Raw genomic sequence first — 50,345 nt, forward strand, 5'->3', positions numbered from 1 at the left:
AGCGTGACCAGCCCGACCTCGTCGAGCCCGAGCGCCACGTCCTGCCCCTCGAGCGTGCGGCAGTCGAGCAGCAGCGCGGCCCCGTCGCGGCACAGCAGCGACGCCGCCTGGTCCATGATCCCGACGGGCGCGCCGACGACGTCGTTCTCGGCGCGGCGCCCGGCGCGGGCCAGCGTGTGGCGGTCGAGCCCGGCACCGGAGAGCTCGCTGACGGCGAGCGCCACCGCGCACTCCAACGCCGCCGACGACGACAGCCCCGAACCCAGCGGCACGTCGCCGACCACGACCAGGTCCCAGCCGTCCTCCCCGGTCAGCCCGGCCTCGCGCAGCGCCCAGAGCGTGCCGAGCGCATAGGCCGACCAGCCGGTGGCCCGGTGCAGCGCCGCGAGCGTCGTCGTGATCGCGTCGCCGGGCTCCTGCGCCGACCGCACCGTCACCACGTCGTCCGCGCGGCGCCCGGCGGCGACGCGGCAGTGGCGGTCGATCGCGAAGGGCAGCACGTGCCCCTCGTTGTGGTCGGTGTGCTCGCCGATGAGGTTCACCCTCCCCGGCGCCGCGAACACGCCCTCGGGGTCGTGGCCGACCGCGTCGCGGAAAGCCTGCGCGGTCGCACTCACGCCGGCACCTCGACGTCCGCGCAGGCCACCCGCAAGCGCTCGGCAGCCACCTCGGGAGCGACGTCGGTGAGGAACGCGCCGCCGAACGTCTCCGAGCCCGCGAGATACTTGAGCTTGCCCCCGCCCCGGTGCGGCGGACAGATCTCCAGGTGCAGGTGGGCGACGTCGCGGTCGCTGCCGTCGGTGGGCGCGGCGTGGACACCGAGCAGGTACGACGTGCGGAACGTCTCGATGGTCCGGCTCCGCCCCGCGCCGCGTCCGAAGAAGCGGTCGTAGCCGGCGAGCACCCGGGCGAGGACGCGGGCGAGGTCGGCGCGGGCCGCACCGGTGAGCTCCGGCAGTGAGGGCACGTGCTCACGGGACCAGATGTCGATCTCGTAGGGGAAGCGGGCCCACGGCGGCACCCCGGCCAAGAAGTGCTCGCCGACGACCACCTCGCGGGGCCCGCCGGCCTCGGCCGTGACGACGTCGCAGAACACGCAGCGGCCCGTCGCGTCGTGGTGACGGCGGCCGGCGGCCAGCTCGCGCGCCGGGCGCGGGGGCACGTCGGGGTAGGCGTAGATCTGACCGTGGGGGTGGTGCAGCGTGACGCCGACCGCCTCGCCCTTGTTCTCGAAGGGCAGCACGTAGCGCACGCGGGGGTCGGCGCCGAGGTCGGCGACCCGGCGCGCCCAGGCCTCGACGAGCAGGTGCACGCGGGCGACGCCCACGTCGGCGAGGGTCGCGTCGTGGTCGTCGGTGAACACGACCACCTCGCAACGGCCGTAGGCCGGTTCGACCGGGACGAGGTCGGTGCCGGCGATCCCGGGCGGCGGGGGGTCGGAGGACAGCGAGGGGAAGCGGTTGTCGAACACCGCGACGTCGAAGTGCTCGCGCGGGACCTCCGTCTCGGGACCTCCGGGGCGCGTCGGGCACAGCGGGCACGCCGCGGCCGCGGGCTTGTACGTCCGGTCCTGGCGGTGCGTCGCGAACGTGACCCACTCGCCGTGGGTGGGGTCGTAGCGGCGCTCGCTCACTGGTCCACCTCCCCCTCGGACCAGGAGAAGAACCGGATGGTGCGCCCGTCCGCCAGCTCGCCGACCTCCTCGTGCACCTCCTGCTCGTCGACCGGGGTCGACGGTCCGTGCTCGTCCAACTACGCCTCCCCCTTGACGTCGACCTCACGCCGGTATCAGTCTCGTGAACCATCACGTTAACGTTCACGGCCGGGATACGACAGGGAGACGCGATGCTGCGGCTCGACTTGGGATGGCTGGACTACACGCTGCTGGCGGTCTACTTCGTGGTCGTCCTGGGCATCGGCGTCGTCGCCCGACGCGCCGTCGGCACCAGCGCCGACTTCCTGCTCGCCGGGCGCTCGCTACCCGCGTGGGTGACGGGCCTGGCGTTCGTCGCGGCGAACCTCGGCGCCACCGAGATCATCGGCATGGCGGCCAACGGCGCCCAGTACGGCGTCGCGACCGTGCACTACTACTGGATCGGCGCCATCCCGGCGATGGTCTTCCTGGGCATCGTGATGATGCCCTTCTACTACCGCTCCAAGGTCCGCTCGGTCCCCGAGTTCCTCAAGCTGCGCTACAACAACCAGACCCACGTGCTCAACGCCGTCGTGTTCGCGGTGGCCAGCGTGCTCATCGCCGGGGTGAACCTCTACGCGCTGGCGATCGTGCTCCAGGCCCTGCTCGGCTGGCCGCTCTGGGCCGGCATCCTCGCCTCGGCCGCGGTCGTGCTGATCTACATCGGTGCCGGCGGCCTCGGCAGCGCGATCTACGGCGAGGTCCTGCAGTTCTTCATCATCCTCGCCGGGCTGGTCCCGCTGGCGATCGTCGCGGTCCGCTCGGTCGGCGGGTTCGCCGAGCTCGGGCGCCGGGTCGAGGCATCGACCCTCGGCCCGAACGGGCTGCACGCGTGGCAGGGCACCGGCGTCGGGGACATCAGCAATCCCATCGGTGCCAACTGGATCGGGATCGTGCTGGGCCTCGGCTTCGTGCTGTCCTTCGGCTACTGGACGACGAACTTCGCCGAGATCCAGCGCGCGCTCTCGGCGAAGGACCGGTCGGCGTCGCAGCGCACCCCGCTCATCGCCGCGTTCCCGAAGATCTTCATCCCGGCCGTGACGATCATTCCCGGGCTCGTCGCGCTCGTCGCCATCCCGAACTTCGGCAACGACGAGACCGGCGGGCTCGAGTACAACGACGCGATTCCCGCGCTGATGGGCCAGCTGCTGCCCCAGGGCGTGCTCGGTGTGGCCGTCACCGGCCTGTTCGCCTCGTTCATGGCCGGCGTCGCGGCCAACGTCAGCTCCCTGAACACCGTCGTCACCTACGACCTCGTCCAGCCCTACCTGGCTCGCGGACGGTCCGACGCGTACTACCTGACGATGGGCCGGGCGGTCACCGCGGGCGGCGTGATCATCGCGGTGGGCACCGCGTTCCTCGCGGCCGGCTTCAACAACATCATGACCTACCTGCAGTCGCTGTTCGGGATCTTCAACGCGCCGATCTTCGCGACGTTCATCCTCGGCATGTTCTGGAAGCGCACCACCGGCTGGGGCGGCTTCTGGGGCCTGCTGTCCGGCGTCGTCGCCGGGACCGCGGTGTTCGTCCTGTCCCAGGCCGGCGTGCTCACCTTCGGCTCGGACATCGAGGTGACCTTCTACCAGGCCGGCGCGGCGTTCGTCGTCGACGCGGTCGTCACCGTGCTGGTCTCCCTGTTCGGCCGGGCCCCGGCCCGCTCGCAGCTCGCGGGGATCGTCTACGGCGTCGCGGGCGCCGACGGCGTCGTGCCGACCGTGCGCCAGCCGCGGGAGGCCGTGTGGTGGCGGCGCCCGATCCTGCTGGGCGGGATCGCGCTCGCCCTGACCGTCGTCCTCAACATCCTGTTCGCCTGAGGGAGCCGTCATGACCAACGACAACACCCCTGCCGTCACGAGCCGGATGGCCCGGCTGTTCGACGTCCGGTATGTGATCGGCGGCCTGCTCGGGTTCTACGGCGTGGTGCTCGTGATCCGCGGGGTGCTCGACGGCGCCGAGCAGCTCGCCCGGGCCGCGGGCTTCGCGGTCAACCTGTGGACCGGGATCGTCCTCGTCGTCGTCGCGACCGCCTTCCTGGCCTGGGCGTCGCTGCGCCCGCTGGGCATCGAGGTCGACGAGGACGCCGACGAGCTGGGCGCTCCCCCGGCCTGAGGTCGTCATCCGGCTCGACCCTCGCCCGCGGCGGCACCGTCGGCACCGTCGGCACCGTCGGCGAGGCGGTGCACCGACGACGCGAAGGCGTCGGCGGCGCGGCGGCGGGCGGTGAGGGAGCGCGCGCCGGTCTCGGTGAGCCGGTAACGGCGGGGGTCGTTGCTCGAGCGCACGATCAGACGGTTGCGCACGAGCCGGTGCAGGGTGGGCACGATCCGCGAGTACGGGATGTCGAGGACGTCGCCGACCTCGGAGCGCAGGACCTCCGCGATCTCCTCCTGCCGCCGCGGCGCCTCGGCCAGCGCGGCGAGGACGAGCGCGTCGATCTGCCCGCGGTCGCGGATGCGGGCGCGCGGCGGGGTGGAGGGTCGGCGGGGAGCCGTCGTGGTCATGGCCAGCAGGATTGCAGGAACGCCGCCCCCACGACACTCCTCCGTCGAGCTGAGCGCGTTAGGTCGTCTGCGGGTACTCCCCACGCGATGCCCGTGATCGGAAACCCGGTCGCCCGCCGCCGCGGGCCGGACCTAGCCTGCCCGCTCGTGACCACGGGCAGGGAAGCGGTGCGCCGGGCGCTCGAGGACGCCGGCTCGCCCCGCGAGATCCACATCTTCGAGACGCCGGTCCCCTCGGCCGCCGCAGCCGCGGAGCAGCTGGGCTGCGAGGTCGGCGCCGTCGCCAACAGCCTCGTCTTCACCGCCGACGACGGGGTGGTGCTCGTCCTGGCGTCGGGGGCGCACCGCGTCGACCTCGGCCGCGTCGCCGCGCATCTGGACCTCGCCAAGCGACGGGTGAAGCGCGCCGACCCCGACACCGTCGAGCGCGCGACCGGCCAGCGCGTCGGCGGGGTGGCGCCGGTCGGGCACCCGGCGCCGCTGCCGTGCCTCGTCGACGTCGCGCTCACCGCCTACCCGACGGTCTGGGCGGGCGCAGGCGACGAGCACTCGATGTTCCCGACGACCGCCGACGAGCTCGTCGCGCTCACGGGCGGGACGCTGCTCGAGGTGGCTGCCGCCTGAGCTGCTGGCTCTTCCGTCGGTCGCGTCGGCGTGGCCGCCATCGCCGACGCTCCTTCCGCCCGCCGCGCGACGAGGGCGCCGTGGATCTCCCGCTCACGCCCGTCGCGGTCCGCGCGTGTCATCGGACGAGCAAGCTCCCCCACGGGGCCGGCCCCCCGCTGGACCCCGACCCGATGGACGGCGGCTCCGACCATGTCCTGTACCGCCTCGGCGACGACCTCCTCGTTCGCGTGTCCCGACGCGCGCACCACGGTGGCGCGCGCGAGGACCCCTGGTGGCGCGTCCTCGCCTCGATCCTCCCGGTCCCGATCCCCACCCCCCTCGCGGCGGGCATGTGGGGCCTCCTCGTCCTTGACGATCACCCCCTGGACGCGGCGCTCGCCGCCCTGCGCGCCGAGCCCGAGCCCGGCATCGACCTCGCGGCCGCCGTGGGGGTCTGGCGGGACGCCCTCGACCCGCGGGTGGGCTGTGTCGTCCGGCCTCATCGCCCTGCCCTGTCGCCGGACCCGCACGCCGGCCCTCGCCCGCGTCGCGCACCGCGCGAGGGTCGAGGCGATCGGCGACCGGTAACCGCCGTCACAGTCGTTTATATGGACACATCGTTCTCTTCGTGGTCCTCTCGATATGGGCACAACGTCCACATCTAGGCCCTGGAGGGAACGATGAGCAGCACCGAGACCGCGCGCACGGCCCTCGTCACCGGAGGCTCCGGCGGCATCGGCCGGGCGGTGGCGGCGCGTCTGGCCGCCGACGGACTGGCCGTCGGCGTGCACTACGCGGGCAACAAGGCCCGCGCCGAGGAGGTCGTCGCGGCGATCGAGTCCGCCGGCGGGCGCGCGATCGCCGTCGGCGGCGACGTCGCCGAGCCCGACGAGATGGCCGCCGCGTTCGACGCCGTCGAGCAGGCTCTCGGCGGGATCGACGTCGTCGTGAACACCGCCGGGATCATGACCCTGGCCCCGATCGCCGAGCTCGACCTCGACGACCTCGACCGCATGCACCGCATGCACCGCACCAACATCCGCGGCACCGTCGTCGTCGCCCAGCAGGCCGCCCGCCGGGTGCGGGGCGGCGGAGCGATCATCACGTTCTCCACGTCGGTGACGCGGCTGTCCTTCCCGACCTACGGCGGCTACGTCGCCAGCAAGGGTGCGGTCGAGGCGCTCGTGCCGGTGCTCGCCCGCGAGATGCGCGGCCGCGACGTCACCGTCAACGCCGTCGCCCCCGGGCCGACGGCCACGCCGCTCTTCCTCGAGGGCAAGACCGACGAGCAGGTCGCGGGCCTCGCCGCGGCGCCGCCGCTCGAGCGCCTGGGACAGCCCGGTGACATCGCCGAGGCCGTCGCGTTCCTCGCCGGACCCGCACGCTGGATCAACGGCCAGACGCTGTTCGCCAACGGCGGACTGGCCTGAGAGGAGAAGTCATGATCATCGTCGTCAGCGGCGCTTCCTCCGGCTTCGGCGCCATGAGCGCCCGCGCGCTGGCGCAGGCCGGGCACACCGTCTACGCGGGCGTCCGCGACACCGCCGGCCGCAACGCCGGAGCGGTCGCCGACGCCGCGGCCTTCGCCGCCGAGCACGGCGTGGACCTGCGCACCGTCGAGCTCGACGTCGCCGACCACAACGCCGGGCACATGGTGCTCGGCCTGACCGAGGCGTTCACGCCCGAGCAGCTCGCCGGCGTCTACGACACGAACGTCGTGTCCACCCAGCGACTCAACCGCGCCGCACTGCCCCACCTGCGCGCCCAGGGACACGGCCTCGTGCTGTGGGTCGGGTCGACGAGCACCCGGGGCGGCACGCCGCCCTACCTCGCGCCGTACTTCGCGGCCAAGGCCGGGATGGACGCGCTCGCGGTCAGCTACGCGGCCGAGCTCGCCCGGTTCGGGATCGACACCTCGATCGTCGTACCCGGCTCGTTCACCAGCGGCACCAACCACTTCGCCCACGCCGGACACGCCGCGGACGAGGCCGTCGCCACCGCCTACGAGGAGCGCTACGGCGGGCTGATGGACCAGGTCGGCGCCCGTCTCGCCGAGCTCGCCCCCGACGACGCCGATCCCGCCGAGGTCGCACGAGCGATCGTGCGGGTGGTCGACACCCCGGCCGGCCAGCGCCCGTTCCGGGTGCACGTCGACCCGGCCGACGACGGCGCGGAGGTCGTCAACGCCGTCGGCGACCGGGTCCGCACCGAGTTCTACCGGCGCATCGGGCTCGACGACCTCCTGCACCCGCGGCGGATAGCGTGACGACGGTGACCGACGAGCAGACCCGGCGGCGGGGGCGAGGCCGCCGACCCGCGGACGAGGTCCGCGGCGAGGTGCTCGCCGCCGCCGGGGACCTGCTGCTCGCCGAGGGCATGGGCGGGTTCACGTTCGAACGGGTGTCCGCGATCTCGGGGGCGAGCCGGACGACGCTGCACAAGTGGTGGCCGTCCCGGGGTGCGCTCGCGCTCGAGGCGTACTTCCGCACCGTCGAGAGCACGCTCGCGTTCCCCGACACCGGGGACATCGCCGCAGACCTCACCGAGCAGGTCCGGGCGTTCGTACGGCTGATGACGCAGACGCCCGCCGGGCGGGTGATCGCCGAGCTCATCGGCTCCGCCCAGACCGATCCGGAGCTGGCCGCGGCCTACCGGGAGAACTACTCGGCGCCGCGGCGCGCGCTGGCGGTGGAGGCGGTCGGGCGGGCCCGCGAGCGCGGGCAGGTGCGCGAGGACGTGGACGCCGAGGCCGTGGTCGACCAGCTCTGGGGCGCCTGCTACCACCGGCTGCTGATCCCCGACCAGCCACTCACCGAGGCCTTCGCGAGCACGCTGGTCGACCAGCTCGTCCACGGGATCGCCGGCCGCTGACCACCGGATGGTGCGCGAGCCAGATGCGACTCCGGACGGGCTAGGGCGTAGCATCGGAGGGGCGCCACTGGATCGATCCCGAACACCTCGGACGGGTCGGACCAGCGGCGCTTTCCCCGAACCACCCGCGACCCGAAGAAGGTTCGCCGTGACCGCCAGGACGACCCCGGAGTCCGAGGCCGACAACGCCCTCGACAACGAGATCGCCGAACTGCGTCAGCTCCTCGATCGCCTCGACGGACTGACCCACCAGGCCCGCACCCGGCTGCGTCGCATCGAGCAGCACCGCAACGGTGTCGACGCCCGGTGGATCGACCGCTCCCTGCGATGACCCGGCGCTGACCCGGCGCTGCATCCCGGCCCGCCCCGATCTGCTCGGGGCGGGCCGTCGTGTGTCCGGGGAATCGAGCGCGTGGCGTTGCGGACATCAGGTGTCAGCGACGTGGCGTCGCTGACGTTGAACGTCCGCAACGCCACGCGCTCGATGTGGAGCGGTCAGGCGGCGAGCGCCGCGTAGCGACCCTCGCGGTCGATCAGCTCGGCGTGGCTCCCGCTCTCGACGACGCGGCCGTGGTCGAGCACCGCGATGCGGTCGGCGCGCCGGACGGTCGAGAGCCGGTGCGCGATCGTGAGCGTCGTGCGGTGCCGCGCGAGGTCGTCGAGCGCGAGCTGCACGGCGCGCTCGGTCTCGGTGTCCAGCGCGCTCGTGGCCTCGTCGAGGACGAGGACGCGCGGGTCGCGCAGGAGCGTGCGGGCGATCGCGATGCGCTGCTTCTCGCCCCCGGAGAACCGATGGCCGCGGGCGCCGACGACGGTGTCGTAACCGTCGGGCAGCGAGACGACCGTGTCGTGGATCCGCGCGGCGCGGGCGGCCGCCTCGATGTCCGCGTCGGTCGCCTCGGGCTTCGCGACGCGCAGGTTCTCGCGCACGGTGGTGTGCAGCAGGTAGGTCTCCTGACTGACGACGCCGACGACGCCTGCGAGGTCGGCGAGCCGGATGTCGCGCAGGTCGACGCCGTCGATGGTGATCCGCCCGGTGTCGGGGTCGTGGAGCCGGGCGACCAGCGCGCCGAGCGTGGTCTTGCCCGACCCGGTCTCGCCGACCAGCGCGAGGGTCGTCCCGGCGGGGATCGCGAGGTCGACGCCGTCGACGGCCGGGCGGTCGCCGCCGGGGTGGGTGAAGGTGACCCCCTCGATCCGGACGTCACCGCGCACGTCCCGCAGCTCCACCGGGTGCTCGGGGTCGGCGATGTCGACGGTCAGGTCCTGGTACTCGAAGATCCGCGAGAACAGCGCCAGCGAGCTCGCGACCTGGACGCCGACGTCGAGCAGGCCCGACAGCGGCCGGAAGACGCCCGCCTGCAGCGAGGTGAAGGCGACGAGCGTGCCGATGGAGAGCTCGCCGACGGTCCACGGCAGGCCGGCACCGAGGTAGATGAGCGCCGGGATCGCCGCGAAGACCACGCTCATCGTGGCCATCCGCCAGCGCCCGGCGAGCTGGGAGCGGATCTCGAGGTCGGTGAGGCGTGCCGAGGAGGCGGTGAACCGGTCGACGAGGGCGGGTCCGGTGCCGAGCGTGCGGTGCAGCGCGGCGGCGTCGACCGAGAGGCCCTCCTCGATGGTGACGTTGAGGTCGGCGAGCTCGCTCTGCCGGCGGGCGGTCAGCTCGCGGCGCATGCGCGCGACGCGGCGGCTGATGAGCACGGCGGGCGGGAGCACGACCAGCGTGACGAGCGAGAGCTGCCAGGACAGGGCGATCATCGCGACGGCGGTCGCGACGACGGTGGTGAGGTTGGCGGCGATCGAGGTGGCGGTGGAGGTGACTACGGTCTGCATCCCGCCGATGTCGTTGGTGATGCGCGACTGGACCTCGCCGGTGCGGGTGCGCGTGAAGAAGGCCAGCGACTGGCGCTGCAGGTGGGCGAAGACGTCGGTGCGCAGCCGGTGCATGACGCGCTGCCCGACACCGGTGGAGATCCAGGTCTGGACGACGCCGAGCACCGAGGTGACGGCGGCGACGCCGATCATGCCCCCGGCCAGCCAGGCGAGCAGGGCCAGATCGCGGTGCGGGAGGGCGTCGTCGATGACGGCGCGCAGCAGGAACGGCGAGGCCATCCCGACCGTCGACGACGCGACGATGACGGCGACGACGACCGCGAGCGGGCCGCGGTGCGGGCGGAACAGGCGCGCGATGCGCCGCAGCGAGACGTGGCGGGCCCGCTCGGCCTCGAGCGCCCGCGTCTCGGTGTCGAGGGGTCGAGCTCCGGAGCGCTTCGTCTCCGGGACGGAGTCGGTCGGGCGGGGCAAGGGGCCTCCGGCAAGGTGATGTCCGATTTGCTGAGGTATCCTCAACATGAGGTTGCAACAGCACGCGCCCTACGGTATTCCCCGTGGAGGAGGACGGCTCGCTGGCCGACGCGTTCTGGCAGGTCGCCCGCCGGCTGCGACACCAGTCACGCGAGGCCCTCGCCCCCTGGGGCGTGTCGCTGTCCCAGCTGCGCGCGCTCGAGGTGCTGCTGCGTCACGGGCCGACCCGCTCGGGCGAGCTGGCCGAGCACCTGCGCATCGCGCCGCGCTCGGCCACCGAGGTCGTCGACGCCCTCGCCGAGCGCGGCCTCGTGGAGCGCCTCCCCGATCCGGACGACCGCCGGGCCACCCAGGTCGTCGTGACCGCGGCGGGCACCGAGCTCGGCGACGCCGTCCGCGCGGCACGGGCGGCGGAGGCCGACCGTGTGTTCGCCGCGCTCGACGACGCCGAACGCGCCGAGCTCGGCCGCCTGCTGCGCCGCCTCGCCGAGGGGTGACTCAGCCGAGCACCTCGCGCAGCGTCGCCGCGAACTCGTCGGGCTTGCCCGGCCAGCCGAACTCGCCGTCGAGGAACCCGCCGTGGTGGCTCGGGAAGATCGTGGCTTCCTGCCCGAGCGCCTTCGCCGTACCGAACCCGGTGCGCGCGGTGTAGGTGTTGCCGGTCTCCTCGCCCACCGCGACGACGACCCGCGTCGGCGCGGCGGTCAGGGCGTCGACGTCGAGCTCGTAGTCGGTGACGGCCAGAGAGCTGTTCGAGAGCAGCGGGTCGTCGCGGGAGCCGTCGTCCTCGGTCGGCATCCCGAACATCGCCGGGTCCGGCGCGGGCTGGGCGAAGTACTCGTCGGTGAACTCGCCCTGCCACGACCCCAGGGCCATGAACCCCGCCATGCCGTGCCCCCAGCCCTTGGCCTGGTACGCCTCACGGAACTGCCTGCTCGCACGGTCGGCGGCCGGCGCGTCGGGCAGGACGTTGGTGATCGGCGGCTCGTGCGCCACGAGGGTGACGACGTCCTCGGGGTGGGCGGTCACGAGCTGCAGGCCGGTCACCGCTCCCCCGCTGCTGCCGAAGGCGTCGACCGGGCCGGTGCCGAGGGCCGTGATCAGCGCGTGCAGGTCCTCGGCCTGGGTCTGCGGTGTGTTGTCGGTGCGGCCGTCGCTGCGCGTGCTGCGCCCGAGCCCGCGCGGGTCGTAGGCGACGACCGTGCGGTCCGGGAAGCGCGCCGCCAGGGCCCGGAAGCCGGAGGCGTCCATCGGCTGACCGAACATCAGCAGCACCGGACGCCCGTCGACCGGCGGCAGCGGGCCGTAGACGTCGTAGGCGATCTCGGCGCCGTCCACGGGGAGAACCTTCGTCTCGGCCACGACCCACTCCTTGGTACGATAAGACAACCAGTGAGTTGTACATTCGACTTCAACCGAGAGGTTGTCAAGCATCGGCCTGCGCGCGGCGGGCCGCCGCGATCACCTCGGTGAGCGAGACGTGCAGGTCCTTCAGCTCGGCGAGGTCCATGTCGAGGCGCTCGACGATCGCCGGCGGGATCCGCTCGGCCTGCTCGCGCAGCGCGACACCGGCCGGGGTCAGGCGTACCGCCAGCGAGCGCTCGTCGGCCCGGTCGCGCTCGCGGCTCAGGTAGCCGGCGGCCTCGAGGCGCTTGAGCAGCGGCGACAGGGTGCCCGGGTCGAGCTCGAGACGGCGACTGAGCTCGGTGACCGACAGTGGCGCCTCGCCCCAGAGCGCGAGCATGACGAGGTACTGCGGGTGAGTGAGGTTCATCGGCTCGAGCAGCGGCCGGTACACCGAGATCACCGTGCGCGCGGCCACCGCGAGGGCGAAGCAGACCTGGTTCTCCAGGGCCAACGGGTCGATGTCGTCCATCCCACTCCTCCTCCACACAGGTTGGTGCTCATACTATTGGTGTGCAAACCGTTGGGGCACCAAGCAAGGAGGCTCGCGTGCACCGACCGAACCCCCTGCAGTGGCTCTGGTACGCCTACGGCGGCGGCCTTCCCGAGCGCTGCGCGTCGTGGGTCCTGTACGACACCACCTGCCGGACCTGGTGGTTGCGCCACGTGCTGCGCGCCGTCGTGCAGATCGCCCCGTTCGTCATCGCGATCATCGTGTTCGTGCCCGGGCCGCTGTGGCTGCGGACGATGTGCGCGCTCGGCGGCGCGATCATGGGCCTGATCTTCTCGGTCAGCTACCTGCACGAGACCGCCGAGCACCGTCTGGTCAAGGCGGGCTATCCGGCGGGCACCGGCCCCGCGACGCGCGCCGAGCGCACGGCGGACCGTGACGCCGCGGCCGCGGAGCGCTACGCCGCGCGCTACCGGACGCCGCCGGACTCCTGAGGCGGCGGCGCGGAGGGCACACTGAGCGCCGTGACCACGCCCGACACCCCCGACTCCCTCGGCGGCGACGACCCCGACACCGTCGACGACACCTCGCTCGAACAGCTCGACGAGGCCGAGTCCCTCGACAACCCGGACCTCGACGACCCGCTCGACGAGGGCGTCTCCCCCAACGAGCAGCCGTGGGGCACCACCGCGTGGGGCACCACCCAGGAGGAAGAGGAGGAGGGCGAGCCGCTCGCGGACCGCCTGCGCCGCGAGATCCCCGACGACGACGAGGACGACGACGGTGACGGGCTCGGCGACGCGAGCGACACCGACGGCGAGCTGTGGGACGACGAGGTCGGCGAGGAGCGCTCGGGACGTCTGGTGCTGCGCGAGGACGGCGAGGACTTCTTCGCCGACGACGTGGGTGTCGACGGCGCCGGGGCGAGCGCCGAGGAGGCCGCGATCCACCTCGTGGACGAGGACCGCTGAGTTCCCGAGGGCTCAGACCCGCACCGGCTCCGCGTCGTGCGCCGGGAGCGAGACCGTCGCCGTCGCCGCCGCGGCGGCGAGCTGGGCCGGGGTCGGTATCCTCCTGCGCCCGGCGCGGCGGGCGAGCGGGATGCCGAGGGCGCTGACGACGACCAGGGCGATGCAGGGCCCGGACGTCCCCGACGTCCTCGACGTGCCCGCACCCGCGACGTAGCCCGGTCGGGTCGACCGTCAGCCGCGGCGACCCGGCCGGGGTCGGGCTCGGCCCCGATGCTCGAGCAGGTTGCCCCCGGCCGCGGTCAGGCGAGCTCCGAGAGCGTGACGGCGGTGAGGCCCCGCGCGGAGGTCCGGGCGAGCAGGGCGTCGACGGTGTCGGGGACGGCGGCGCGACCGGGGCCCTCGTGCAGCACCAGCACGCTCCCCCGGCGCACCACCGGGTCGAGCCACGCCGCCGAGCCCGCGGTCCCGGCGCCCGCCCCGCTGATCGCCACCGCGGTCCCGAGGGCGCAGCGCAGACCGGCGCTCTCGGTGATCGTGAGGTGCCGCGCGGTCGGCCAGCCGGAGCCGGGCCGGAACCACCGCACGGGGCCGTGCTCCTCCAGCGAACGCCCGGTGTCCGCGAGCTTCGCCGCGAACTCGTCGAGGGGCAGTCGCCACGTCGGCTCGTCGCGCCAGGTGTGGTTCCCGAGCTCGTGGCCCGCCGCCGCGACCCGGGCGACGAGGTCGGGGTGCCGCGCCGCCCGCTCGCCGAGCAGGAAGAAGGTGGCGCGGGCGTCGTGGCGGGCCAGGACGTCGAGCAGCGCCGGGGTCGTCGCCGGGTCGGGGCCGTCGTCGACGGTCAGCGCGAACCGTGGGGTGCGGGTGGGCACGGCGAACAGCACACGGCCGCGGAGCACGGGTCCGAGGGCGGCCACGAGCGGCTGTATCAAGGGTCGAGCTCCCGCTTCGCTTCGTCTTCCGACGATCGCATCTCCGGTGTCGGGGCGCGCTGCTAGCTTCGCGGGCGTGGCCGACGTGCACGACGTCCGCCGGCTCGCGCTCGGTCTCGACGACGTCGAGGAGATCGACTGCGACGGCTTCGACTTCCGCGTGCGCGGGCGCGGGTTCGTCTGGTCGTACCCCGACCGCAGCGGCGGGCGCCGCGTCCTGCGCACCGACATCGCCGTGCTGTTCGTCGGCGACGAGGCCGAGCGGCAGGCGCTGCTGCTCGGCGAGCCCGACCTGTTCTTCTCCACGCCGAGCTACGAGGGGCTCCCGTTCGTGCTCCTGCGCCTGGAGGCGGTCGACGTCCCGCGCCTGACCGAACTGGTCACCGACGCCTGGCAGATGCGCCTGGAGCAGGGGTGACCGCCGGGACCCGGCCTCGCTGAGCAGCACGCTGGATTTCGCGAAGCATTCTCGTCGGGTCGGCGAGCCCCGGATCCGGCGAAGGGCGCCCCTCGCCCGTCTATGCGAGCGAAGGGGCCCTTCGGTCGGACAGCCGGGGCCCGAGTCCCTCACTCCCCCCGGAACGTCGCCTTCCCGTGCCCGTCCTCGACGAACGACGTCATGGCGCCCGCCAGGTCCGCGGTGCCGAACAGTGCCCCGGCGGTCGGCGGGGTCACGGCGTTCGCGGTCTCCAGCCCGCCCTCGGCGAGGTGGCGCAGGATCTCCTTGGTCGCCGCGTGCGCCCGGGTCGGACCGGCCGCGAGCCGGGCGGCGAACGCGCGCGCGGCGTCGTCGAAGCCGTCCTCGGGGATCAGCCGGTCGACGACACCCCAGCGCTCCATCTCCTCGGCACCGAAGCGACCCGCGGTCATCACGAGGTACCGCGCCCGCCCGACCCCGGCGCGCTCGGCAAGGCGCTGCGTGCCGCCCATCGCCGGGGTCAGCCCGACCGTGGCCTCCACCAGCCCGAACGACGCCCGCGGCGAGGCGACGATCAGGTCGCAGGCCAGGGCCACCTCGAACGCCCAGGTCAGCGTGAGGCCGTGCGCGGCGAACACCGTCGGGCACGGGAGGTGGTGGAGGCGCCGGCCGGTCTCGACGAGCTCGGCGAAGTAGGCGGTCCCGCGGTCGACGTCCCCGGCCTGCGCGATCGGGTTGAAGATCTGCTTGACGTCGACCCCGCCGCTGACGACCTTGCCCACGGCGCGCACCAGCACCGCCCGCGGGCGAACCTTCTCCACCTCGCCGACGGCGTCGCGCAGCGCGTCGTGCAGAGCCTGGTCGTAGAGGTTCAGCGGCGGGTGGTCGATGGTCACCACGGCGAGGCCGTCGTGATCGACATCCACGGAGAGGGGAGGCGTCGTCATGACTCCGAACCTGCCCGACGCGGCGCCGGGGCGCCCGTCGGGCCGGACCGCGGGCCGGGCGGGGCCGGCGGAGGTTCGAGCGGCACCATCTGGACCTGCCGCCCGAGCAACGCGAGCAGCACGTCGCGGGGCTCGTCGCTGCTCGGCGCGACGGGCGGGCGCCACAGCCCTTGCCCGGTGAGCATGACCGGGTCGCGGCGGACATAGGTGAGCGCACGGTCGACGCCGACCGGGTCGAGCTCCTCGTCGAGCCCGGCGCCGCGGGCGAGGTCCCACTCGTGGACGGTGAGGTCGAGCAGCATCTGCTCGGCGTACTCCTGGACCGGGATCCACCCGAACGACGTGTGCACCCGCGCCGCGTGGCCCTCGGTCGCGGCCCAGGCCGGCCGCGACCGGGCGACCGCGCGGTCCCAGGCCCCGGGCGGGTCGGCGTGGAGCAGGTCGCCGTCGTAGCGGTCCCCCACCGCGCCCATCGTCGTCCCCGCCAGCACGTGCGGCGCCCACAGGTGCTCGAAGCAGAGATGGGCGACGAGGTCGCGCACCGACCACTCGGTGCACGGGGTGGGGGCGCGCCAGATGCCGGCACCCACGGCGTGGACCCGGGCGGTGACACGGTCCATCGCGCCGGGGATCAGCGCGCGGGCGTCGTCGGTGTCGTTCACGGGCGCAGACCCTGCTCCCCCGACGGGCCCGCCGTCGAGTACCCGGGAGCGCCGATCACGTGGGCGCGGCGACCAGCACGCCGACCGGTGTCGCCGTGGGGAACGAAGCGCTCGATGCGCAGGTCGGCGCGCTCGTGCAGCGCGGCGTACTCGCGCTCGGTGCGCTCCCGCCCGCCGACGAGGGCGAGCATGGGGATGTCGAGGAGCATGCCCAGGTGCGGCTCGTCGCCCTCGGGCAGCACGGTCTCGAGGACGAGCAGCCGGCCCGCCGGGTCCATCGCCTCGCGGATCCTCCGCAGGATCGTCACGGCATCGTCACGGCGTCGTCGTCGTTCCGGTCGTGGATCACGCTGGAGAGCACGTAGCAGTCGGCACCGGCCGGCACGGCGGTGTAGACGTCGCCGCCGGCCGCCTCGGCCCGCTCGCCGAGGACGCCCGGTACAGCGGGCCCGGGTCGGCGTCGGTGGCGGCCGCGAGATCGTCACGATTCCGCGGACGGTCGCGGGGAGGACGTCCGGCCTGGTCCGGGTGCCCGGCGACCCTCCGCCACCCGCCCCACCCGAGCACACTGCCGCGATGGAACGTGCTGTCTGGTCCGTCAGCGTGATCCCTCAGCGGCGGCCCTTGCTCTGCCAGTAGCCCGGCCCCGGGGTGTCGATCGTGTGGCGGCGGCTCTTCGCGTTCCACGACCAGCGCCCCGCGCCGAGCCCCCAGCTCACGCCGTCCGGTCCGGCGTGCAGCAGCAGCGGGCCGAGCCGGAACGTGCGACGCAGGTGGTGTCGCGGATGGACGCGGGGCATCAGACGGAATCCCATGGGGGAGCCTCCTTCGTCGTCGTGACAACGGATGCCCCGGGGCCAGGAGTTCCCGAACGGCGCCGATCGGACGAATCGGACAGTGCTCACGGGCGCGGCGTCACCGCTCGAGGTGCTCCCGCTCGACGCCGTGAGCGGGATCGTCACCGACGCCGACGACGGACCGGCCCTCGCCGCCCTCGGGGAGGTCGTCCCCCTGCCGCGCGCCTGACCCGTCCCGCAGCAGCGAGGCCGCCCGCGCCCGCAGGTGCACGAACGCGTCCGACCCCCGGGTCGTGATCTGGTCGCGGTCGGGCGGCAGGTCGACCACGAGGTCGGCGACGACGGCCGCCGGGCGCGGCGAGAGCACGACGACGCGGTCGGCGAGGTAGATGCTCTCGTCGATGTCGTGGGTCACGAGCACCACGGTCATCCCGTACTCCCGCCGCACGCGCAGGAGCAGGTCCTCGAGGTCGGCACGCGTCAGGGCGTCGACCGACGCGAACGGCTCGTCCATCAGCAGGAGGTCGGGGCGCCGGGCCAGCGCCCGCGCGATCGCGACCCGCTGCTGCATGCCGCCGGAGAGCTGGCCGGGCCGGCGCGCGGCGGCGTCGGCCAGGCCGACCGCCTCCAGGGCCTGTGCGGTGCGGGCACGCCGCGTCGCGCGGTCCAGGTCGGCGGGGAGGCCGAAGTCGACGTTGCGCGCGACCGTCGACCACGGCAGCAGCGACCGGCCGTAGTCCTGGAACACCACGCCGAGCCCGTCCGGGACCCCCGCCACGAGCTCGCCGCGCAGCCGCACCTCGCCGCGGTCGGGCGGCCGGAGCCCGGCGAGGCAGCGCAGCAGCGTCGACTTGCCGCATCCCGACGGCCCCAGCAGGCACACGACCTCGTCCCGCGCGACGCGCAGGGACAGCCCGTCGAGCACGGTCGTCGCGTGCCCGGCCTCGCGGAAGGCCACGGCGAGATCGGTGACCTCGACCATCGGGGACACGGTGTCTCCTCTCATCCCTGGGTCGTGCTCCAGCTCAGCGCCCGGCGCTCGACGCCGAGCAGCGCGGCGTTCAGCGCGTAACCGACGACCCCGAGCAGGACGATCGCCGCCCACATCGCCGTGAAGTCGAAGCTCCGCTGCGCGACGACGAGCCGGTGGCCCAGGCCGTCGGTGGATGCGACCAGCTCCGAGACCACCATGAGGATCAGCGCCAGCGACAGGCTCACCCGCAGGCCCGCCACGATCCGCGGGGCCGCCGCCGGCAGGATCACGCGCCGCAGGCGGCGGAGGCCCACGACCCCGTAGACCTCCGCGGTGTCCATCGTGACCGGGTCGACGTCGCGGGCTCCGTCGGCGGTGTTGAGCAGGACCGGCCACACCGTGCCGAACACGATCGTCGCCAGCTGCATCGGCGTGCCCGCCGCGAACAGCACGAGGAAGACCGGGATCAGCACCGGCGGCGGGAGCGCGCGGGCGAACGCGAGCAGCGGGGCGAGGTACTCGGTCGCCCGCCGGGAGCGGCCCAGCAGCAGGCCCACGGCGATGCCGATGACGCCCGAGACCGCCCACCCCACGAGGACCCGCGCCACGCTGGGCGCGACGTCCGCCCAGGCGCCCGCGGTGAGGACCGCCGGGCCCGAGAACCACATCGCCCACCCGGCCGCCGCGATCGCCGACGGCGGCGGGAAGAACGCGCTCCCGGCGGCGCGGGCGGCGAGCTCCCACACCACCAGGGCGAGCGCGAACACGCCCCAGCGCACCCACGGCGCTCCCTGGCCGGTCACCCGACCGCACTCCACGGCAGCCACCGGCGTCCCGCGGCGGTGAGCGCGGCGTTGGCCGCGAGCCCGACGAGCCCCGCGACGATCGCCGCCGCGAGCACCAGGTCCATCCGCCCGCCGCCGGTGCCGGACTGCGCGATGTACTCGCCGATCCCCCGCCCGCCGCCCACCAGCAGCTCGGTGGACACGATGAGGATCAGGGCGACCGCCGCCGCGAGGCGCACGCCCGTCAGGACGAAGGGCGCCATCGACGGCAGCACGACGCGCAGCAGGGTCCGGCGCCGTCCGACCCGGAAGACCGTCGCGGTCTCCCGCAGCAGCGGGTCGACCTCGGTGACGGCGTGCACGGTGTTGAACAGGATCGGCCAGACCGCCGCGTAGACGGCCAGGGCGATCTTGCTGGCGGGGCCCTGCCCGATGAGGACGACCGCCAGGGGGATCAGGGCGACCGACGGGATCGGGCGCAGGAACTCCACCAGAGCCCGCGTTCCCGCCCGGATGCCCGGGACGCTGCCCAGCAGGACGCCCGCCGGCACCGCGATCCCCAGCGCGACGCCCAGACCGATCAGCCAGGCGAGCACGGTCGCGACGACGTCGGCCCGGAACGCGGGGTCGCCGACGATCTCGACGAGGCCGGCGAGGACCGCCGAGGTCGGCGGCAGCAGCTCCGGCGGGACCAGGCCGATCCGGCCGACGACCTCCCCGATCGCGAGGAACGTCGCGAGGCCGATGAGGCCCCGGACGAGGGCACGGCTCACTGCGGAACCAGCAGCGGCTGGACGTCGAAGCGGCCCGGGACCAGCGCGAACTGCTGCATGAGGTCGGCGACCCGCTGCAGGCGGGTGGCGTCGAGCGACTGCGGGTAGGTCCCGAGGTTGATCAGAGTGGCGGTGGCCCGGTCGATCCGGATGTAGGTCGGGAGCACCTGCTCGACGTTGGCGCGGTCGGCCGCGGCCTGCTGGCCCCGCAGCATCGCGCGCTGGAAGGCTGCGACCGTCCGCGGGTTCTGCTGCGCGAAGGCCTCGGTGGTGCCGTAGCCGCCCAGCGGGATGTCCGCAGTCGGGCCGGAGGCGGTGTCGAGGACGGGCACGGCGCCCGAGCTCCGCTCCGTGGCGGTGATGAACGGCTCGACCATCGCGGCGGCGTCGACCCGACCGGCGGCGAGGGCCGCGGCCATGTCCGGGAACGGCACCTCGACGAACTGCACCGTGCTCGGATCGACCCCGTTCGTCTGGAGTGCCGAGCGCGCATTCAGCTCGACGATGTTGCGGAACGTGTTGACCGCGACCCGGCGTCCCGCGAGATCGCGCGGGGCGCGCACCGTGCCGTCGGGACGCGCGACGAGAACGAAGGTGTTGGGCCCCGCCTGATACCCGTCCGAGATGAGACGGAATCGCCCGACACCCTGATTCTGCGCGAGGAAGAACGACACGTAGTTGCCGAACGTGACGTCGAGGCTGCCCCCCACCACGGCGGGTATCGACGCCGCGCCGCCCTGCGCGACGACCGGCTCGACGGTGAGCCCCTCGTCGCGGAAGAAGCCCCGCTCTTGGGCGAGGTAGAACGACGCCGTGTCGACGATGTTGAGCATGCCGACCCGGAGCGTGGGCTTCTCCGGGCCGCCATCGGCGCCACCCTGATCCCCGGAGCTCGACCCGCCGAGCGCGCTGCACCCGGAAAGGACGAGGACGGACAGAATCGTCAGTAACCGGACGGTGATCGGGCGACCGCGACGTGCGGTGCGATTGTTACTCCACTTGCGCACAACATCCCCCTCTTGGAGCACGAATTGTTCGATCAAATCGACGCGGGGTGCGGCGTCCGCGTGAAGAACTGTCTCGATCGGGTGTCGTGTCCGCCACGGGGAAGCTACCGTGGCTTCCGTCATCGTCACAGATCGTTGTTGGACGAGTTTCCCGGACATCGAACGAACAGTTCCGCGACAACTCGAGAACACCGTCCGTGCCGTGCCTGGCGACTGTGGGGGATCGTCCGTGGCCGAGAGCACCGGGAGCAGTGTGAGCACCGTGCCCGTCTGGAACCCGGGCCACTGGCGTGTCCGCACCAAGGTCGTCGCCGTGGTGGCGGTCCCGATCCTGCTGGTGCTGGTGCTGGCCGGGGTCACGATCCGCACCCAGCTCGACGACCGTGCCGCGCTGGCGCAGGTGGCCACGGGCACGCGGCTCGCCGGGACGGTCGCCGACCTCGTCGACCAGGTGCAGGTGGAGCGCGGCGCGACCGCCGCGTGGGTCGCCGCGGGCCGGCCTGCGGACCGGTCGGGCCTGGACGTCGCCGCGGACCGCACCGACGTCGCCGTCGAGGCCCTCCGCGCCACCGGCGACGCCGCGGCCGATCTCGACCCCGGTGTCCGTGACCGCTACGCCACCGCCCTCACGCGCCTCGACGCGCTGCCGGCGCTGCGCGCCACGGCTGTGGCCACCCGCTACCCCGCCACCAGTGTCGTCACCGGCTACACCGGCCTGGTCGATCCGCTGCTCGCCCTGTCCCGCGACATCGCCGGCGCGGTCGGCGAACCCTCGGTCGTCCGGCCGGCCACGAGCCTCGCGGCGCTGGGGCGGGCCAAGGAGCAGGCCGAGGTCCAGCACGCGCTGCTGCTGGTCGGCGCGATCACCCGCACGCTGCCGGTGGGCGCGAGCGACGCGCTGCGGGGGTCGGTCGCCGAGCAGGAGGCCGCCACCGCCGAGTTCGAGGCGGGCTCGAGCCCGGCGCAGGTCCAGCGGTTCGACGACACCGTCGCGGGCCCCGAGGTCGACCAGCGGACGCGCATCCTGCAGACCGCGCTCCTGCAGGACGGGACGGCGCTGGCGGTCGATCCGCTGGCCTGGGACACCGCCGCGAGCGCCACCCGCGAGCGGATGCGCACGCTGGAGATCGACCTCCAGGGCGGGCTGCGCGGCACCGCGGACGGGCTCGTGGCGTCGGCGACCACCACGGCGGTGGTCGTGATCGCCCTGGTCCTGCTCGGCGTGCTCGCCGCCGCGGCGCTCGCCGTCGTCATCGCGCGCTCACTGATCACGCCGCTGCGACGCCTGCGCTGGTCCGCGCTCGACGTCGCGGAACGGCGCCTGCCCGATGCGGTCCGGGAGCTCGAGGACGAGGGGGTGCGCGAGGGCCCGGACGCGCCGCCGCCGGAAGCCGCCGTCGAGCCGGTGCCGATCCACACCGAGGAGGAGGTCGGCGAGGTCGCCCGGGCGTTCGACAGCGTGCACCGGGAGGCCGTGCGTCTCGCCGGCGAGCAGGCCCGTCTGCGAACCAACCTCAACGCGCTGTTCGTCAACCTGTCCCGCCGCTCGCAGGGACTCGTCGAGCGGCAGATCCTGCTCATCGACACCCTCGAGAGCCGCGAGGAGGACCCGGACGTCCTGGCCGACCTGTTCCGGCTCGACCACCTCGCCACCCGCATGCGCCGCAACGGCGAGAACCTGCTCGTGCTGGGCGGCGCGGCGCCCGGCCGCGGGTCCGCCGAGCCGCTGCTGCTCGCCGACGTCGTCCGGGCCGCCGTCGGCGAGGTCGAGCACTACCAGCGCATCGAGGTCGGGCAGGTGCCGGGGCTGCGCGTGCAGGGCGCGCCCGCCGACGACCTCACCCACCTGCTCGCCGAGCTGCTCGACAACGCCACCAGCTACTCGCCGCCCGACAGCCCGGTCTCGGTCAGCGCCTCGCGCGCCCCCGACGGCGGCGCGATCGTCGAGGTCGCCGACGCCGGACTCGGCCTGGACGCCGAGGATCTCCGCGACGCCAACGCGCGCCTCGAGCAGCCCGTGCTCCTCGACTCGTCGGTGCCCCGACAGATGGGCCTGTTCGTGGTGGGCGCGCTGGCCCGCCGGCACGGGATCACCGCGCGGCTGCTGCCCGGCAGCGAGGACGGCACGACCGCGAGCGTCCACGTCCCCGCCGACGTGCTGGTGACGCACACACGGAGCCGGGCCCCGGTCCCGGCGTCCGCCGAGGTCGCCGCCGACGACCCGCTGACCGACGAGGTCCCCGTCGCGCCGGGTCCCGACGAGCCGATCTTCCAGGCGATGGTGTCGGCGTGGTTCTCGGACGAGAGCGCGCCGGCGACCCCCGCTCCGGCGACCGGGAACGGATCCCTCTGGGACTCCGGTGCCGACGAGGGCTGGCACGCCGTCGCCGCCCGCGCCGCCGAGGCCCCGCCCACCGAGCACACCGCCGGCGGGCTGCCCCGGCGTCGTCGCGGTGCCGGGCTCGTGCCCGGAGGCGCCCCGGAACCGGGTTCCGACGACATCCCCGCGCCCCGGCAGACCGTCGACGCCGACGCCCTGCGCGCCCGGATGAGCCAGTTCCAGCAGGGTGCGAACCGGGGGCGCGAGGAGATCGACACCGACGGGTTCGCGGTGCCCGACATGAGCACCGGGACGGCGGCGAGCGGCGAGCCGGCCACGACCTCGGGAGGCCCACGATGAGCACCGAGACCCCCGCCCGCATGGCCTGGCTGGTCGACGACTTCGTGACGCGCGTGCCCGGCGTCGCCCACGCCGTCGTCATCTCCGCCGACGGGTTGCTGCTCACGCACTCGAGCCGCCTGCCCGACGAGCGCGCCGATCAGCTCGCCGCCGTGGCGGCTGGGCTCGTCAGCCTGGCCGGCGGCGCCGCCCGGTGCTTCGACGCCGGCGAGGTCGTCCAGACCGTCGTCGAGATGGCGCAGGGCCTGGTGCTGACGATGGCGATCCGCGACGGCTCCTGTCTCGTCGTCCTGGCGACGGCCGACTGCGACCGCGGACTCGTCGGCTACGAGATGACGCTCATGACCGCGCGGGTGGGGAAGGCCCTCACCCCCGAGGTGCGCCGGGAGCTGCGCACCACCCGGACGTCATGACCGGGAACGGGATGGCGCCCGAGGAGGCGCCGGACGTCATCGCACCCGGACACCGCGCGCCCCGGGTGCGGCCGTACACGATCACCGGCGGCCGTACGCGGACCCAGGTGACGCTCGCGATCGAGACCCTGGTGCAGACCGCGTCCACGGTCGACCTCCCGACCACGACGATGCCGGAGGAGCAGCGCGCCATCTGCCGGCTGTGCGTCATGCCGATCTCGGTGGCCGAGGTGTCGGCCCGGGTCGACCTGCCGCTCGGCGTCACGCGGGTGGTGCTCGACGACATGGCCCGGGGCGGCCTCGTCGTGATCCACATGCCCTCGGACGACCGCCCGAGCCGCGAGCTTTTGGAGAGGGTCCTCGATGGACTCCAGCGTCTCTGAGGCCCCGCGGGGCGCGCCGTCCTCGGTGCCGTCCGCGAAGATCGTCGTCGCCGCCGGGTTCGGCGCGGGCAGGACGACCGCCACCGTCGTGATCAGCTGGATCGCCTGGTCGGTGTCGCCGCCACGGCCTCCACCGCTCGAGCGGCCGCCGCCCCCGACGATCGACCAGCCCGCTCCCGCATCCCTGGACCGTGGGCCCCCGCCCGCGGACGGAGGTGGCCGCCGTGCACGTTGAACGCGCCGAGCTCGAGCTCGAGTCGCTCGTGGCCCGTCTGGAACGCCACGAGCTCCATCCCCGCGGGGACACGACCCGCCCGGGCGGGTGGGACCAGGCCCGCCAGCAACGCTTCATCGACACGATCCTGCGGGACTGGTGGGTCCCGGAGATCCACCTCGCGGCCGACACCGGTCACGAGGTGGTCCTCGACGGCGGCCAGCGGCTGCTCACGCTGCAGCGCTTCTTCCACGACGAACTCCCGTGCTCCGGGGTGCAGGCGCCCGACCAGCCCGACCAGGACGAGCAGGACGAGGTGCGCCGGCTCGACGGGTTGCGCTACAGCGATCTGCCCGGCGAGGTCCGCCGCCGCGTGCGCCGCTTCCGGATCACCGTGGTCGTGCTGTCCGACTACCGCCCCGCCGAGCTCCGCGAGCTGCTCGACCGCCTGCACCCGGCGGACGAGCCGGAGGTCAGCGTGCCGCGGCCACGAGCCCCCGCCCACCGGGCGTCGCCGTTCTCGCTCGAGCCGATCTACGACCAGGTGTCGGCGTGGTTCGCCGACCTCTCCGAGTTCCGGACGCTCTCGGACTCGCCCGTCCCACCCGGCATCTTCTCCTCGCCGGCCGACGAGGGCCAGGCCGCCGCCGAGGCCGCGGTCGCCCCCGACCACGCCGACCTCGCGGGCGTGACCGCGGCGGGCCTGCCCCAGCGCGAGCCCCGCGCCCTGCTCGTGCCCGGCGCCGTCCCGCCGCCCGCGGGCCCCCTGAGCTTCGGGGCCTCGGGAGTCTCGCCGCACGACGTCGCCGAGAGCCTGGCCAGCTACCGGGAGGGCGTGGCCGAGGGCGCGGACGACCCCCGCACCGAGGCACTCCCGCACCCGATGTTCGACGACGGGGCCGGCGTGACGATGGGCTGGTGACCGGACGTGCGAGCGATGCGGCATTGCTGGCGTCCGACACCAGGATCGCCACATCCTCGCTGCGCGACACGCCGGTCAGGCTGACGCCGGGACGCCCTCGCGTGCCCGCCCCTGCGCCGCCGCCCGGTGCCGCACGAGCATCCGCCGCCCGACGAGCACCCCTGCCCCGGCGACGAGCATCGCGCCCGCGGCGACGATCCACGCCGTCGCGAACGACAGCCCGGTCGCGATCAGGCCGAAGCCGACCGGCCCCAGGCACCCGCCGGCGTAGACCCCGACCTGCACGATCGCCGTCGCCGCGGCGGGCGCGGTCGGGTTGAGACGCACCACCGCGAACTGCAGCAGCCCCGGCCACGACCAGCCGAGCCCGAAGCCGAGGATCGTGCCGACGACGAGTGCGACCGAGCCGGGCACCGCGAGCAGCACGACGCCGGCGGCGCCGAGGATCAGGCAGCCCGCGACGACCACGACGTGGCCGCCGCGGCGCCGGTCGGCGAGCCAGCCGTGGAGCATGCGCATGAGCACGGCGACGACGCTGCCCAGCGTCAGGACCAGGCCGGCGAGCCCCGGCGCGACGCCGGAGTCGACCGCCGAGGCGACGAGGAAGATGCTCAGGCCCGTCGAGCTCGCCGCCCCCAGCCCGGCCGCGACCCCGATCACGGCGAGCGCGCCGGTCGCGCGCTCGGCGGTGCTGTCGGCGGAGCGCTCGCCCCGTCCCGACCCGCGCGGCGCCACGACCAGTGCCGCGAGCGCGAGCCCGGCGCCGATCACGTACGCCCAGCGCCAGCCGATCGTCAGCCCGACCGCCGGGACGGCGAGCCCCGCCAGCAGCGTCGCCAGGGGCACGCACGCCTGCTTGACGCCGAACGACAACCCCAGGCGCCCGGGCGGCATGGCGCGGGCGAGGGTGAGGTTGGTGGCGAGCTGGCCCATGACGTTCGTCCACGCACCCACGAGCACCAGCACCACGACCCACGTGAAGCTCTGCCCGAGGACGGCGGTCAGCAGCATCGCGATCGACGCGCCGACGAGCCCGATGCGGCTGGTCAGGCGCGACCCGAGCTTCTCGACCAGCTTCCCGACGGGCAGCGACACCAGCGCCGACACCCCGAAGTACGCCGACACGACGAGTCCCAGCGCGGCGGGGTCGAAGCCGAGGTCGGCGCCGATCTGCACCGACAACGCGCCCAGCAGGAACACCGGGAGGACGGTGGCGGTGGTGATCGCGACGGCCCCCGCCCCGGTCCGCAACGCCGATTGCTCGCTCATCGTGAGCAACGCTAACCGAACTCGCCAGACGGCGTTCCTGGAGCTGTGGTCCCGCGGGTATGAGGCGCGGGACCACAGCCAGCAGGCCGAGCACGCACCCTGACGGCGTTGCTCGACCAGGTCACCCCTGGTCGGGGAGAGTTCTACAGAGCGCGGACCGAGTCGGCCTGCGGGCCCTTCTGGCCCTGGCTCCACTCGAAGGTGACCCGCTGGTTCTCCTCGAGGGAGCGGAAGCCACCGCCCTCGATGGCGGAGTAGTGGACGAAGATGTCCTTGCCACCGTCGTCAGGGGCGATGAAGCCGAACCCCTTCTCCGAGTTGAACCACTTGACCGTGCCGTCGGACATGAATCCTCTTCTCGTGTCGTGCCGGGTGATGTCGAAATCGACTGATCCACGAGGCTCGAGCACAGCGAGGAAAAGAAGACAGCAACGGTACGGACGCTAACACAGGCGCCGCGGCGCCCGTTTTCGCGCGGCGTCACCCGCCCGTCCGGGCTACCGTGCCGTCCACGCGCGGGCCGTCCGGCGCGCGACGCGGGAGACGGGAGCGATCGATGATCGACCCTCGGCGGCAGCCCCGGAGCCTCCGCGAGCAGCGGGACGCCTTGACGCGCGTCGCCGCCGAGGCCGCCGAGCACCCGGTCCCCGCGGGCGAGGCGGCGTTCGCGTTCTCCGCCTACGGCGACGGTTTCCTCGCGATGGCGATCGTGGGCGTCGTCGAGGACGCGTCCGCCGCGCGGCTCGCCGGCGCGCTCCGGGACATGCGCGGCCTCGGCCGTCACGAACTCGCCATCGAGCTGTCCGGGCTGGTGTGGTCGACCCCGCCGCTGGTCCGGATCCTCGGGCAGCTGCGGCTCCGGCAACTCGCCTTCGCCGGCCGTCTCGAGCTCCACCGGCCGCCCGCGACCCTGGTGTCGACGCTGGGCGACTGCTTCCCCGACCAGCTGTCGCTGCACGACCCGCGGCCAGCCCTGCGGGCGGTCTGAGCGGACCGTCAGACTGCGGCGGTGCCGATGAGGCCCTTGCGGGTGACCCTCGCGGCGAGCTCCTGCTCGGTCGCGTCGCCGGTGTCGTCGGGACGTCGCGGCAGCACCATGTAGCGCGTCTCGGCGCTCGCGTCCCACACCGTGATCCGCGTCGACGCGGGCAGCTCGAGGCCGAACTCCTGCAGCACCGCCCGAGGCTCGCGGACGACGCGCGACCGGTAGGCCTCGCTCTTGTACCAGCCCGGCGACGGGCCGAGCAGCGCGATCGGGTAGCACGAGCAGAGCGTGCAGACGATCATGTGGTGCTCGTCGGCGTCGTTCGCGACCACGTGGAGCCTCTGCTCCTGCAGCGCCCCGCCCATCGAGAACCCGAGCTCGGCGATGGCGGCGTTGCCGTCGACGAGCAGGCGCTCCCGGAACGCCGGGTCGACCCACGCCCGTGCGACCAGCGCCGCGCCGTTCGCCGGCGAGCCGCCCGCGGCGAGGGCGTCGATGCGCTCGTCGATCTCGTCCGGCTCGAGCAGCCCGCGCCGCTCGAGGAGCGCCTCGACGTGCCGCACCTGCGCGGCGACGGGGCTGCTGGCGTGGTCGCCGCTCATGGCGTGCTCCCGTCGGGTTCGAGGTAGTCCTCCCAGAGCTCGACGACCACCGCGTGGTCACCGGTGCCGAAGAGGTCGCTCGCGGCGAACCGCACGTGGTACACGGCGCGCGGGTCGGAGGCGAGGCCGCGGGCACGCTCGTCGGCGAGCGGGTGGTGCCCGGCCGTCGAGACGATCTCGCCGCGCGCGCCCCGGGCGTAGCGCGGCAGGCGGGTGTGCCCGGGCGGGTCGGCGATGTGGGTGCGGACGCGATCGCCGGGGCCGAAGCGGTCAGTCACCGGCGAGCTCCCCGGGTGTCGCGACGCCCTTCTCCGCGAGCAGTGTCGTGATCGCCCGGAACCACTTCTCGTAGTACGAGGAGGCGAGGTACTCCTGCGGCGGGATGCGCTCGATCGCGTCGCGGAACTCGTCGAGGTTGTAGACACCCCGGCGCAGCAGCGCGCCGTTGAGCGCGACGACGTGGGCCTCCCAGTCGGCGTGGAACCGCGGCTCGTCGGGTTCCTCGACGATCGGCGGGAACCCGACCATGCCGCCCACGTCGTTGATCCGGCTCACGGCGTCGTTCCTACCGCCGCGCGCCGGCCGAGGCCAGGGTCGGCGGGTGCTCACCAGGGTTGTCCGGCGAGATTCCGACCGAGGGGCACCTTCGGTCGCGTAGACGGGCGAGGGGAACCCTCGGCCGGAGCGCGCGCCCGCCCACGAGGGGTGGTTCGGCGCACGACCCGCCCCTTGACGCCGTCGCCCGTCGGGTCCTACGTCTGGGCGGACACCAGGGCCGACACGAGGGCCGACACCGGGGCGAGGAGCGCGCATGACGGGGACGTCGATCACCGGCCGGGGCATGACCCTCAGCGACATCCAGGCCCGCTGGGCGCGGGTGACGCCGGAGGCGGAGTTCCTCGTCGACGCCGGCACCGGGCAGCGGCGGACCTACGCCCGCTCCGACGACCGCATCACGCGCCTGGCCAACGCGCTGACCGCCGAGGGCGTCGAGCCCGGCGACCGCGTCGCGGTGCTCGGCCTCAACTCCGTCGACCTGCTCGAGGCCTACATCGCCGTCCTGCGCGCGGGCGGCATCTGCGTGCCGGTCAACTTCCGGCTGGTCGCGAAGGAGGTCGCGTACGCGCTCGCCGACTGCGGCGCGGTCGTCGCGATCGCCGACACCGCGACCTGTCCCCTGCTGCGCGACGCCCTCCCGGACGCGCCCTGCGTCCGGCGCACGATCACGATCGGCGGCGACCTCGAGGGGGTCCTCGCCGCCGCCGACCCCGCCTACCGCGAGCTCGCCGTCCCCGACGACGCCACCGCCTTCATCATGTACACCTCCGGCACCACGGGAGCGCCGAAGGGCGCGATGCTCACCCATCGCAACCTGTTCCTGCACGCGTTCTCGTCGACGATGCACCTCGGCGGCCCCGGCGGACCGAGCGTCTGGCTCTCCGGCACGCCCCTGTTCCACATCGCGGGCGTGGCCGGCTTCCTCCCGTCGCTGTTCGCGGGCGGCGTCACCGTCATCCCGCCCTCGACGGGCTTCGACCCCGACGCGACGCTCGCGATTCTCGAGGGGGAGCAGGTCACCGGGTGTTTCTTCGTCCCCGCGCAGTGGGCGGCGATCTGTGCCCGCGCGAACGCGCAGGAGCGCGACCTCTCCGCGCTGCGGAAGTGCTCCTGGGGCGCCGCGCCCGCGTCGGACACCCTGCTGCGAACGATGATCGCGACGTTCCCGGACGCCGAGATCGTCACCTCGTTCGGCCAGACCGAGTGCAGCCCGGTGACGACGACCCTGCGCGGTGAGGACGCCGTCCGGAAGATCGGTTCGGTCGGCACGCCGATGATCAACGTCGAGGTCCGGGTGGTCGACGACGACATGAAGGACGTCGCCCCGGGCGAGGTCGGCGAGATCGTGTACCGCGGTCCGCTGGTGATGTCGGGCTACTGGAACAAGCCCGCCGAGACCGCCGAGGCCTTCCGCGGCGGCTGGTTCCACTCGGGCGATCTCGTCCGCCAGGACCCCGACGGCTACTACTACGTGGTCGACCGCAAGAAGGACATGATCATCTCGGGCGGCGAGAACATCTACTGCGCCGAGGTCGAGAACGTCCTCGCGGGCCACCGGCAGGTCGCCGACGTCGCCCTCATCGGCGTCGCCGACCCGACGTGGGGCGAGAGCCCGCTCGCCGTGATCGTGCCGGCGGACCCCGACGACCCGCCCACCGCGAGCTCGATCGACGGCCACTGCCGCGAGCACCTCGCCCGCTACAAGCGTCCCCGCCGCATCGCGCTCGTCGACGCGCTCCCCCGCAACGCCACCGGCAAGGTGCAGAAGACCGTGCTGCGCGAGCAGAGTCTCGCCGGGACCCTGGCCACCGAGGCCGTGTGACCGGCTACCGGTCCAGGTTCATCGTCATGCGAACCGTCGTGCCGGCGGTCGGGTCGCTGTGCACCTGCACGAGGTCGCACAGCTGGTGCACCAGGCGCAGGCCGTAACCGCGCCCGTCGGCCGGGCCGCCCGGGTGGCGCCCGACGAGGGGGTCGGCGATCCACCCGCTGTCCTGCACCTCGCAGACCACGGCGGCCGGTTCCGCACACCCCTCGGCCCGCGTCCACAGCGTCAGCAGCCCGGGCCGGCCCGTGTGCACGACGGTGTTGACCGCGACCTCGTAGGCGGCGCGGCACAGGTCGGCGACCCGGTCGGCGGCCAGGCCGGAGCGCAGGGCGTGCTCGGCCACCGCGAGGCGTACGGCACGCGGACCCGTGGGGGCGGAGAACACGAGCGTCTCACCGAGCTCGCACTCCTCCACCAGCGGCCCGCTCATCCGCTGCGCGAGCTCGGACGGGTCCGCGTAGCGCGCGCTGCACGACGTCAGGCCGCCCTCGACGAGCACGGGGTGCGTCCGCTCGGCGTCCTCGATGACCGCAGCGGCGAGCGCGCTCGTGTCGTACGGGCACAGGACGGTGACCGGGCGGTCGCCGAGCGCGGCGTTGATCAGCGCCTCGTGCTGGACCGCTGCGGCGTACTCGGCCGGGCTGCGCCCCGCCCAGATCGGCTCGCCGATGATGCGCACGCGACCGGCCCCGGCGTGCTCGTCGACGAAAGCGCGGAGCACCCCGGCGATGATCCGCCCCGGGTTGCGGCCCGCGACCGTCATGTCGTGGAGGACCACGTCCGAGGCGGCCGGCCCCAGCGCGTCGGCCACCAGGGCGAGCCGCGACGGGGGCGCCGCCATCATCGCGGGCTCGCCGGCGTCGAGACCCTCGCGCAGGAACGGCACGGTTCCGGCGACGTAGGACGCGTCGTCGGCGTAGAAGAGGGCAGGGTGCACCAGCCCCCCGGGGTCCTGCGTGGCCGTCAGCGCTGTCACCCCCGCGCGGTCGGTGTCCGTTCGGCGAGGCCATGATGCCGACCGAGGCGGCCACATGTCGCATCGGCACGGCACGGAACCGGTGAGCGGTACCGCCGTCCGGGGCTGCTGGTACTCCCGATGTCCTACGCGGGCGCGATCCATGCCTCCGCTCGGGCGATGAGGTCGTCCAGGCGCCGGTACGCGTTCTGACGGCAGCAGCCGAGCTCGCGCCGGGTCTCGAGCAGGCGGGACACCGCGACACCCACCTCGGTGTCGACGACGCGCACCGCCGAGGGCAGCGCGCGGCCCGGGTCGTGGAGCACCACCGCGGCAAGCGGTGTGTCCGGGTGCAGGGACACCCGGGTCGTCAGCATGACCCGGCCGACGGTCGGCACGGCGCTCGGCAGAACAGCGCGAAGGCCGCCGCCGCGGAGACCGCGGCGGCGGCACGACTCCTCACCCGTGCTCAGCGTTCGTAGACCGCGGTGATGGTCGCCCGGGCCAGGGTGTGGCTGAACAGGTTGAACCCGAGGAACGCCGGCGAGGCACCGCGCGGGATCCCCAGCGTGGGCACGTCCACGGCGTGCACCACGAAGTAGTAGTGGTGCACCCCGTGGCCCTCGGGAGGCGCGGCCCCGAGGTACTGGTGGATGCCGGCGTCGTTCGGGAGCGTGATCGCCCCCTGCGGCAGCCGGGAGCCGTCGGGGTCGCCCGCCCCGGCCACGAGCTCGGTGACGTCGCCCGGGATGTCGGCGACGGCCCAGTGCCAGAACCCGCTGCCGGTCGGCGCGTCGGGGTCGTAGCAGGTGACCGCGAAGCTGCGGGTCGCCGTCGGGAACCCCTGCCAGCTCAGGTGCGGGCTCCGGTCCTCCCCGCCGGGCACGCCCATGATCGCGCTGGTGTGCGGCGGCGCCAGCGGCGTGCCGTCGGCGATGTCGGGGCTGGTGAGGGTGAAGGTCGGCACCTGCGGGAGGAAGGTGTACGGATCGGGCGGAGCGAGAGTTGTGGTCATCCAGGCCTCCGTGAATCTCAGGGGCTAGCTGAGGGTCTTGTTGAGCTCGGTCGCGATGAACTCCGCCTGCCGCGTCGCGAGTGCGACGATCGTCAGCGTCGGGTTCGCCGCGGCACCGGTGGTGAAGACGCTGCCGTCCGCGATGAACAGGTTCGGCACGTCGTGGGCACGCCCGTAGCGATCGACGACGCCGTCGCGCGGCCGCTGGCTCATGCGGGCGGTGCCGAGGTTGTGGGTCGACGGGTACGGCGGGGTCTCGATCGTCTTGAGCGCGCCGACGGCCTTGTAGACCGACGCGCCCTGCCGCTGGCCGTGCGCACGCATCGCGACGTCGTTCGGGTGGTCGTCGAAGTGGACGTTGGCGACCGGCAGGCCGTGCTGGTCGACGGTGTCGCCGGAGAGCGTGACGCGGTTGTCCTCCCGCGGCATGTCCTCGCCGACGATCCACATCCCGGCGGTGTTGCGGTAGTTGTCGAGCAGGTCACTGATGTGGCTGCCCCAGCGGCCCGGTGCGATGAACTTGGCCAGGAACGCCGGGCCGAGGCTGATCGTCTCCATGTAGTAGCCGCCCACGAAGCCGCGGTCGGTGTCGAGCCGCGACTCGTCGGCGATGACGCCGGCCATCGTCTCGCCGCGCCACATGCGCACCGGCTTGTCGAACTGGCCCCACACGGTGCCGGTCGTGTGGCGCATGTAGTTGCGCCCGACCTGACCCGACGAGTTCGCCAGGCCGTCGGGGTGCTGCGCGGACCCGGAGAGCAGCAGCAGGCGGGCCGTCTCGATGGAGTTGCCGGCCACGACGACCACCGCGGCGCGCTGGCGGCGCAGCGTCCCGTTGCGGTCGATGTAGAGGACACCGGTCGCGCGGCCGGCGGCGTCGTGCTCGATCTGCGCGACGTGGCTGTCGGGCCGCAGGTCGAGGTAGCCGGTCTTCGCGGCCTTGGGCAGCTCGGCGACGAGCGTCGACCACTTCGACCCGTGCTTGTCACCCTGGAAGTTGAAGCCGTCCTGCAGGGTCGCCGGGCGGCCGTCGTAGGGCTCGGCGTTGGTCGCGTACGGGCCGGTCGCGTAGTAGCGGTAGCCCAGCTTCTCGGCGCCGCCCGCGAAGACCTTGTAGTTGTTGTTCGCCGGCAGCGGCGGGCGCCCGTGCCGGTGGGTGACGCCCATCTTGATCTCGGCCTTGTCGTAGTACGGCTCGAGCTCGGAGAGGGCGATCGGCCAGTCGAGCAGGCTCGTGCCCTCGAGGTCGCCGTAGGTCGACCGCGCGGTGAACTCGTGGGCCTTGAAGCGCGGGCAGGCGCCTGCCCAGTGGGTCGTCGTGCCGCCGACCGCCTTGACCAGCCACGCCGGGAGGTTCGGGAAGTCCGTGGCGACCTGCCAGCTGCCCGACGTGGTTCGCGTGTCGCCCCAGGCCATCTGCGCGAAGGCGGGCCACTCGTCCTGGTGGTAGTCCTCGCCGGTCAGGTGCGGCCCGGCCTCCAGCACCACGGTCTTGAGACCGCGCTGGCAGAGCTCTCCGGCCACGGTGCCGCCGCCGGCACCGGAGCCGACCACCACGACGACGTCGGAGTCGTCGTAGGAGAAGCGGGTCATGCCGGCACCTCTTCCTCGAACTCGATCTTGGGATCGGGCAGCCAGTCGAGGTCGTCGAAACCTCGGTGCACGTAGCCGCCCTTGTCGTAGGAGGGCCCCTCGTAGCCGAGCAGGTCCCAGACCTCGGGATCGCTGTAGAGGGTCACGACGGCGCTGTCGACGATCCCGGTGAGGAACGGCGACCCGTCCGCCCCGCGCAGCACGGCGCCGGCGGTCTCGACATCGAGCTCGGCGAACGGCACCTCGCGCTGGGCGTCGAGGTCCGTGAGCCCCTGCAGCAGCTGGGCCAGGAATCGCGGGTCCGTCCCGGCCGCGGCGACCACGGCGTCCGCGGCGCGCTCGTAGGGCCCTCGCGGGAACGTGCTGTGCGGGAATGCCGCGTACACCACGTTCACCAATGTCTGGCGGTCCTGTGCGGACAACAGATTGCTTCCCACCGCACCTCGTCCTTTCGTGGTTCTCCAGGGTGATGGCGTTCTCGTGGACGAACGGGGCCCGCCGGCGTCCCCGAGGCGGACGTCGGAAGGATGTGGTGGTGTTCTGCTTTTCTGCCGACTAGGTCGGCGGTGGGTTCTCCGCGGGCAGTCGAATGCCGTAACGCGCAATGCGCCGGTAGATCGTGGAACGGCTCATACCCAGCCTGTTCGCGGCGCGCGCGGGCGTCGCGCCGGGCTCGCCGAGCGCGCGGACGATCTCGTCGCGCTCGAGGGTCTCCATGCGGGTGAGCTGGTGGTGGGTGCCCGTGAAGACCTCCGGCGGGAGGTCACGCTCGGAGACGAGGTCGGTGCGGGCCACGGCCCGGCGGACCACGTCGCGCAGCTGCGTGACGTTGCCCGGCCAGTGGTAGGCGGCGAGGACCTGCTCGGCCCCGGCGGTGAACCGCACCGCGCGGTGCCGCGCCTCGCGGGCGAACCAGCGCGCGAGCGGCAGGACGTCGTCGCGCCGGTGCCGCAGGGCCGGGACCTCGACGACCGTGCCGACCAGAGGGCGCAGCACGTCGGGGACCGCGTCGGGGTCCTCGGCCGTGAGCGAGAGGTCCGCACCGGCCCGGGTCCGCACCAGCTCGGCGAGGTCGCTGGCCACCCAGGCCGGGAGCTTGTCGACGCGCGCGACGATGACGCTGGTGCCGGGCTTGCCCAGCTCCGGCGACCACAGCGCCCACCACGACGCCACGGCCTCGGGCTCCGGAGGCCGGACGTGCAGCACGCGCCGGCCGCGCGCCTGCACCCCGCCGAGCAGCGCCCCCTTGCCGGCACCCGCCTCGCCGACGACGGCGACGCCCCGGCCGCCCCGCAGGGCCGACCGCGCGGCGTCGGCCGCGGCGCGCCACTCGGCGCCGAGGTCGTCGAGGCACGGGGCACTGTCCTCGTCGACGGCTGAGCTCACGGTGCGTACCCGGACCACCCGTCCGCGGCTCGCCGGCCGCGCCTCACGCCCGTGCCCGCGGGCGAGCATGAGCGCCTCGGTGGTGCGGGCCGCCGTCTTCGCCAGCGCGAGCAGGAGGTTGTAGGACTGCTGTGACCAGGTCGTGAGGTTGACGCTGCCGACGAGGTCGCCGGACACCGGGTCGGCGACGGGCGCCGCGGCGCACGTGTACCCCCAGAGCCGCGTGCAGTAGTGCTGGTCGGCGCGCACGAGCGTCGGCACCCGGTCGGCGAGCGCCAGCCCCAGCCCGGTGGTGCCGGTGGTGCGCTCGGAGTAGTCGAAGCCGGGCGCGAGGGAGACGCCGTCGAGGGCGCCCAGCAGGACCCGGTTGCTGCACACGCGGTTGAGGACCAGGCCGTCGGGATCGGTGAGCATGAGGCTCACGGGTTCGTCGGCGAGCGTCTCGTGCAGTTCCGTGAGGACCTGGTGGCCGGATTCGAAGAACAGCGAATGGTCGTCGACGGCGCCGGCGAACTCCGGTTCGACCGCGTCGAGCGAGACGCCGTACCCGGCGCTGCGTTTCCAGGACGCGACGAGCCGGTGCGGCAGGACCGAGGGATCGCGATCACGCGAGCGCGCCAGCTGCTCGCGGTCGCACAGATCCGTCTCGGTCATCTCGGCCTTTCCCTCGCGCGTCATCGCGACTCGGAACGCCATTGACTGTGGCAGAGACGACATCCGGGGGAAGTGTCTCCGAGTGTCAACCTGAGACGCCCCGCCGCGGGGCGGGCGTCGCCGGCCAACCTCGGTGTCATGAGGTGAGGCTAACCTCACACGCGGCGATCGAGATACCCCCGCGTCAGACCTGGGCCCAGGTGGGGTCGCTCAGCAGGTCGACCGCGACATCGACGTCGTCGGTGAGGGGGCGGTCCTCGGTCCGGGGGTCGAGGACCTCCTCGGCACGGGCCAGGGCCTCCTCCACCGGCCTCGGCCCGTCCGACGAGATCGGCGACCCGTCCCGCCGCCGCAGGCGCAGCGCCCGGACGGCCGCGACGAGCTCGCACGCGAGCACCCGGGTGTAGGCGGTCGCCACCTCCGCGGTGGCCCGGGCGGCCTGGGTCGAGAAGCTCGCGTGGTCCTCGAGCCCGCGCGACACGACCGCGCTCCCCAGGGTCACGGGTAGCGCCGCCTGGCGCAGGGCCGCGAGCGCGTCGTGGCTCATGTACTCGAGGATCATGACCCCGGAACTGCCGGGCGGGCCGTCGGCGAGGAAGGCGCGCAGGCCGGTCTGCTCGGGCTCGACGAGGTCGCCGAGGCGGGCCGCGGAGAGCTCGGCGACACCGTGGACACACGCGCGGACGTGGTCGAGCGCGCCGGCCACGTAGGCGGTGTGGAAGTGCGCGTGGTGGTAGGCGTCGTCCTCCGCGACGGCGATCATGGGGTTCTCCGCGCCGGCGTTGATCTCGACGTCGAGCACGCCGTGCAGCATGTCCAGGGCGTCGATCGCCGGCCCGTTGACCTGCGGGAACGCGCGCAGGCCGAATGGGTCCTGGATGCGGCGGCCCTTCGGCGGGGTGCGCTCCATGCCCAGCAGGTGCCGCATCCGCTGCGCGCAGCGCATCTGGCCGGGGTGCGGGCGGGCGCGGTGCACCGGGTCGGCGTAGGCCTCCGGGCTGCCGTCGAGCGCCAGGTAGGACAGCGCCGCGACCGCGTGGCTCGACGCGAGCACGACGTCGAGCGTGCCCGCCGCGATCGCCGCCTCGGCGAGGGTGACCGCGTTGCTCGACACGAACGCCAGCGCGTCGCCGGCGTCGATCGTCACCGGATGGTGCCCCGGCGGCACCGTGTCCCACGCACCCTCCCCCGCGAGCGCCAGCGCGATCTGGGCCAGGGGCGCGAGGTCACCGGTCCCGATCGCGCCGAGACGGTGCACGACGGGCAGCGCGTCCGCGGCGACCGCGCCGGCCAGTGCGCGCACCAACGCCGGCGACACCCCGGAGCGGCCGGCGAGGAGCTGGTTGAGCCGGATGAGCAGGGCCGCGCGCACGAGCTCGGCGTCGAGCCGGTCCCCCGCCCCGCCGGAGTGGCTGCGCAGCAGACGCAGGCCGTGGCCCGCCGACTGTCCCGCGTCGTCGGCGACGGCGGTCTCGTCGCGGTTGGCGCCGACACCGGTGGTCCGCCCGTAGACGGCGCGGCGGGTGCTGAGGTCCGCGCCCAGCTTGGCCGCGCGCTCGACACCGGCGAGCGCGGCGCGGTCGAGGTGGAGGTCGGTGGGCCCGGGCGTGCGGGCCACCGCCGCGACCATCCGGGCGGTGAGCGAGGACCCGCCGAGCCACAGCGGCGGACGCCCCTCGAAAGAGGGGTCCGTGACGCGCCGGGCGGGGCTGTCGGTGCTCACGGGCGGACCTCCTCGGGAACGGGGCCCGGGGCCACGGGCAGCCGGCGCCCGGCCCGCCACACCGCCGCGGTGAGCGGGACGCCGGGACGCTGGGCGAGATGAACGACGGTCGGTGCGTCCAGCACGTGCAGGTCCGCGCGGGCGCCGACGCCCAGGTGCCCGACGTCGTCGCGGCGCAGGGCCCGGGCGCCGCCGAGCGTCGCGGCGCGGACGGCCTCGGGAACCGAGAGCCCGCACTGCAGGACGGCGAGAGCGACACAGAGCGCCATGGAGGTGGTGTAGCAGCTCCCGGGGTTCGCGTTGCTGGCCAGCGCGACGGTGGCGCCGGCGTCGACGAGGCGGCGGGCCGGCGGCGGGGACTGGCCGGTGGAGAGGTCGCAGGCGGGCAGCAACGTCACGACCGTGTCGGAGCCGGCGAGGGCGTCGACGTCGGCGTCGGTCAGGTAGGTGGCGTGGTCGACCGACGCGGCGCCGGCCGCCACCGCGACGGCGACCCCGGGACCGGGGCCGAGCTGGTTGCCGTGGAGCCGCCCGCCCAGCCCGCGCGCGGCGCCCGCGGCGAGGACGCGCGCGGCCGCCTCGCCGTCGAACGCGCCGTCCTCGCAGAAGACGTCGATCCAGCCGACGTGCTCGGCCACGGCGTCGAGCATCGGCCCGCAGACGAGGTCGAGGTAGTCCTCGATGGTGGTGCCGGCCGGGGTGAGGTGGGCGCCGAGGAAGGTCACCTCGTCGACGCCGACGGCCGCGATCCGGGCCGCGCGGGTCTCGTCGGCCACCGTGAGGCCGTAGCCGGTCTTGGTCTCCAGGCACGTGGTGCCCTGGCGGGCGGCCTCGGCGACGTGGCGGCGCAGGCGGGCGGCGAGGTCGTCGTCGGACGCGGCGCGGGTGGCGTCCACGGTGTCCTGGATCCCGGACGCCTCGTAGGGCTGCCCGGCGACCCGACGCGCGAACTCCTCGCCCCGGTCGCCGGCGAAGACCAGGTGGGTGTGGCTGTCGACCCAGCCGGGCAGCACCGCGCGGCCGCCGACGTCGACGGCGGTGTCGGTCGCCGGGGCGTCCTTCGCCCGCCCGGTCCAGGCGATCCGCTCGCCGTCGACCACCACGGCGAACGGCCCGTCGCCCTCGGGGACGCCGGGGTCGTGCGTCGTGAGCTCACCGATGCCGGTGATCAGGAGAGCGGTCATGCGCGCACCGCCGTGATCGCGGCCGCCAGGTCGGCGGCGGGGCGTTCGACGAGCTGGTGGACGCCGTCGCGCACGATCACCCGGCCGCCGACGCGGACCTCGCGCACGTCGGCGGCGGTCGCGGCGAGGAGCGTCCCGTCCGGGCGGGCACCCGCCGTGCGCACCGAGGCGGAGTCGAGCGTGACGAGGTCGGCGGGGGCGCCGACGGTCAGGGCGTTCCCGTCCGTGCCCGCGTGCAGCAGGGCGGCGGGCGTGAAGCGTTCCCGCACGCCGTGCCGGAGTCGCTCGTGCATCTCCAGCGCGCGCATCTCCTCCAAGGGGTCGATCACCACGTGGCTGTCGCTGCCCAGGCACAGCGCCACGCCGGCCGCGGCGAGGGCGCCCGCCGGGCCGATCCCGTCGCCCAGGTCCCGCTCGGTGGTCGGGCAGAAGCAGGCCCCGGTGCCGGTGCGGGCGAGGCGTGCGACGTCGTCGTCGGTCAGGTGGGTGGCGTGCACGGCGGTCGTGGTCGGCCCGAGCGCCCCGGCCTCGTCGAGCAGGGCGGTCGGCGTGACGCCGTGGGCGGCGAGGCACGCGGCGTTCTCGTCGGGCTGCTCGGAGAGGTGGACGTGCAGCGGCCGGCCCTGGGCCCACGTCGCGACCGTCGCCAGGGCCTCGCGCGGCACCGCGCGCACCGAGTGGATCGCGGCGCCGACGCGCACCCTGCCACCATGATCACCGGCATGATCACCGGCATGATCACCGGCGCCGTCCTCGAGGCTCGCGACCAGTGACGCGCGCTGCGCCCACGCGTCGGCGTCGGCGTCGGCGAAGCGGCGCTGGACACCCTCGGGCGGCCGACCGGAAGACCCGCCGAACCCGGCCGCGAGGTAGCAGGTGTCGAGCAGGGTGATCCGCAGCCCGGCCGCGTGCGCAGCCTCGAGGAGCGCGCGGTCCATGGCGAGCGGGTCGGCGTACGGCCGGCCGCCGGGCGCGTGGTACAGGTAGTGGAACTCGGTGACCTCGGTGTGGCCCGCGAGCGCCATCTCGGCGTACACGGCGGTGGCGAGCCGGCGATAGGCGTCGGGGTCGAGCGCCGCGGCGACGCGGTACATGCCCTCGCGCCAGCTCCAGAACGAGTCCGCGGCCCGCGCGGGCCGTCCGCGCAGGGCGCGGTGGAAGGCGTGCGAGTGCCGGTTGGCCAGGCCGGCGACGGTGAGGCCGGGCAGGACGGTGCCCCGTCGGGGCGCGTTCGGGGTGACGCCCACGATCCGGCCGTCCGCCATCTCCAGGGCCACCGCGTCGGCGGGACCGCCGGGCAGCCAGGCGTGCTCGCACCAGAGCGTCGTCGAGGGGGGAGTCAGCGACACAGCTCCTCCAGGACGTCGGCGAGGGCGACCACGCCGGCCGCGGCATCGGCGTCGTCGGCGTGCTCGTCGGGCGCGTGGCTCACGCCGGTGGGGTTGCGGACGTGCAGCATCCCCGCCGGCACCTGGGCGGCGAGGACGCCGGCGTCGTGCCCGGCGGCGGTGGCGAGGCGGCCCGCGCCGGTGACCGCGGCGAGCGTGTCGGCGAGCGCGGGGTCGAGGGTGACGGCCTCCGACACGGACTCGGCGCGCACCTCGAGCGTCACACCCTCGCCGTCGGCCTGCTCCTGCGCCGCGGCGACGACGTCGTCCAGGAGCGCCCGCGGGAGCGGGCCGCGGGCGTCGAGCCACAGGTCCACGCGGGAGGCGACGACGTTGGTGCCGCCCGGGACGGCGTGCAGGCGCCCGACCGTCGCGCGCGCCTCGTCGCCGTGGTGCGCCATCGCCGCGCGGGCGGCGAGCACCGTGGCGGCCGCCGGCACCATCGGGTCGCGGCGGTCGGCGAGGCGGGTGGTGCCGGCGTGGTCGCCGCGTCCGAGGAACGACAGCCGCCACCGACCGTGGGCGACGATCGTCGAGCCGACGGCCAACGCGTCCCCGCGGGGGGCGAGCGCGCGACCCTGCTCGACGTGCAGTTCGACGAAGCAGCCGATGTCCGCCACCCGTTGTGGATCGTGACCGAGCCGCGTCGCGTCGTGGCCCTGCTGTGTCAGCGCCTCGGCCAGCGTCACGCCGTCGGCGTCGCGCAGGCCGCGGGCGCGGTCGGGGTCGAGGGAGCCGGTGAGCAGGCGTGAGCCCAGGCAGGGCACCCCGAAGCGTCCGCCCTCCTCCTCGGCGAGGACGACGAGCGCCACCGGGCGCCCGGGTACGACGCCGCGCTCCTGCAGCGCGTCCACCGCGGCCAGCGCCGACACCACCCCCAGCGGCCCGTCGTGGGCGCCGCCACCGGGGACGGAGTCGAGGTGGCTGCCGGTGACCACGGCGTCACGACCCGGCTCGCCCCACCAGGCCCAGAGGTTGAGGTTCGCGTCGGTCTCCACCTGCAGGCCCCGCCGCCCGGCCTGCTCGGCGAACCACTCCCGCAGCGTCGCCTCACCGTCGTCCCCGAGGTGCCGCGACCAGCCGCCGCGACGCGCGTCGCGGCCGACGTCGGCGATCTCGTCCAGGAGCTTCACGCCTGCTCCCCCGGTGTCTCTCGCAGCGGGATCCGCACACCGCGCTCATCGGCGACCTCGAGCGCCCGGGGGTAACCGGCGTCGGCGTGGCGGATGACGCCGGTCCCGGGGTCGTTGGTGAGCACCCGAGTGATCTTCTGTCGGGCGAGGTCGGAGCCGTCGGCGACGCACACCTGGCCGGCGTGGATCGAGCGTCCGATGCCGACCCCGCCACCGTGGTGCAGCGACACCCAGCTCGCACCGGACGCGGTGTTGAGCAGGGCGTTGAGCAGCGGCCAGTCGGCGATCGCGTCGGACCCGTCGGCCATCGCCTCGGTCTCGCGGTGCGGCGAGGCGACGCTGCCGGCGTCGAGGTGGTCGCGGCCGATGACGACCGGCGCGGACAGCTCCCCGGACGCGACCATGTCGTTGAACCGCTCCCCCGCCCGGTGCCGCTCGCCGTAGCCGAGCCAGCAGATGCGGGCGGGCAGGCCCTGGTGACGCACCTTCTCCCCCGCCAGGCGCATCCAGCGCGCGAGCGGCTCGTCGTCGCCGAAGAGGTCGAGCACCGCCCGATCGGTGGCGGCGATGTCGGCGGGGTCGCCGGACAGCGCGGCCCACCGGAACGGCCCGCGGCCCTCGCAGAAGAGCGGCCGGATGTAGGCGGGCACGAAGCCGGGGATGTCGAAGGCGCGCTCGACCCCGGCCAGGCGGGCCTCGGCGCGGATCGAGTTGCCGTAGTCGAAGACCTCGGCGCCGTCGTCGGCGAACGCCAGCATCGCCTCGACGTGCGTGCCCATCGAGGCGCGGGCGCGGTCGGTGAACTCCTCGGGCTTGGCGCGGGCGTACCCGGCCCAGTCGGCGAGGTCGACGCCGACCGGCAGGTAGGACAGCGGGTCATGCGCCGAGGTCTGGTCGGTGACGACGTCGACCGGCGCCCCGGCGCGGCGGATCGCGGGGAGCAGCTCGGCGGCGTTGCCGACGACGCCGACCGAGACGGCCTCGCCGGCGGTCCGAGCCGCGTCGACCCGGCGCAGCGCGCTGTCGAGGTCGTCGGCGACCTCGTCGAGGTAGCCGGTGGCGACCCGGCGGTGGGCGCGCGCCGGGTCCGCCTCGACGACGAGCGCGGTGCCGCCGTTCATCGTCACCGCGAGCGGCTGCGCGCCGCCCATGCCCCCGAGCCCGGCGGTCAGGGTGAGGGTGCCGGCGAGCGAGCCGCCGCGGGGCCGTGCGACGGCGGCGAACGTCTCGTAGGTGCCCTGCAGGATTCCCTGGCTGCCGATGTAGATCCACGAGCCGGCCGTCATCTGCCCGTACATCGTCAGCCCGAGGTGCTCGAGGCGGCGGAACTCCGGCCAGGTGGCCCAGTCGCCGACGAGGTTGGAGTTCGCCAGCAGCACCCGCGGCGCCCACTCGTGGGTGGTGAACACCCCGACGGGGCGCCCGGACTGGACGAGCAGCGTCTCGTCGGGCGCGAGGTCGACGAGACACCGGTGGATCGCCGCGAGGCTCGCATGGTCGCGGGCGGCCTTGCCGGTGCCGCCGTAGACGACGAGGTCCTCGGGCCGCTCGGCCACCTCCGGATCGAGGTTGTTGTCGAGCATCCGCAGCGCGCCCTCGGCGCCCCACGTGCGTGCCGTCATGGTCCGTCCGCGTGCTGCTGGCATACCGAACAGTGCAGCGTCGGACGGTCGCCGTGCACAGAGGCTCTGGCGTCCTGCTGTCTCGGATACGAGACTCTGGTGGCGTGGCCGGTGTCCCGGGGTTGCGTCGGGGTCTCGCGATCCTGCGCCTGCTCGCCGCGGGCGAGCCCCTGACCGCGGCGACGATCGCCGCGCGCCTCGGGCTGCCGCGCTCGACGACCTATCACCTGCTCACCGAGCTCGAGGCCGCCGGCGTCGTCGCGCACCTCCCCGACAGCAGGCGCTGGGCCGTCGGGATCGGCGCGTTCGAGGTCGGGACGGGCTACCTGCGCCACCACCCGCTCGACGAGGTCGCGAGCCCGTCGTTGCGCCGCCTCGCGCACCGCGTCGGCCACGACGTCCACCTCGGCGTGCTCGACGGGCGCGAGCTGCTCTACCTGCTCCGCGAGCGCCCGCCGCGACCGCAGACGCTGGTGACCGCGGTCGGCGTCCGGCTCCCGGCGCACCTCACGGCGTCGGGGCGGGCCGTCCTCGCCGGGCTCGCCCCCGCCCAGCGGCGGGCCCTGCTCGCCGGCGCCGGCCCGCTCACGCGGCGCACCGACCGGGGCCCGACGTCACTGCGCGCGCTGGCCGCGGTGCTCGGCGCGGAGGCCCGGCGCGGGTGGTCGGTCGAGGACGGCGAGGTCAGCCGCGGCTACGCCTCGGTCGCGCGCGCGATCCACGGCGCCGACGGGGAGGCGGTCGCGGCGATCAGCGTGACGTTCCCGCACCAGTGCGATCCGGTGTGCGGCACCGACTTCGCCGACCTCGCCGCGGTCGTCGGGCGCACCGCTGCCGAGATCACGCGGCACCTCGGGGGTGTCAGGCCGCCTGCACCACCTGGGGGCGGTAGCTCTCGATGATCGCCATGAACTCGTCGTGCTCCGCGGCGGGGACGTCGAGGAAGCTCAGGGTCGCGGCGATCTCGGTCTTCACCGCGTCGAAACCGTGCTCGTCGATCGCGAGCTCGTCGTGGGCCTTCACCATGTCCTCGCCGAAGTAGCACCTCGGCCCGCCCGCGGCCTCGATCGACCACGCCGTGACGAGGAACTTGTAGCCGGGAGCGTTCGCGGGGTCGCCGTGGTGGGCGTGGACCGCCTCGTTGGCGTTGACCGCGACGTTGGCGAAGAGCCGGTCGACGAGGATGTCGACAGCGCCGGCGATGCCGTAGACGCCGCCGAGCCGCTCGTACAGGGACTGCTCGGACATGGGATCTCCCCTGGGAGATGTCACCGCCGGTGATGTGGTGGATCGGCGGCGTGATCGGCTCAACTCTGACACCCCAGGTGGGTGGCGCACAACCGGTCAGCCCGGCTTGACCCAGCCCTTGATGAACGCGAAGTGGTCGTCGAAGCGCAGGACCGGGTCGTTGCGGTAGGCGTGCCGGAACTGGTCGATCCCGGCGCGCAGCTCGTCGTCGGAGAACTCGCCGAGCACCGACATGTACCGCGCCTCGAGCATGCGGACGTAGCGCTCGCGGTCGATCGCGGTGTGGAAGGTCCGGTAGCTGACGGACGCCCGGAGCCCGGCGGCGGACACCATGTCGACGATCTCCGCAGGCTCGGGCTGGAGCTGCGCGAACCGCTCGTGCGCCTCGCGGAACAGCGGGTGGTGGATGGTCCGCGGCAGCATGACGACGAGCAGCCGGCCGTGGCGCGACAGCAGGCCGGCGAGACCGGCGAGCGTCTCCTGGCGGGAGTCCACGTGGTGCAACGACTCCTTGAGGATGATCGCGTCGAGCTTCGCGGTGTCCGGGAGCGCCACGCACCCCGTGGCGATGTCCTCGGCGCTGGCGACCACCGGGCGCAGGCGCGGCGACCGAGGGAGACGGTCGAGCATCGCGGGCACGGGGTCGACGCACAGGACCGGCTTCTCGGGCTCCACGTCGCGGCAGAGCCGGCGCGTGTAGAGCCCGGTGCCGCAGCCGATGTCGGCGATCGCGTCGGAGCGGGTCAGGCGCAGCGAGTCGACGATCGCGTCGGAGAACCGGCGCACGTAGTCCGGGTCGTAGGACCAGTGCTCGTCGTAGTCCGCGGCGACACGCTCGTAGTGCTCGACGGTCTGGTCGCTCATGACGGGCTCCCGTTCGACGGCGATCTCGTCGCGACAGGGTGGCACGTCACTGGTCCGGACGGGCGACGACGGTCACACGTACCGCCATGGCCCGTGCGCGACCGCCCAGTCATCACGGGTGTCCGGTCATCACGGGTGTCCGGGTCCTGACGGGTGTGTCGTCACCCGATCGTGGCGGCCGAAGATCTAGCGTGCTCACCGGGGCGGGGCCGATCGGCCCCGGAGATCGCGGCCACGGGCCGCGCTGGGGGGCACCATGGATCAGCCACGCGACGACAAAGGTCGCTTCGCCTCGACTGTGGGGATCCCTTCGATCCTCGTGGCGGGTGTCGTCGGCATCTCCGCGGCCGTGGGCGTCGGAGCCGAGGGCGCGAGCGTCGGTGCAGGAGCCGCCGGCGGGACAACGGTTGGTGCGAACGCACCGAGCGTGTCGGCGTCGACCCGCCTGGCACGGGGGAAGCAGAAGTCGAGCCGGACCCAACGCCACCTCGTGTCGAGCGGGGTGCGGTCGTCCCTCCAGGCCGAGGAGGACTCCAGTACCTGCGCGGAGGACGCCCGCGGGCACGTCCGCGATTTCCTGGAGACCCACCCCTGCGAGTCGGTCTATCGCGGGTTGTTCCAGGTCCGCCGCGGCGATGTCGCGACTCTCGTCGCCGTTGCTTGGATCGAGATGGTCGAGCTCCGCGACGCCGGGGAGCTCAAGGCCCTCGTGGACCAGCCAGGTACGGGGAACGTCAACCAGCTGCCGCCACCTCGCGGAGTGCAGGTGGTCGACGGCACGGAGCCCGCGTACGCCTCGCGCCAGGACGGTCGCCTCGTCACAACGGTCGAGGTGCAGCCCGTTACCGTCAACGCGTCCCAACGGGTGCTCGAGGCGATCGCGGAAGAGGTCGTCGCGGACGCGACCCGTCCGGAGTAGCTGGCCCGACCTGCACCCCGGTCTCCCCGCCAGCAGGGACGAGGCGAGCTCGAGTTGATCACCGGTGCGCACGTCGTCCTGTACAGCGCGGACGCCGAGGCCGGCGACGACGTCGACGCGACCGTCGCCGACCTCCACGCCCGGGGGGTCGGCGTCGATCCCGTCACCGACCAGGGCTGGGGCCGGCTGACGCGATCCACTTGCCCGGCGGCGGCCGTCTCGGTCTCTACGAGCCGCGGCACCCCGTCGCGGCCGAGGGAGCCTGAGGGACCAGGCACCGATGATCGCGAGCTCAGCCCGGGGCGCGCTCGAACGCCGCGAACCCTGCCGTGACCTCGTCGACCTCGTCGACCTCGTCGACCTCGTCGACCGCGCCGTCGAAGCGGGACGGGACGGCGGCGCGGCCCTCGCCGTCGGTCCACCGCGGGAATGCCGTCCCCATGATCGCGACCGTGGCGACGAGGTGCGCCGTGGCGCCGGGCAGGCCGCGCTCGGCATCGACGTGGCCGTCGAGGCGGGTGGGGAGCTGCTCGTCGGCGTCGGTTGATCACGGGGCCGAGCGGGTGATGTCGTCCCCGTCTCACCGCCGCCCGTCGGCTCCGGTCTGGTGCGACCGCGGGGCGCCTGGCTAGCGTTCTCACCCATGGACATCGGCCCCGTTCGTCGGCGGCTCACCGCGGAACCCGTCAGCTCTCCCGTGCCCGGCGAGGAGTCGCCCCTCGTCGCGCCCGCGATGCTCGATACCGAGCATGCGGCGCCGGTGGGCGCCACCGTCTCGACGACGTGCCCCGAGCCCGCGCGGTGATCCACCCGCCGCCGGCCGGGCCCGCCCGGCACGACGGCGCCGCCCTCGAGGCCGTGGGGGTCCCGGACGTCCCCGCGGCGATCCCGGGCTGGCGCACCTGGCGTGTGGGACGACGCGCGCAGCGCCGCGCCGAGCTGGTCGCCCCGCTCGCCCAGGTCATCTGGCCCGCCCGCCGGCCGATGATCGCGACGTGCGGGTCGGCGAGCCACGCGCCGCCCGGTGACCGTTGCCGGTGCGGTCTCTACGCGGTGCACGACCCGGGCACGCTCGAGTGGGGCCCGTCCGACTTCGAGGTGCTGGGCGTCGTGGCGCTGTGGGGCCAGGTGGTCGAGGGGACGCGGGGTTGGCGCGCGTCGCACGGCTACCCCCGGTTTCTCGTCACCGGCCCGGCCATCCCCGCCGAGCAGCGGGCGGCGCTGGCCCGCCGCTACGAGGTGCCGGTGCACGGCGCCGACCTCCCGGCCCGCGCGCTCGCGTCGCAGCTCAGTGGCGACGCCGTGTCCGCCGAGCTCCTCCGGAGCACCGAGGCCGGGACCCTGCTGGCCGAGCGCATGCCCGAGTGGGCGCGCCGGTGGCACGCGGGGTGCGCGCGCCGCGAGGCCGCCGCCGTGCGGGGTCCGCGGTCCTGGTTCCGGCGCCGCTGACCCGTCCTCAGCCGCGGAGACCGAATGCGGCGGCCAGCTCCGACCAGCCGCGCTCGGGAGCTCCCCGTGTCGTGGGCAGGGCCGTCCGCTCCGCCGCCGGCTCCGGTCAGGACCCTGCCGTCGTCCGCCACGTCGGTCACCCCTCGTCCGGCTCCGAGCGTGGGGCCGGGAGGGAGCGGGCGATCCGGAGCGAGACGGCCTGCGACGATCGGTGGCGGTGTACATCACGCTCGTCGCCGCACTGACGGCGATCCTCGTCCTCTCGCTCGTCGCGACGCGCATCGAGCGGTGGCAGATCGGCCTGCCGCTGCTCATGGTGGTCGCGGGGGTCGGCGTCGGGCTGGTCGACGACGGGTCGTTCGCGGCGGGGCTCGACACGGTCGCGGCGCAGCACGTCGCCGAGGTCATCCTCGCGATCCTGCTGTTCGTCGACTCCACGGAGCTGCGGGACGGCCGGCTGTTCGGGCCCGAGCCGGGCGCGGTGACCCGTCTCCTGCTGCTCGCGCTGCCGCTCAGCCTGGGCGCGGCGATGGCCGTCGGGGCGCTGCTGGTCCCCGAGTTCGGCTGGGCGGTGCTGCTGGTCGTCGCCTGCGTGGTGGTGCCGATCGACTTCGCCCCGGCAGCCGGGCTAGTGCGCGACCGGACCCTGCCGCGACGGGTGCGCTCGGCGCTGAACGTCGAGGGCGGATTCAACGACGGGATCGTCTCCCCGATCTTCCTGTTCGCCCTGATCCTGGCCGGCGACCGGACACAGGCACGCACGGCCACCGAGGCGCTGGCGGCGGTCGTCCCGTTCGCGCTCACGGCGATCGTCGTCGGCGCAGTGCTCGGCGCGGTGATCGGCTGGTTGATGGAGCGGGCGACCGCCGCCGGCTGGACCACCGAGTCGACCCGGCGGATCGCGGTGCTCGTCGTCCCGCTGCTCGCCTACACCGTCACGGTCGCGCTCGGCGGCAGCGGATTCGTGGCGTCGTTCGTCGGCGGCATCGCCTTCCGGTCGGCGCACCGCTACGCGCACCTGCACCGGCGCCGGGAGGCGGCGGCGACCGCCACTCAGGCCTCGCCCGACGACGACTACCGCTTCCTGCGCGACACCACCGCGGTCCTGACGCTCGCGATGTGGTTCGTGGTCGGGACCACGGCGGTGATCGCCTTCTCGGAGGGCGTGCCCTGGCGCGTGGTGATCTTCTGCCTCGCGGCCCTCACCGTCGTCCGGATCGTGCCCGTGCTGATCGCCATGCTCGGCACGTCGTACCTCCGCCGGGAGAGGGTGCTCCTGGGGCTGCTCGGACCCCGCGGGACGGCGACGATCGTCTTCGGTCTGCTGGCCGCGAACAGCCTCCCGGCGGGGCAGAGCGACACGGTCCTGCTGATCACCGTGATCTGCGTGCTGGGCAGTGTGCTGCTCTACGGACCCTGGACGGCGGACCTGAGCCGGAAACTCGTGGGCCTGAGGTCGGCGGCGCGGCGACGTGGCAGAGGGGCAGGATCCGCGACGTGATCCAGACCTGCCCCGTGTGCTTCCGGGCCGACGGCGGGCGTCACGGAAGAGCTCGTCGAACCGCCACTGCCGAGCGTCCGCGACGGCGATCCGTTCATGGAGTACGGCGTCGTGGAGTACGGCGTCGTGGAGTACGGCGTCGTCGAGTACCGGCTCCGCCGCGAGCATCCGCACTGACCTGGGCGAGCTATCGCGAGTCCGTCGGACGCTCAGCGCCCGTGAACACGGCATCGTGACCGTTCTGTGACCTGGCGGTGGGCTGTCGGGGGCTGCTGGTCGGCCGGGGCTGTCGGGGGTCGGGTCTAGATTCGAACACATGAGCGAGCGGGGTGGGTGGGGCGGTCTGGTGGCCGGTCTCGATGCCCTGCCCGCGGGCCCGGGGCTGGTCGCGCTGTTGGACGGGGTGTCGCCGGAGGGGTTGAGCGGGGAGGAGCTGGCCTCCTATGTGCGGGCGTGTGCGCGGCAGCACAACAACGGCTCCGCGCGGCTGCTCGACGCGATGCACCATCTCGGGCGCGCGCAGGCGGGTCGCACGGATCGTCGTCCGGAGCTCGACGAGTACTCCGGGGACGAGGTCGCGGTGGCGCTGGGCTGGTCGCGGTCGATGGCCGCGCGCAAGCTCGATCTGGCCGACGATCTCGCGGTGCGGTTGCCGGCGGTGGGTGAGGCGTTGTGGGAGGGCCGGCTCGACGAGCCCAAGGCCTCCCGGTTGTGCGAGTGGACCCGGGACCTGTGTGACGACCACGCCCGCCATGTGGCCCAGAGCGTGCTGCCCGAGGCGGCGGGGATTCCGGTGGGGGAGCTGATCGGGCGGATCGAGGCGTCCGCGGTGGCGATCGACCCGGACTGGGCGGCGCGGCGGGAGGCCCGCGCGGCGAGGAACGCGCGGGTGATCCTCTCCCCGAACTCGTCGGGGACTGCGACGTTGTCGGTGTGTGACGTGACCGCGCCGCGCGGGCTGGCGATGCGTGACCGGGTCGACGCGGTCGCGGCCGCGGTGCGGGCGTTGGGGGTGCGGATCCCGGTCGGGCAGGTCCGCGCCGAGGTCGCCGGGCGGCTGCTGGACGGGTCGATGGCCGGGCTGAACGACCAGCAGGTCGCGGTCACCCTGGCCGCCGAGTACCACGCCGCCGAGTACCACGCCGCCGAGTACCACGCCGCCGGCCACCCCGACGAGTCCGACCAGCCCGGTGATGACGACCCCGGCGAGGGCGACTCCGGCGACGGCCCGGACGGCGACTCCGGCGATGGGCCGGACGACGGGCCGGACGACGGGCCGGACGACGGGCCGGACGACGGGCCGGACGACGGGCCGAACGATCGGGGTCCGGGCGGCGGCTCGGGCGGCGGCTCGGGCGGCGGCTCGGGCGGCGGCTCGGGCGGCGGCTCGGGCGGCGGGCCGGACGGTCGCTGCGGCGGAGGTTCCGACGCGTCACGCGGTGGCGACCCCGGTGGCGACCCCGGTGGCGACCCCGGTGGCGACGGGACCGACCCGGCGGAGCTGGACGCGGCTGGGGACGCGGCTGGGGACGGCCCGGGCGGTCAGGGCGTGCTCGACCTTCCCGATCTCCCTGGTCTTCCCGGTCCGGTGGAGCCGGAGCTGTGGGGCCCGGTAGGGCTGTTGGTGTCGAGGTTGAGCCTGTCAATCTGTCTGTGTAAGTTGATCTGTCGGTGGTCAGGTGAGGTAGGGGCCGATGCGGTCGGGGTAGGCCAGCGCGAGGGCGCCGAGGGCTGGTTTCCAGCCTTGGACGACGCCGCCTTC

57 protein-coding genes and 1 pseudogene (1 of these 58 running past the window's edge) are annotated in these 50,345 nt (G+C 74.2%); 23 read left to right on the plus strand and 35 right to left on the minus strand.

Annotated features, from left to right (window positions below; genetic code table 11):
• The 3 genes in view from galK to AC2A1K_RS22585 are tightly spaced (each overlapping or abutting the next) and all read right to left on the minus strand, a layout consistent with a single transcriptional unit that may run on beyond the window.
• Positions 1-617, minus strand: the 5' portion of a protein-coding gene (galK, locus tag AC2A1K_RS22575; RefSeq protein ID WP_483898577.1) for a galactokinase. 532 nt of this gene lie to the left of the window's left edge; 617 of the gene's 1,149 nt are visible here — the first part of the coding sequence; it begins with the start codon at positions 615-617; its stop codon lies beyond the left edge, outside the window.
• On the minus strand, positions 614-1,633 hold the full coding sequence (galT, locus tag AC2A1K_RS22580; RefSeq protein ID WP_483898578.1) for a galactose-1-phosphate uridylyltransferase: 1,020 nt from the start codon (positions 1,631-1,633) through the stop codon (positions 614-616). Before galT ends, galK begins: the two co-directional genes overlap by 4 nt.
• The gene (locus AC2A1K_RS22585) at positions 1,630-1,752 is read right to left on the minus strand and encodes a hypothetical protein (RefSeq protein ID WP_483898579.1); all 123 of its coding nucleotides are present in this window, start codon (positions 1,750-1,752) and stop codon (positions 1,630-1,632) included. The genes galT and AC2A1K_RS22585 overlap by 4 nt, the downstream gene beginning before the upstream one ends.
• Positions 1,753-1,845: 93 nt before the next feature.
• Here AC2A1K_RS22585 and AC2A1K_RS22590 point away from each other — a divergent pair, with 93 nt between their 5' ends.
• Both AC2A1K_RS22590 and AC2A1K_RS22595 read left to right on the plus strand, forming a co-directional pair.
• Positions 1,846-3,507, plus strand: a complete 1,662-nt coding sequence (locus AC2A1K_RS22590; RefSeq protein WP_483898580.1) for a sodium:solute symporter family protein — start codon at positions 1,846-1,848, stop codon at positions 3,505-3,507.
• A 10-nt stretch (positions 3,508-3,517) separates the two neighbouring features.
• The gene (locus tag AC2A1K_RS22595) at positions 3,518-3,802 is read left to right on the plus strand and encodes a hypothetical protein (RefSeq protein ID WP_483898581.1); all 285 of its coding nucleotides are present in this window, start codon (positions 3,518-3,520) and stop codon (positions 3,800-3,802) included.
• Positions 3,803-3,807: 5 nt separating this feature from the next.
• Here the strand turns inward: AC2A1K_RS22595 and AC2A1K_RS22600 are convergent, their stop codons facing one another.
• A complete protein-coding gene (locus AC2A1K_RS22600) occupies positions 3,808-4,194 on the minus strand; it encodes a helix-turn-helix transcriptional regulator (RefSeq protein ID WP_483898582.1) in 387 nt (128 codons plus the stop codon).
• A 147-nt stretch (positions 4,195-4,341) separates the two neighbouring features.
• On the opposite strand from AC2A1K_RS22600, the gene AC2A1K_RS22605 reads away from it, so the two are divergent.
• From AC2A1K_RS22605 to AC2A1K_RS22625, 5 genes are all read left to right on the plus strand, one after another.
• The gene (locus AC2A1K_RS22605; RefSeq protein ID WP_483898583.1) at positions 4,342-4,818 is read left to right on the plus strand and encodes a YbaK/EbsC family protein; all 477 of its coding nucleotides are present in this window, start codon (positions 4,342-4,344) and stop codon (positions 4,816-4,818) included.
• Positions 4,819-5,480: 662 nt separating this feature from the next.
• A complete protein-coding gene (locus tag AC2A1K_RS22610) occupies positions 5,481-6,230 on the plus strand; it encodes an SDR family oxidoreductase (protein WP_483898584.1) in 750 nt (249 codons plus the stop codon).
• 11 nt (positions 6,231-6,241) lie between these two features.
• Positions 6,242-7,066 (plus strand): SDR family NAD(P)-dependent oxidoreductase, encoded by an 825-nt coding sequence (locus AC2A1K_RS22615; RefSeq protein WP_483898585.1) that lies wholly within the window; start codon positions 6,242-6,244, stop codon positions 7,064-7,066.
• Positions 7,067-7,071: 5 nt separating this feature from the next.
• The gene (locus AC2A1K_RS22620) at positions 7,072-7,671 is read left to right on the plus strand and encodes a TetR-like C-terminal domain-containing protein (protein ID WP_483898586.1); all 600 of its coding nucleotides are present in this window, start codon (positions 7,072-7,074) and stop codon (positions 7,669-7,671) included.
• Positions 7,672-7,819: 148 nt separating this feature from the next.
• Entirely contained in the window at positions 7,820-8,002 is a 183-nt protein-coding gene (locus AC2A1K_RS22625) for a hypothetical protein (protein ID WP_483898587.1), read from the plus strand.
• Between the two features lie 164 nt (positions 8,003-8,166).
• Here AC2A1K_RS22625 and AC2A1K_RS22630 read toward each other — a convergent pair whose 3' ends face one another.
• A complete protein-coding gene (locus AC2A1K_RS22630; RefSeq protein ID WP_483898588.1) occupies positions 8,167-9,978 on the minus strand; it encodes an ABC transporter ATP-binding protein in 1,812 nt (603 codons plus the stop codon).
• An 83-nt stretch (positions 9,979-10,061) separates the two neighbouring features.
• On the opposite strand from AC2A1K_RS22630, the gene AC2A1K_RS22635 reads away from it, so the two are divergent.
• The gene (locus AC2A1K_RS22635) at positions 10,062-10,475 is read left to right on the plus strand and encodes a MarR family winged helix-turn-helix transcriptional regulator (RefSeq protein ID WP_483898589.1); all 414 of its coding nucleotides are present in this window, start codon (positions 10,062-10,064) and stop codon (positions 10,473-10,475) included.
• A gap of 1 nt (position 10,476) precedes the next feature.
• Here the strand turns inward: AC2A1K_RS22635 and AC2A1K_RS22640 are convergent, their stop codons facing one another.
• On the minus strand, positions 10,477-11,340 hold the full coding sequence (locus AC2A1K_RS22640) for an alpha/beta fold hydrolase (protein WP_483898590.1): 864 nt from the start codon (positions 11,338-11,340) through the stop codon (positions 10,477-10,479).
• A 64-nt stretch (positions 11,341-11,404) separates the two neighbouring features.
• A complete protein-coding gene (locus tag AC2A1K_RS22645; protein WP_483898591.1) occupies positions 11,405-11,854 on the minus strand; it encodes a MarR family winged helix-turn-helix transcriptional regulator in 450 nt (149 codons plus the stop codon).
• A gap of 77 nt (positions 11,855-11,931) precedes the next feature.
• On the opposite strand from AC2A1K_RS22645, the gene AC2A1K_RS22650 reads away from it, so the two are divergent.
• The gene (locus AC2A1K_RS22650) at positions 11,932-12,327 is read left to right on the plus strand and encodes a DUF5313 family protein (RefSeq protein WP_483898592.1); all 396 of its coding nucleotides are present in this window, start codon (positions 11,932-11,934) and stop codon (positions 12,325-12,327) included.
• Between the two features lie 30 nt (positions 12,328-12,357).
• On the plus strand, positions 12,358-12,804 hold the full coding sequence (locus AC2A1K_RS22655; RefSeq protein WP_483898593.1) for a DUF5709 domain-containing protein: 447 nt from the start codon (positions 12,358-12,360) through the stop codon (positions 12,802-12,804).
• Positions 12,805-13,103: 299 nt separating this feature from the next.
• Here AC2A1K_RS22655 and AC2A1K_RS22660 read toward each other — a convergent pair whose 3' ends face one another.
• The gene (locus AC2A1K_RS22660; protein ID WP_483898594.1) at positions 13,104-13,700 is read right to left on the minus strand and encodes a polysaccharide deacetylase family protein; all 597 of its coding nucleotides are present in this window, start codon (positions 13,698-13,700) and stop codon (positions 13,104-13,106) included.
• A 109-nt stretch (positions 13,701-13,809) separates the two neighbouring features.
• On the opposite strand from AC2A1K_RS22660, the gene AC2A1K_RS22665 reads away from it, so the two are divergent.
• Entirely contained in the window at positions 13,810-14,151 is a 342-nt protein-coding gene (locus tag AC2A1K_RS22665) for an MmcQ/YjbR family DNA-binding protein (RefSeq protein WP_483898595.1), read from the plus strand.
• A gap of 149 nt (positions 14,152-14,300) precedes the next feature.
• Here the strand turns inward: AC2A1K_RS22665 and AC2A1K_RS22670 are convergent, their stop codons facing one another.
• From AC2A1K_RS22670 to AC2A1K_RS22705, 8 genes are all read right to left on the minus strand, one after another.
• Positions 14,301-15,098, minus strand: coding sequence for an enoyl-CoA hydratase/isomerase family protein (locus AC2A1K_RS22670; RefSeq protein ID WP_483898596.1), 798 nt, complete (start codon positions 15,096-15,098; stop codon positions 14,301-14,303).
• The gene (locus AC2A1K_RS22675; RefSeq protein WP_483898597.1) at positions 15,095-15,760 is read right to left on the minus strand and encodes a TIGR03086 family metal-binding protein; all 666 of its coding nucleotides are present in this window, start codon (positions 15,758-15,760) and stop codon (positions 15,095-15,097) included. Before AC2A1K_RS22675 ends, AC2A1K_RS22670 begins: the two co-directional genes overlap by 4 nt.
• Positions 15,757-16,068 carry a methyltransferase gene (locus AC2A1K_RS22680; RefSeq protein WP_483898598.1) on the minus strand — a complete coding sequence of 104 codons (312 nt, stop codon included), beginning with the start codon at positions 16,066-16,068 and terminating at the stop codon, positions 15,757-15,759. Before AC2A1K_RS22680 ends, AC2A1K_RS22675 begins: the two co-directional genes overlap by 4 nt.
• 303 nt (positions 16,069-16,371) lie before the next feature.
• Entirely contained in the window at positions 16,372-16,575 is a 204-nt protein-coding gene (locus tag AC2A1K_RS22685; RefSeq protein ID WP_483898599.1) for a DUF4236 domain-containing protein, read from the minus strand.
• A 100-nt stretch (positions 16,576-16,675) separates the two neighbouring features.
• The gene (locus tag AC2A1K_RS22690; protein ID WP_483898600.1) at positions 16,676-17,548 is read right to left on the minus strand and encodes an ABC transporter ATP-binding protein; all 873 of its coding nucleotides are present in this window, start codon (positions 17,546-17,548) and stop codon (positions 16,676-16,678) included.
• An 11-nt stretch (positions 17,549-17,559) separates the two neighbouring features.
• Positions 17,560-18,333, minus strand: a complete 774-nt coding sequence (locus AC2A1K_RS22695) for an ABC transporter permease (RefSeq protein ID WP_483898601.1) — start codon at positions 18,331-18,333, stop codon at positions 17,560-17,562.
• Entirely contained in the window at positions 18,330-19,088 is a 759-nt protein-coding gene (locus tag AC2A1K_RS22700) for an ABC transporter permease (protein WP_483898602.1), read from the minus strand. Before AC2A1K_RS22700 ends, AC2A1K_RS22695 begins: the two co-directional genes overlap by 4 nt.
• A complete protein-coding gene (locus tag AC2A1K_RS22705) occupies positions 19,085-20,218 on the minus strand; it encodes an ABC transporter substrate-binding protein (RefSeq protein ID WP_483898603.1) in 1,134 nt (377 codons plus the stop codon). The genes AC2A1K_RS22700 and AC2A1K_RS22705 overlap by 4 nt, the downstream gene beginning before the upstream one ends.
• A 130-nt stretch (positions 20,219-20,348) precedes the next feature.
• Between AC2A1K_RS22705 and AC2A1K_RS22710 the strand changes: the two genes are divergently transcribed.
• The 4 genes from AC2A1K_RS22710 (at position 20,349) to AC2A1K_RS22725 (ending at position 24,707) form a co-directional block, all read left to right on the plus strand.
• On the plus strand, positions 20,349-22,775 hold the full coding sequence (locus AC2A1K_RS22710; protein WP_483898604.1) for a sensor histidine kinase: 2,427 nt from the start codon (positions 20,349-20,351) through the stop codon (positions 22,773-22,775).
• A complete protein-coding gene (locus tag AC2A1K_RS22715) occupies positions 22,772-23,188 on the plus strand; it encodes a roadblock/LC7 domain-containing protein (protein WP_337703368.1) in 417 nt (138 codons plus the stop codon). Before AC2A1K_RS22710 ends, AC2A1K_RS22715 begins: the two co-directional genes overlap by 4 nt.
• Positions 23,185-23,571, plus strand: a complete 387-nt coding sequence (locus AC2A1K_RS22720; RefSeq protein ID WP_483898605.1) for a DUF742 domain-containing protein — start codon at positions 23,185-23,187, stop codon at positions 23,569-23,571. Before AC2A1K_RS22715 ends, AC2A1K_RS22720 begins: the two co-directional genes overlap by 4 nt.
• A gap of 224 nt (positions 23,572-23,795) precedes the next feature.
• Positions 23,796-24,707, plus strand: coding sequence for a DUF262 domain-containing protein (locus AC2A1K_RS22725; RefSeq protein ID WP_483898606.1), 912 nt, complete (start codon positions 23,796-23,798; stop codon positions 24,705-24,707).
• Between the two features lie 75 nt (positions 24,708-24,782).
• On the opposite strand, the gene AC2A1K_RS22730 is transcribed toward AC2A1K_RS22725, so the two are convergent.
• A complete protein-coding gene (locus tag AC2A1K_RS22730; protein ID WP_483898607.1) occupies positions 24,783-25,976 on the minus strand; it encodes an MFS transporter in 1,194 nt (397 codons plus the stop codon).
• 143 nt (positions 25,977-26,119) lie between these two features.
• Positions 26,120-26,323, minus strand: a complete 204-nt coding sequence (locus AC2A1K_RS22735) for a cold-shock protein (protein WP_483898608.1) — start codon at positions 26,321-26,323, stop codon at positions 26,120-26,122.
• Between the two features lie 209 nt (positions 26,324-26,532).
• Here AC2A1K_RS22735 and AC2A1K_RS22740 point away from each other — a divergent pair, with 209 nt between their 5' ends.
• Positions 26,533-26,964 carry a hypothetical protein gene (locus AC2A1K_RS22740; protein ID WP_483898609.1) on the plus strand — a complete coding sequence of 144 codons (432 nt, stop codon included), beginning with the start codon at positions 26,533-26,535 and terminating at the stop codon, positions 26,962-26,964.
• An 8-nt stretch (positions 26,965-26,972) separates the two neighbouring features.
• On the opposite strand, the gene AC2A1K_RS22745 is transcribed toward AC2A1K_RS22740, so the two are convergent.
• Genes AC2A1K_RS22745 through AC2A1K_RS22755 form a run of 3 tightly spaced genes read right to left on the minus strand, consistent with a single transcriptional unit; the run spans position 26,973 to position 28,118 of the window.
• A complete protein-coding gene (locus AC2A1K_RS22745) occupies positions 26,973-27,563 on the minus strand; it encodes a nitrile hydratase subunit alpha (RefSeq protein WP_483898610.1) in 591 nt (196 codons plus the stop codon).
• On the minus strand, positions 27,560-27,841 hold the full coding sequence (locus tag AC2A1K_RS22750; RefSeq protein WP_483898611.1) for an SH3-like domain-containing protein: 282 nt from the start codon (positions 27,839-27,841) through the stop codon (positions 27,560-27,562). The genes AC2A1K_RS22745 and AC2A1K_RS22750 overlap by 4 nt, the downstream gene beginning before the upstream one ends.
• Complete coding sequence (locus AC2A1K_RS22755; RefSeq protein ID WP_483898612.1) at positions 27,834-28,118, minus strand: hypothetical protein; 285 nt, start codon at positions 28,116-28,118, stop codon at positions 27,834-27,836. The genes AC2A1K_RS22750 and AC2A1K_RS22755 overlap by 8 nt, the downstream gene beginning before the upstream one ends.
• Positions 28,119-28,374: 256 nt before the next feature.
• Here AC2A1K_RS22755 and AC2A1K_RS22760 point away from each other — a divergent pair, with 256 nt between their 5' ends.
• Positions 28,375-29,943, plus strand: a complete 1,569-nt coding sequence (locus AC2A1K_RS22760) for a long-chain-fatty-acid--CoA ligase (protein WP_483898613.1) — start codon at positions 28,375-28,377, stop codon at positions 29,941-29,943.
• A gap of 4 nt (positions 29,944-29,947) precedes the next feature.
• On the opposite strand, the gene AC2A1K_RS22765 is transcribed toward AC2A1K_RS22760, so the two are convergent.
• The 11 genes from AC2A1K_RS22765 to hutU form a co-directional block, all read right to left on the minus strand.
• Positions 29,948-30,925: an anti-sigma factor RsbA family regulatory protein gene (locus AC2A1K_RS22765; protein WP_483898614.1), complete on the minus strand. Its 978-nt coding sequence runs from the start codon at positions 30,923-30,925 to the stop codon at positions 29,948-29,950.
• A 125-nt stretch (positions 30,926-31,050) separates the two neighbouring features.
• Complete coding sequence (locus AC2A1K_RS22770; RefSeq protein ID WP_483898615.1) at positions 31,051-31,281, minus strand: hypothetical protein; 231 nt, start codon at positions 31,279-31,281, stop codon at positions 31,051-31,053.
• 92 nt (positions 31,282-31,373) lie between these two features.
• Positions 31,374-31,919, minus strand: a complete 546-nt coding sequence (locus AC2A1K_RS22775; RefSeq protein ID WP_483898616.1) for a YbhB/YbcL family Raf kinase inhibitor-like protein — start codon at positions 31,917-31,919, stop codon at positions 31,374-31,376.
• A 24-nt stretch (positions 31,920-31,943) separates the two neighbouring features.
• Complete coding sequence (locus tag AC2A1K_RS22780) at positions 31,944-33,512, minus strand: GMC family oxidoreductase (RefSeq protein WP_483898617.1); 1,569 nt, start codon at positions 33,510-33,512, stop codon at positions 31,944-31,946.
• Complete coding sequence (locus AC2A1K_RS22785) at positions 33,509-33,949, minus strand: hypothetical protein (RefSeq protein WP_483898618.1); 441 nt, start codon at positions 33,947-33,949, stop codon at positions 33,509-33,511. The genes AC2A1K_RS22780 and AC2A1K_RS22785 overlap by 4 nt, the downstream gene beginning before the upstream one ends.
• A 118-nt stretch (positions 33,950-34,067) precedes the next feature.
• Positions 34,068-35,552 (minus strand): AAA-type ATPase lid domain-containing protein, encoded by a 1,485-nt coding sequence (locus AC2A1K_RS22790; protein ID WP_483898619.1) that lies wholly within the window; start codon positions 35,550-35,552, stop codon positions 34,068-34,070.
• Positions 35,553-35,736: 184 nt separating this feature from the next.
• Positions 35,737-37,182, minus strand: a complete 1,446-nt coding sequence (locus AC2A1K_RS22795; protein ID WP_483898636.1) for an aromatic amino acid ammonia-lyase — start codon at positions 37,180-37,182, stop codon at positions 35,737-35,739.
• Positions 37,183-37,271: 89 nt separating this feature from the next.
• Entirely contained in the window at positions 37,272-38,459 is a 1,188-nt protein-coding gene (gene hutI / locus AC2A1K_RS22800; RefSeq protein WP_483898620.1) for an imidazolonepropionase, read from the minus strand.
• Positions 38,456-39,808, minus strand: coding sequence for a formimidoylglutamate deiminase (locus AC2A1K_RS22805; RefSeq protein WP_483898621.1), 1,353 nt, complete (start codon positions 39,806-39,808; stop codon positions 38,456-38,458). The genes hutI and AC2A1K_RS22805 overlap by 4 nt, the downstream gene beginning before the upstream one ends.
• Complete coding sequence (locus AC2A1K_RS22810) at positions 39,799-40,980, minus strand: allantoate amidohydrolase (RefSeq protein WP_483898622.1); 1,182 nt, start codon at positions 40,978-40,980, stop codon at positions 39,799-39,801. The genes AC2A1K_RS22805 and AC2A1K_RS22810 overlap by 10 nt, the downstream gene beginning before the upstream one ends.
• On the minus strand, positions 40,977-42,626 hold the full coding sequence (gene hutU, locus AC2A1K_RS22815) for a urocanate hydratase (RefSeq protein ID WP_483898623.1): 1,650 nt from the start codon (positions 42,624-42,626) through the stop codon (positions 40,977-40,979). Before hutU ends, AC2A1K_RS22810 begins: the two co-directional genes overlap by 4 nt.
• 80 nt (positions 42,627-42,706) lie before the next feature.
• Here hutU and AC2A1K_RS22820 point away from each other — a divergent pair, with 80 nt between their 5' ends.
• Complete coding sequence (locus AC2A1K_RS22820; protein ID WP_483898624.1) at positions 42,707-43,504, plus strand: IclR family transcriptional regulator; 798 nt, start codon at positions 42,707-42,709, stop codon at positions 43,502-43,504.
• Here AC2A1K_RS22820 and AC2A1K_RS22825 read toward each other — a convergent pair.
• Positions 43,464-43,850, minus strand: coding sequence for a group I truncated hemoglobin (locus AC2A1K_RS22825; protein ID WP_483898625.1), 387 nt, complete (start codon positions 43,848-43,850; stop codon positions 43,464-43,466). The genes AC2A1K_RS22820 and AC2A1K_RS22825 overlap by 41 nt on opposite strands.
• 96 nt (positions 43,851-43,946) lie before the next feature.
• On the minus strand, positions 43,947-44,714 hold the full coding sequence (locus AC2A1K_RS22830) for a class I SAM-dependent methyltransferase (RefSeq protein WP_483898626.1): 768 nt from the start codon (positions 44,712-44,714) through the stop codon (positions 43,947-43,949).
• Between the two features lie 427 nt (positions 44,715-45,141).
• On the opposite strand from AC2A1K_RS22830, the gene AC2A1K_RS22835 reads away from it, so the two are divergent.
• Complete coding sequence (locus AC2A1K_RS22835) at positions 45,142-45,633, plus strand: hypothetical protein (protein ID WP_483898627.1); 492 nt, start codon at positions 45,142-45,144, stop codon at positions 45,631-45,633.
• A 292-nt stretch (positions 45,634-45,925) separates the two neighbouring features.
• Here AC2A1K_RS22835 and AC2A1K_RS22840 read toward each other — a convergent pair whose 3' ends face one another.
• Positions 45,926-46,075, minus strand: a complete 150-nt coding sequence (locus AC2A1K_RS22840; protein WP_483898628.1) for a hypothetical protein — start codon at positions 46,073-46,075, stop codon at positions 45,926-45,928.
• 201 nt (positions 46,076-46,276) lie between these two features.
• Between AC2A1K_RS22840 and AC2A1K_RS22845 the strand changes: the two genes are divergently transcribed.
• From AC2A1K_RS22845 to AC2A1K_RS22860, 4 genes and pseudogenes are all read left to right on the plus strand, one after another.
• Complete coding sequence (locus AC2A1K_RS22845) at positions 46,277-46,438, plus strand: hypothetical protein (protein ID WP_483898629.1); 162 nt, start codon at positions 46,277-46,279, stop codon at positions 46,436-46,438.
• Entirely contained in the window at positions 46,417-47,082 is a 666-nt protein-coding gene (locus AC2A1K_RS22850; RefSeq protein ID WP_483898630.1) for a hypothetical protein, read from the plus strand. The genes AC2A1K_RS22845 and AC2A1K_RS22850 overlap by 22 nt, the downstream gene beginning before the upstream one ends.
• A 217-nt stretch (positions 47,083-47,299) precedes the next feature.
• A complete protein-coding gene (locus AC2A1K_RS22855) occupies positions 47,300-48,583 on the plus strand; it encodes a cation:proton antiporter domain-containing protein (protein ID WP_483898631.1) in 1,284 nt (427 codons plus the stop codon).
• 316 nt (positions 48,584-48,899) lie between these two features.
• Positions 48,900-49,574: pseudogene (locus tag AC2A1K_RS22860) on the plus strand (DUF222 domain-containing protein); the annotation flags it as partial.
• Positions 49,575-50,345 lie beyond the last annotated feature (771 nt).

This window comes from Actinomycetospora sp. 2LY8.5 (genome assembly GCF_057180585.1).

Coding starts and splice junctions, on each gene's coding strand:
- AC2A1K_RS22590 (WP_483898580.1), top strand. CDS start 1,846: ATGCTGCGGCTCGACTTGGGATGGCTGGACTACACGCTGCTGGCGGTC.
- AC2A1K_RS22595 (WP_483898581.1), top strand. CDS start 3,518: ATGACCAACGACAACACCCCTGCCGTCACGAGCCGGATGGCCCGGCTG.
- AC2A1K_RS22600 (WP_483898582.1), bottom strand. CDS start 4,194: ATGACCACGACGGCTCCCCGCCGACCCTCCACCCCGCCGCGCGCCCGC.
- AC2A1K_RS22610 (WP_483898584.1), top strand. CDS start 5,481: ATGAGCAGCACCGAGACCGCGCGCACGGCCCTCGTCACCGGAGGCTCC.
- AC2A1K_RS22615 (WP_483898585.1), top strand. CDS start 6,242: ATGATCATCGTCGTCAGCGGCGCTTCCTCCGGCTTCGGCGCCATGAGC.
- AC2A1K_RS22645 (WP_483898591.1), bottom strand. CDS start 11,854: ATGGACGACATCGACCCGTTGGCCCTGGAGAACCAGGTCTGCTTCGCC.
- AC2A1K_RS22670 (WP_483898596.1), bottom strand. CDS start 15,098: ATGACGACGCCTCCCCTCTCCGTGGATGTCGATCACGACGGCCTCGCC.
- AC2A1K_RS22685 (WP_483898599.1), bottom strand. CDS start 16,575: ATGGGATTCCGTCTGATGCCCCGCGTCCATCCGCGACACCACCTGCGT.
- AC2A1K_RS22705 (WP_483898603.1), bottom strand. CDS start 20,218: ATGACGGAAGCCACGGTAGCTTCCCCGTGGCGGACACGACACCCGATC.
- AC2A1K_RS22715 (WP_337703368.1), top strand. CDS start 22,772: ATGAGCACCGAGACCCCCGCCCGCATGGCCTGGCTGGTCGACGACTTC.
- AC2A1K_RS22720 (WP_483898605.1), top strand. CDS start 23,185: ATGACCGGGAACGGGATGGCGCCCGAGGAGGCGCCGGACGTCATCGCA.
- AC2A1K_RS22730 (WP_483898607.1), bottom strand. CDS start 25,976: ATGAGCGAGCAATCGGCGTTGCGGACCGGGGCGGGGGCCGTCGCGATC.
- AC2A1K_RS22735 (WP_483898608.1), bottom strand. CDS start 26,323: ATGTCCGACGGCACGGTCAAGTGGTTCAACTCGGAGAAGGGGTTCGGC.
- AC2A1K_RS22740 (WP_483898609.1), top strand. CDS start 26,533: ATGATCGACCCTCGGCGGCAGCCCCGGAGCCTCCGCGAGCAGCGGGAC.
- AC2A1K_RS22745 (WP_483898610.1), bottom strand. CDS start 27,563: ATGAGCGGCGACCACGCCAGCAGCCCCGTCGCCGCGCAGGTGCGGCAC.
- AC2A1K_RS22760 (WP_483898613.1), top strand. CDS start 28,375: ATGACGGGGACGTCGATCACCGGCCGGGGCATGACCCTCAGCGACATC.
- AC2A1K_RS22770 (WP_483898615.1), bottom strand. CDS start 31,281: ATGCTGACGACCCGGGTGTCCCTGCACCCGGACACACCGCTTGCCGCG.
- AC2A1K_RS22775 (WP_483898616.1), bottom strand. CDS start 31,919: ATGACCACAACTCTCGCTCCGCCCGATCCGTACACCTTCCTCCCGCAG.
- AC2A1K_RS22780 (WP_483898617.1), bottom strand. CDS start 33,512: ATGACCCGCTTCTCCTACGACGACTCCGACGTCGTCGTGGTGGTCGGC.
- AC2A1K_RS22790 (WP_483898619.1), bottom strand. CDS start 35,552: ATGACCGAGACGGATCTGTGCGACCGCGAGCAGCTGGCGCGCTCGCGT.
- AC2A1K_RS22795 (WP_483898636.1), bottom strand. CDS start 37,182: ATGGTCGCGGCGGTGGCCCGCACGCCCGGGCCCACCGACCTCCACCTC.
- hutI (WP_483898620.1), bottom strand. CDS start 38,459: ATGACCGCTCTCCTGATCACCGGCATCGGTGAGCTCACGACGCACGAC.
- hutU (WP_483898623.1), bottom strand. CDS start 42,626: ATGCCAGCAGCACGCGGACGGACCATGACGGCACGCACGTGGGGCGCC.
- AC2A1K_RS22825 (WP_483898625.1), bottom strand. CDS start 43,850: ATGTCCGAGCAGTCCCTGTACGAGCGGCTCGGCGGCGTCTACGGCATC.
- AC2A1K_RS22830 (WP_483898626.1), bottom strand. CDS start 44,714: ATGAGCGACCAGACCGTCGAGCACTACGAGCGTGTCGCCGCGGACTAC.
- AC2A1K_RS22840 (WP_483898628.1), bottom strand. CDS start 46,075: ATGGGGACGGCATTCCCGCGGTGGACCGACGGCGAGGGCCGCGCCGCC.
- AC2A1K_RS22845 (WP_483898629.1), top strand. CDS start 46,277: ATGGACATCGGCCCCGTTCGTCGGCGGCTCACCGCGGAACCCGTCAGC.